Raw genomic sequence first — 51,908 nt, 5'->3', positions numbered from 1 at the left:
GCGACATTGACAATTCCATATATTAATGAAAAAGATGCACTCTTTATTACACCACTTGTCAGTCACAACGGTTATATGGGCGTTGATGATAATTTCATTGCCGTTATTCCTTCTGCAACCATACAGGGGGAAACACTGGCCAATCACATCATGAAAAAAAACACATCTGGCAAAATTGCTATAATTTACAATAATTCAAACTTCATATTTTCCCAATCGGTCTTTGAAGGTTCTATTAAACAATTTGACTTAAACCCTCAGTTCGAAACCGAGCTTTTTCCCTTGAATGAAAGCAGTGAAATACCAAGTATCATAGAAGATGTAAAAGTATTTGATCCCACTCAAGTAATTGTAATTACAAGTGTTTCAGATCTTATTCTCATTTCAAATCAAATTAAGAAAACCATGGGGAATATTGATATATTCTCATCAATGTGGGGAATGGCCCCTGAAGTTATTTCAGGTTATGGTAAAAGCATGTCAAATGTTTATGGGGTTTACGCAATCGATCCAAATGCCACATCCGAAAAGTTTTTAACCTTTAAAGAAGCCTATTTTAATCGTTATAAAGTTGAAGCAAATTTTGCTGCCATTTATACCTATGATGCCGTTTCCCTATTGACTAAGGCACTTAGTGAAACAAACTCTAGAGATCCAAAGGTAATAAAGGAATATATTCAATCTCACAAAAGTTACGAAGGCATCAATAGCAATTATGAAATCAACGATAAGGGTGATGCTATAAGAAAAATGTTTATTATTCATGCTGAAAATGGCGAAACTATAAATTAATCAAGGTGGTATTAATGCGTATAAAGTATTCACTAAAACAGTCCTTAATTGCATATTTTTTATTGATCGCAATTTTACCAATTATGATCACTAGTATTTTTTTGAACAATATCATTGTAGATTATATGATAAAAGACATTGAAGAGAGTAATAAAACACTCTCTAACTTTGTCATCAGTCAAACCCATACTTATTTTACAAAAGCATCTGATTTTTTATATTTAGTGGGCTATATGCTCAGTGAAGACGAAATCATTCATGACCACAATACCAACTTGTTATTGGAAGAGCTTTTGGCTAATCAAAATTATTTTGAAGCAATTGAAGTATTGGATGAAAATTATATTGTCACAGAAATAGCGCCCTATAACGAATCTTATATCGGAATAAGTTTTAAAGACCAGCCCTATCTAAATTCTAATATCAATGATGAGTTTGACAATTGGTCCTCAACGTTCAATTCTGTTTATACAAATAATTCTACAATCTCCTACATCATTAAGTTGAAAGATAACAGGTATCTGGTGGGCTATTTGAATCTCGCCAATATACGTGAAATTAATGACATCATTAATGATGACAGTATTAACATAAGCATTTTAGACGACAAAGGCATCTACATTGCCGACAACAATACCGGATTGGTATCTCAAAGAGCTTATAATCCAAAGTTTGATTTTTTCAAAAACAATTTGACCAAGGGCAACAAGTTTTTAGAAACGCCCTATCTAGAAGGTCGTGCTTATATTTCAATTGACGAAATTCCGGATACAAATTGGATCGTTCTAGCAATCCAAAGTGATGATGCAACAACAGCCGTTACACGAGATATTGGCTTTCTCTTTGTCCTCATCTTTATTGGCATTTTCATATTAGTTACTTTCTTAGCGGTTTTAAGTTCAAAACAAATTATCATGCCCGTTGTACAACTAAATGATAAGCTGTCCGAAATTATTGATGGTGATTATACCCAGCCTATCATATACAACGGTTACAAGGAACTTCAAAATTTGATATTAGAGTTTAACAAGATGATTGAAATATTAAAAAGCAGAGATCACAACATAAGACATCTTGCTTATTTCGACTCACTGACCAACTTGCCAAATCGTACTCAATTAAACCAACATTTAGAGCTTATTATCGCTAAAAAGGAGACACCCTTCTTTGGTTTAATCTATCTTGATATTGACAATTTCAAGAATATTAACGATACCCTTGGACATGCTTTTGGTGATCATCTTCTCATTCAACTTTCTCTTGAACTTCAAAAGCACATTTCACCTAATGACATGCTTTCAAGGTATGGTGGAGATGAATTTGTCATCTACTTAAAGAGAAATACTAGAGAACTCCTATGGCAAGATACAAAAGCCTTCTATGATGCAATCAAACGAACAATCACAATTGATAATTTAAATATCGACATCACCATGAGCGCCGGCTTTGCCATATATCCTGATCACGCTTCAAGCAGAGATGAACTCATTAAAGCCGTCGATATGGCCAACAACTATTCAAAGGATAACGGGAAAAATCAATTAACCCTTTTCAGCTATGAAATTCTGGATGTATTTACCAAACGCATCCGGCTTGAAAACGATTTAAAGGAAGCCCTCAAAAATGACGAATTTAGATTGTATTATCAACCTCAGTTCTTCTCTCATAACAACGCTTTACGAGGTGCAGAAGCTCTGATCAGATGGGCTCATCCAAGTGGTGAAATTATTCCACCTAACGTTTTCATTCCAATCGCTGAAGACCTAGGTATTATCCACGATATTGGAAAGTGGGTACTAAAAGAAGCCTGCTCACAGATGAAAGAATGGCATAATCTGTTCGAAAATAATTACATCATTGCCATCAACATCTCACCTGTTCAACTGCTCGCAGAAACTTTTGTCGAAGAAACCTTGTCTATCATTAAAGATTCAGGCATTGATATTGATAAAGTCGAACTCGAAATCACTGAGAATGTCTTAATACATTCGCTTGATAGAACCTTTAAAACAATCGACCAGCTCAGTCAGTTTGGCATTAAATTCAGTTTAGATGATTTTGGTATGGAATACTCCTCACTTAATTATCTCGGCACACTGGATATTAACGTGCTTAAGATCGACAAGGCCTTTGTTTCATCCATAAGAAAAGACCAGAGACGTACAAAAATATTAGATGCCATTATTAGACTTTCACACCAGCTTGGTCTAAAAATCATTGCTGAAGGTGTTGAAACACAGGAGCAGATTGATTATCTGGTATCTAAAAAATGTGATATATTACAAGGCTATTATTTCAGCAAGCCGGTTCCGAAAGCAGAATTTGAAAATTACTTTAAAAAAAGAGGTTAAATTGGGATTACCAATTTAACCTCTGTTCCTTTTTTGACCTCAGATTTTAGATCAAGACCTGATCGGTCTCCATAATACAATTTTAACCTTTGATGGACATTATCTATACCAACACCTCCAAGCTTGACTTTTCCCTTAGTGATACGGTCTGGATCAAAACCCACACCGTTATCCTTCACTAAAATAATCAGATTGTCACCCTCTAAATAAGTGCTTATTTGAATAAGTCCATCACTTTCTAGATTTCTAATGCCATGATAAATTGCATTTTCAACAATTGGTTGAATGATGATTTTGGGAACCTTGACATCTTCCAAACCACTCTTCTCTTCTATCTCATATTGCAGTTTATCACCATATCGCTGTTTTTGAATGAATAAATACTGTGCCACATGCTCAATTTCATCCTTAAGTGGAATCATATCTTCCCCTCGACTTAGTGATAGTCTAAAAAATTGAGCGAGGGCCTTGGTGATGGCTATCACCTTTTCACTGTCATTGAACTCTGCCATCCAAACAATTGAATCTAAAGTATTATAGAGAAAATGCGGGTTAATCTGGCTGTGCAAGGCATTGAGTTCATAGGTTCTTAAGAATTTTTCATTTTGTTTAATATCAATCATCAGCCGATCTATACGATCCGCCATTTGGTTAAAATGTCGCGTTAAGCTTTCGACCTCGTAGCAACCCGCTTTGTCAAGCGGTACCTTAATTAAACCGTTCTCTAAATCTGACATGGCATCCTCAAGGGCTTTAAAGGGTGCTGTAATTCGAATGGCAATAAGCCAACCGCTTCCAAGAGCAATTGCGATTAAAATAATGCCCGCTAGAACCACAGTCTCAAAAATTTGTCTTCTGACACTGGATAGACCATCAAGCATGGATGTGCCTACCAAAATCCAGTTAGTGCCCTTAATTGAATAGTGTTTGGTCAGGAGATTCATTTTTTGATCGTAGCCATCTGCCATATTATTTAGTGCGATGAGTTGATTTAACTTTGATTGGTCTGTAAAAAAGGATACATCAGGATGGTAGACAATTTGGTTTTCAGAATTGATTATAAATGCCCCACCCTCCATGAGGTCCTTCAAATAACTACCAATGACATCGTATTTAATGTCAATTAAAAGCACTCCCATGTTAAGACCCTTTTCATCAGTAATCTCTTGGCCAACAGATATTACCCATGTATTCTGATCCATGGAAAAAGCCTGCTGCCTTATGGATGTCAAAACGGGCATACCGTCGCTGTTAATAGCAGCAACATACCAGGGTTCAGACATCATGTCATCAGAGGTTGTCATATCAAGGGCTTTCTCATTGGAAATTATTTCACCTGTCTTACTCACTAGAACAATAGAAGTGAAGTATGGGTCTGTTTCCAAAATATCATCAATCATAGAAGTAATCTTATCTCTTGCAATTTGATCGCCACTTTGAAGATAAACTTTTGTATCTTCAGCTTTTGACATCACATCTGCGAGTGATTTCAATTTTTCAATATAGATCTCAATATACCTTCCACTTTGCACCACCGAATTAGCAGTAGTCTCAAGCGTTTCATCCAATATTATATTGGATAGGCTATAATAAAGGACCATGGCAAAGATAAGGATCAATGCAACACTGGTGGCTAAAAAATACCCGGCAATTTGAACTTTTAATGTCTTTAGAAAAGGAATTTTATTTTTCATGGGTCAAAATCCTTTGTTTATATTGTTTGGGGGATAGTCCGAATTTATTTTTAAAGCGAACACCAAAGTAATTTACATCATCTATACCGATGGCGTCCGCAATCTCATAATTTTTCATTTCAGTTGAAAGCAACAAGATCTTTGCGCGTTCTAACCTCATATTCATGACATAATCCTGAAAAGCAATGCCAAAGTTTGTTTTAAACACACCACTGAGATAGTTTGGATTAAGGCCTATATGGTCAGCAAGCTCTGTCAAAGAGAAAGAGGCCTCAAAGGCATGTTCAGAAAGATAGTCCAAAATGATTGCTTTATAGGTAGCCTCTCCATGATCCCCATCACTATTTGAACTTTCATTTAAGATCATGGTCACAGTCTCTTTAATCTCTCTTTGCTCTAAAATAAGTTGATAACCTCTAATCAACTTATTTAGGACATCTTGAACATCTTGTCTTGAAATCGGCTTTAAAATATAATCTTCAACACCTATTTTAAGCGCTGTTACAGCATAGTCAAAATAATCATAGCCTGTAATAATGGCAATTTTAGTATCTGGGGCAATTTGCTTTATTTTTTTTGCCACTTCTAAGCCATTAAATATGGGCATATTGATATCTAGCAACACAATTTCAGGGGTGTTTTCTTCAAATAATTCAATTGCTTGTTTACCATTTGATGCTTCATAGACCTCATCTATGCCAAGAGACTCGAAATCTATTAATTTTCGAATACCTTGACGAATTAGAGATTCATCGTCAGCAATTAAGAGTTTCACCATATTTCACCTCATAATGTTTCTATTAATATCAATATACCCTTAATCTTTTACTTTAACCTCTGCAGTTTTTAGACATTGAGGTTTAAGTTTTTAAGTTTTTAAACCACTCTTGCATTAAAATGTTGCTTTTAGAAATTATTCTTTCTAATTCATCTCGCTTGAGTCCATCATATTAAGATCTTTAACCGTAAATTTAAGGTAACCATAGCCCTGAGCATCCATCTGGTCATATGGGATAAACTTAATAGATGCACTGTTTATACAGAACCTCAAACCGCCTAAATCCTTTGGCCCATCATTGAAGACGTGACCTAGATGTGTATCCCCACTTCTACTTCTCACTTCTATCCTCAACATATTATAGCTGTAATCTTCTTTATAATTTACAACCTCTTCTGAAATTGGTTTCGAAAAACTCGGCCAACCACATCCAGATTCATACTTGTCTGTTGAAGAGAAAAGTGGTTCTCCAGTGACGACGTCCACATAGATCCCCGGTTCAAAAGTATCCCAATATTCATTAGAAAATGCATATTCAGTTTCATTTTCCTGAGTTACCTTGTATTGGATTTCAGTCAGTGTTTGTCTTAGTGTTTCATCATCTGGTTTAGGATATTTTTGGGCATCAATAAAGGGTTTATAGGCTAAATCCAAGTCAATGTGGCAATAACCATTTGGATTTTTCACAAGATAATCCTGATGGTAAGGCTCAGCCAAGTAATAATGCTTGAGTGGCTCAACTTCAACCACGATTTTTTTATCATATTTCTTTTGCTGTTCTGCCATAACCATTTGAATGACATCAAGATCTTTTTCATTCGTGTAATAAATGCCTGTTCTGTATTGAACACCCTTATCTAGGCCCTGCTGATTTAAACTGGTTGGATCAATTACTCTAAAATAGTAATTAAGAAGCGCTTTTAAATCTACATATTTAGGGTCGTAAAGCACATGAACTGTTTCAGCATGACCGGAATGATTATAAATCAAGTCTTCATACTTTGGATACTCTGTTAAACCATTTGCATAGCCTGATGTGACATCATAAACACCATATAGTCGACTCATATAGGCTTCTAGTCCCCAGAAACACCCACCTGCTAAATAAATTTCTTCGAGCTGATCCATGTGCCATTTTATATCTTCGTTTGGATCTATAAGCACACCTTTGTCTTCTTCATTAGCTTTAATTACGGTTTTTTCCACTGTATCAATGCTGAAATCACCTGTTACCGATTCGACATCAAGCGTCTCAGATACAGAGCCACAGCCCCCTAGCACAAAGATCATCATCAGTATCAATAATTTGAGTTTCATAACATACTCCTTTCATTCGATCTCATGAAATTATGGCCTTAAACTTGCTTATAAATTTAAGGCATAATGATTTTGATTATTATTAAAAAGTCCCCCTTTTTCTTAGTTTAATTTCCTTGTATTCTAGTTGTCTTTCTCACATTCTATTATTCTTTCTTGTATTCTATTTCTCTTTCTCGTATTCTATTTCTCTTTCTCGTATTTTATTTAATTTCAGATATCATTTGAAGAATTGTCTCTTTGTTCAAATGCCCTGGAATTGTTTTGACAACATTACCTTCAGTATCAATAAATACAGATGTAGGATATGCTCTTACACCATAAGCCATGGCGACATTCCCTTTCGGATCAAGTACTGTCTTCATATTTTTTAATTCTAGTCCTTGATACCAATTAACAAAATCTGTCTCATTTTGTTCACCATTGAAATCAGGTGATACAATCGTAATGATCTCAAAGTCATTCATCTCACCGGAAAATTGATCCATTTCATCAATTCCTGCGAGACAGATGGAACACCAAGAAGCCCAAAACTTAAGATAAACTTTCTTTCCTTTGAAATCCACTAAGGATACTGTATTGCCATCAACATCTTTTAATGTAAACATTTTTGGATCCATATTTTCTGCTGTCATCATCGTTTCTGAAGTCATTTCTTCTGTTTCAACCATACGATCTGTTTCTGTCATAGTTTCAGACTCTGCCATTTTAGCGGATTCATCCATTGTAGTTGATCCATCCATTGTAACGGATTCATCCATTGCGTCCGTCTCAGTCATAGCATCTGTTTCTGCCACCTTGTCCTCAAGCCCAGCTGGTTTCATTTCGTCATCTGTATCCATCGACTTGGTATTTGTTGAATAATATAAACCGAATCCTCCAGCAACTACAAGAATTATAAAACCTAAAATTAAGCCTCTTTTCATGTTTATGTTCATAATGCCACTCCTTTCATTTCAATAGAATCTTTATAAAAGCTTTTCAATAAAAACTGTAATTTGATTTAAATTCCGTGTCATGAGCAATAACCCCATCAAGACGATAAGTAGGCCACCAATGAATTTAATGGTTCCTAGATGCCCTTCAATCCATTCAAATTTTCCGAGTATATAGTTCGTAAAAATTGCAAATACCAAGAAGGGAATTGCCAAACCAAGGGTATATAGCAACATTAAAAATGCACCATAAAAGGCTTGTCCACCACCTGCAGATATGACGAGTACTGCACCTAACACCGGACCAACACATGGCGTCCATGCGAAGCTAAATGTAAGTCCTAGCAAATAGGCACTCAGATATATGTTTTCGGATTTCTTTTTGAATCGTATCGATTTATATTTTTCTAGAAACTGAATTCTAAATAAGCCCATTTGATGTAGACCAAGCAACACAACCAAGAATCCACTGACCTTATAAAAAATGCTTTGATTAAGGATGCTACCTAGTGCGCCTGCACCAAACCCTAAAAGTATAAAGGTCGTAGAGAGTCCGGCTACAAACAGCATCGTTTTTAAAATTGGTGCTAATGCGAGCTTTTTATTGAATATTGTAATGACCCTACCGCCCTTAACCTGATCTGTTAAAACACCGATATAGACCGGCAACAACGGAAAGGTACACGGTGCAAAGAACGATATAAAACCGGCAATAAAAACGGTACTCATATAAATTACCATAATGCCACCTCCCTATATTAATATTATAAAGGGAATGCAATTTTATTGATATCTATTATCATTTGCAAAAACCTTATTTTAATCAGAAGTCTACAGACTTTTTTTGTGAATAATCGACACAATAATTCAAAATAATTCAATTGATATTTACATAAATTTCCGTTATTATTTTATTAATTGTTTAATATTCAAGTTGTAAATATTAAAGGATTTGTCCTATAACCCATTTGCGTTCAAAACGCAGATTTATAAGAAACCAAAGGTGACATTATGAGCCGTATAAAAGCTGTTAGCATGTTGGTGTTAGCGAGTATTCTATGGAGTTTTGGCGGTGTCTTTATTAAACTGATTCCATGGTCGTCATTTGCAATTGCGGGCTACCGAAGCCTAATCTCTGGTACTGTGGTATTTATCTACCTAAAGGGTAGGGTTCGAAAACCTACCAAGCAAGTAATTCTGGGGATGTTAGCCTACGCTTCAATGTTAATTCTCTATGTAACTGCAACTAAAATAACAACTGCTGCGAATGCTATTTTACTCCAGTATACTGCACCGATTTGGCTAATTTTAATTAGTTTCTTCGTTATGAAAGCACCTATTCACAAAATTGATATTCTCTCTGTAATGACTGTATTTGCAGGGATTTCCATATTTTTTACCTCCAATATTGGCCTTGGCCAAATGGCTGGAAACTTTCTTGCCATTTTAAGCGGTATCAGTTTAGCGCTTGTTGTTCTTTGCTTGAAGCACTCTGATGCCAATGCTGAAATGCAGATAATATTCTGGGGTAATATATTAACCTTTTTTATATGTCTGCCGTTCTCAACTAATATAGATGTCTCAATTGAAGCCGTGGGTTCAATATTATTCTTAGGCGTCTTTCAACTTGGAATTTCCTATATTTTATATGCATCAGCTGTCAAATATGTATCCGCTGTTGATGCCGTTTTGATTCCTATCATAGAACCCCTATTTAATCCAATCTGGGTAATGATCTTTGCTTCTGAAGTCCCTTCAATACAAGCTGTAATAGGCGGTGTCATCGTCGTTATGTCCATCGCTAGTCGAAACATAATGTTAACCAGAGCACAAAAAAGAAAGCAGTTGACCATATGAGTCAACTGCTTATTTTTTTTCGACATATTCATTTTCATTTTAATTTTGAGCCTAAATATCGGCTTACGCTTTTGATCGAATTTTTCTTACATGATCTCTAAAACGTCTTCAAGTGGTCTTCTCTGTCTGCGTGGATAAAGTGCCTTCGATTCATCAAAATGCCCCAATCCGATTAACATTACAACGCTCTCACTTTCTTTAAGATTGAAGGCCTTCTTGATACCATCAAAATCAACACCACTCATAGGATGACTGTCTACACCAAGTTCTTTTGCTGCAAGCATGATCGACATTGCATACAAGCCAGCATTGCTTTCTGCAAACTTGATTTTTCTTTCTTCTGAGCTACCATATAAGAATCCAGCAGCATTAATTGCATTTTGTGTCTGTTCATCACCAGCAATGGTTTTAAGTTCTTCCCAAACTGAGTTCTCTGTAGAATAGCCTTCTCGGTCACCTACCACGATTAGTGTAATTGGCGCTTCTTTAATCTTTGGTTGCTTGTTTGCATTTTGGAATAAAACTTCCTTTTGCGCCTCCGAACTTACTGCAATTACACGCCATGGTTGTAGATTGAATGCAGATGGTGTAAACCCTGCAAGATCTATAATTTCCTTTAAAGTCTCTAATGAAACTTCTTTGTCTGGGTTAAAAAAATTCACTGATCTTCTTTCTGTAAAAACTTCTCTTAATAACATATTGTGCCTCCTTTAGACTTATGCTTATCCTATTTTTGCACTCAGAGTGATAAATTGAAATTATATTACTAATTAGTGATACTTGTTTAAAAAAAAGGAAATTGACTCCTAAAGAAGCCCGTTTACCTTTTTCAATAATTGATGAAGTTCATGCTTTTCATCATAGGTCACTAATTTAAAAAACTGATTTAACTCTTCCACATGAAGTTCAAAGACTTCTTTAATTAAGGCTTCACCTTTCTGAGTTAAGCAAATCGTAAATGCTCTGCGATCTTCAAGATTACACTGTTTTACTACGAGACCTTCCTTCTCAAGATTCTTTATGACTACTGTCATATTACCACTGGTAGAAAGCGTTTTCTCAATAATCTCACAAATCTTCATATTGCCTTTATGGTATAATGCCTCGAGTACGCCAAACTGCGCAACTGTCAGTCCATAGTCAGACAAAAACCGCTGAAGCTCTCTTCCCAACGAAAGTTGAGTTCTTGTGATTGCTATAACCAATTTTAAGTTAATTTCATTTTCATCACCGTAAGTGCTTATCTTCTTCATGCTTTTAATATATCACTAACTAGTGACAATGTCAACCCATTAATGACCTTTCTTTTTTTCTTTTTTCTTAAGTTGTTTTTTTTCGAATTTCATTTTTTCAAGTTGTTCTTTAAGTGCAGTATTTTTTGTTTTTCTAAGCTTTTTCATCGACTCTCGCTCAAGTCTGATGGCCTCTTGTGCCTTTGTTGAAAGACCTGATGCATTCAATTCTTTTGAAATTAAACGCTGTACCCTTTTAGGATTAATTCGCCTAGTAGTGCTTACTGAACGTCCATCAACATCATAGTATTGACTGAACTTAAGCTTATAATAACTTTTTTCTACAAATGCTAGAAGCGTCTCAACTTTTGGTTCCTCTCCAAAAATGACTTTACTAACACTCAACTCATTTTGGTTTTCTGACTCAAAAACACCAATCCAATATGGATTCTCAAAAAAAACGGTAAATCGATTCATATCTTCCTCCTGTTTTACGCATTTTTGAGAATGGACAACCCCAGGAGGGCAGGTTACTGACAGCTAGCTGCATCCGGACTACCAACCGGATTGTGTTTTTATCTCTGCATTTTCATATTATCTAATTCGATACACTTTGTAAAGTGGTGAATATCAATTGTGATGTTTCTTGATCATAATCAATTCTCACATCATTTGAATCCGTTATTTGACCAGAGAGCAACTTCCTTCCGATTTGAGTTTCAATAACCTTTTGAATATATCTCTTTAGTGGCCTTGCACCGAACTCAGGTACATATGCCTTTTCGATGATATAGTCTTTAGCCGCATCCGTTAAACTTAAATGAATTTGTCGTTCAATTAAAAGTGACTGTAGTGACTGGATCGTTAAATCTATAATCGCTCTGATTTGTGATTTTTCAAGTGGTGTAAACAGTACCACCTCATCCATACGGTTAATGAACTCAGGTTTAAAGTATTTAAAAAGCATTTGGTGGATTTCATTTCTTGTACTTTCATCGAGTCTTCCTTGCTGAATTCGCTCAAGTAGCAACTGACTTCCAATATTTGAGGTCATAATGATAATTGTATTTTTGAAGTTTACTGTCTTACCCTGGTTGTCTGTTAATCTACCTTCATCCAGTAATTGAAGTAATACGTTAAAAACATCTGGATGTGCCTTCTCTATCTCGTCAAACAATAACACTGCGTAGGGCTTTCTTCTAACGGCTTCAGTCAATTGTCCACCTTCATCATAGCCAACATAACCTGGAGGCGCACCAATAAGACGTGAAACCGCATGCTTTTCCATATACTCACTCATATCAATCCGAATGAGATTATGTTCATCATCAAATAAAGATTCAGCTAATGCTTTTGCAAGTTCTGTTTTACCAACACCTGTTGGTCCTAAAAAGACAAATGTACCAATCGGTTTTTCAGGATCCTTAAGCCCTGAACGTGCCCTAATGACAGCTTCGGATACTGAAGTTACGGCCTCATCTTGACCGATTACACGCTTATGAAGGTGTTCTTCAAGATTTAAAAGTTTATCTTTTTCCGTTTCATTTAGTTTACTCACAGGAATCCCAGTCCATTTGGAAATGATCTCAGCAATCTCTTGCTCAGTTACAGCTTCTTTTAACAGGGTCAAGGAATGAGACTTGGCGTTTATCTGAGCCTCTTCAAGCTGTTTTTCTAGAGTGGCAAGTTTACCATATTTGAGACTTGCTAGTTTCTCCAAGTCGTATGCCCTTTCAGCTTCTTCGATTTCTAGTCTGACCTTTTCTATCTGAGCCTTAATGTTTTTTTCATTTGATAGAATTTGTTTTTCGACTTCCCATTGTGCTTTCATATCCTGTGACTTCTCTTTAGATCTGGTAATTTCATCCTCTATTTGCTTTAATCTTTCCTTTGCCTGCTTGTCCGTCTCTTTGGACAATGCTTGTTTTTCAATTTCTAGCTGAAGTTGGCGGCGTAATATTTCATCTAAATCACTTGGCATGCTGTCTATTTCAGTGCGAATCATGGCAGCCGCTTCATCCATAAGGTCTATAGCCTTGTCTGGTAGATATCTCTCTGTGATATAACGCGCGGATAAAACCGCACACGCCACAAGTGCAGAATCAGTTATTCTAACCCCATGATGAATTTCAAAACGATCCTTCAAACCCCTTAATATAGAAATTGTATCTTCAACATTTGGTTGATCCACTAGAACAGTTTGAAAACGTCGCTCAAGTGCAGCATCCTTTTCAATGTATTTTCGATACTCATTCAAGGTCGTCGCACCAATACAATGCAGCTGTCCACGCGCTAGCATAGGTTTAAGAAGATTACCCGCATCCATTGCACCTTCTGTTTTTCCAGCACCCACAATGTTGTGAAGTTCATCGATAAACAAGATAATTTCGCCATCAGAATTTTCAACTTCACCCAGCACAGCTTTTAAACGCTCTTCAAACTCACCTCTGAATTTAGCCCCTGCGATTAGCGCGCCCATATCAAGTGCATAGACCTTCTTGTTTTTTAAGTTCTCTGGCACATCACCGCTTAGTATTCTCTGAGCTAAGCCCTCCACAATTGCAGTCTTACCAACACCTGGCTCACCAACTAAAACCGGATTATTTTTGGTTCTTCTAGACAGTATTCTGATGACCCTTCTGATTTCTGAATCACGTCCAATGACTGGATCAAGCTTACCTGTTTTAGCCAGTTCAATCAAATCCTGAGCATACTGATTAAGGGCATCATAAGTAGATTCAGGGTTATCGGTAGTCACTCGTTGATCATTTCTAATCGCCTTCATTGCATTTAAAAATTTCTCTTTATCTATATTGTATTTGCCAATCAACTTAGCTGAAAAAGTGCCTTTTTCATTTAAAAGTGCAAGATAGACATGTTCAACACTAATATAATCATCACCAAATCTTTGACTTTCTTCCTCAGCATAAATCAAGAGTTGATTTAAACGTCGTGTTCCCATAACTTGAACTTCATTCCCATAAACTGCTGGTAAGGATTCAAGATGTTTCTCTAATTCATTGAGATACGCCGTCACATCAATACCCATAACCTTAAGCATCTTACTGATTAAACTATTTTCTATTTTGAGGAGTCCATAGTGTAAATGCTCTCCATCAACCTTTGAATGATTGTATTTTATTGCCATTTTATGTGCCATTTCAATAGCTTCACTCGTTTTTTGTGTCATTTTCTCAAGATTCATTTTATGCACCTCCCATTTTATTAGCACTCTCTTCTGTCGAGTGCTAATTTAAGTATAAAATAAAATTTCCCCTTTTTCAATCCATGTAAATCGATTATATGTAAATTTTTTATGAAAAAAAGATGCTGTATTCTTCGTTTTATTCATACCAATAAACGAAATCACACAACATCTTTTTCTTTATTTGTTAGCTACATTTTCAGTTTTTAACCAGGCTTGATTTTCTTCCAGTTTCACAGAAAAAACCCTACCATAGTTCTCTTCATATTTTGATTGGTGGTATTTAAACAACATTTCTTTGTTAAACTTACCCACAATCTCTATTTTACCAGTTTCATGGCTCATGCAGAATTTAATTCTCTTACTATGTCCATGCATTAATTTTTTAGCATTTTCAACGATATCATATGCTTCGCTAAGAGGAACTTGAAATTGGTTCTTTACACCTTTTACTGGTCTACATTGGAAAATGTAGTAAGGTACAATCCCGTTTTTAACAAGTCCATTTATAAGAGTAGCAAGTGTCTCTGGCTTATCATTGACACCTTTTAAAAGAACTGTCTGATTGTTCACGATGATGTTGTGATCCAGCAGACTTTTGATAGATCGAATTGCTTCTTCAGTCAATTCGTTAGGATGATTAAACTGGGTAACTATATAAATACGTTTCTTTTTGGAATATTTATCTAGGAGTCCCAATAAATCTTGATCAGAATAGATACGTTCAGGAAAAACGACTGGCGTTCGTGTTCCAAATCGAATGAAATCGAGATGGTCAATTGTAACAAGCTCTTGTAAATAAGCTTCTATCATTTCATTTTCAAGTAGAAATGAATCACCACCGGTGATTAAAACGTTGTTAATCTCCTTATGGTCTCTAATATACGCAACTGCTTCCTTTATAAAACTAAGTGTTTCGCTTGTATTTGTTCCAACAAGTCTTTTTCTAAAACAGTGCCTGCAGTACATTGCGCATTTGTTTGTGGATAAAAGCAGTGCGGTTGTGCCATACTTATGTTGTAAACCTTGCATCTTCGTATTTTGTGATTCACCACTCGTATCAAAATCTCCATCCATATCAAACTCGCCGATAGATGGTATTGCCATTTTTCTTATAGGATCATTTGGATCCTCTGGATCAATTAGATTTAAATAATAAGTTGTTGACGATATCGGAAAATGCTTTGAAATTTTATCATAAGCCTTTTCCTCTTCTGGTGAAATCCGAATGAATGCTTTGAGTTTTTCAACATTATTGACGTTGTTCTTCAAAGAATCCTTCCAGGCCATTTTTACCCCCTTTAATTTAATTTCATGTGTTAAATAATAAGTTACACTTAACTCACTTTATAATTATACCATAAAAACTTATCAATAAAAAGGCAATGATTACCATATTGTAATACTCAAATTCTTTTTAAGACTCATTTCACCAGCTGAAGTGATATATGCAAATTAATTTGTTAATTTTTTGTCTTTATATTCATTTTTACAAGGCCCTTTTTATCTCATATTGTATTTCTATTTTGTAATATTTATTACAATCGCGTAACATGATAATGGTTTTTTTCATCCCAAGCAGCCTTTTAAAACCAGCGCCACACCTTTTGTTTCTATTTCGTAACTTTTAGCTTTGTTTACTACATTTTTATCTTAATTAAATTGGATTTATAAGATTGAACCCATTATTTGATTGTGATATTATTAACGCATAAAACGTATTATGCATTTTAACCTTGCTTCGGTGTATATATATACAAACATTATGCGTGATTTTTAACGATTTTGTCATTTAGGTGATTGTTTATTCCAATCATTTTATGAATCACTGGATTTACATCTGCTATAGTCCCCTATTAAACAGCCCAAAAATTAATAGTCCTAAACCTGTATTACCTATATTCCTTTAAAAACGCTAGATTATAGCAGATGTAAAGTTTCCAGATTTAAAGCAAGTTTATTCATTAATCTTATAAATTCATTAAAAAAGGAGTACCCTCATGGAAATTAAAGTATGTATCGGCAGCGCCTGTCACTTAAAAGGCTCATATGATGTTATTAAGAAATTTCAAGCTTATATCACGAAACATCAATTAGATGAAGCCATCATATTAAAATCTTCTTTTTGTCTCGGCAAATGTTCGGATGCCGTTTCAGTGCAAATCGACTCTAATGAAATTATTTCAATGACACCTGACGCTGTTGAAGGCTTTATGGATCATCTAAAGAAGAAGGTGATCTAATTGGACTTTATTAAGTTTGATCATGATCTTTGCGATGAGTGTTTTAAATGCCTTCGCGCATGCCCTACAAAGGCCATTGCCTTTACCAACAGAAGTAGACACATTATTGATCATCTTTGTATTAAATGTGGCTTATGTCAAATTCACTGTAGTCAAGGGGCCTTATCAATTCAACTGGATCTTGAGAAAGTTAAATTCGCAATTAAAGCTGAAAAACGAGTTCTTGTCTCACTTGCCCCTTCATTTGCAGGTGTATTCAATATGAAGGCACCTGAACAGATGGTAACAGCATTAAAAAAGCTAGGCTTTGAAGTTGTTGAAGAAACTGCAAGGGGGGCTGAAATCATATCACTTGAATATGAAAAAGCCATCGGCAATGGCAGTACAGATAACATCATTACAAGCTGTTGTCCTTCAAGCAACTACCTCATCGAACACTACTATGAAAATGCAACTAAAGCTGTGATTCCTGTAGTTTCACCCATGTCTGCTCATGGACTGGATATGAAAACACGTTACGGGACTGATCAAGTAACAGTATTTATTGGCCCTTGCTTGGCAAAAAAAGCAGAGGCCGTAGATCATCCAACAGCAATTGATGCTGTTATAACATTTAAAGAACTTGAGGGATGGCTGGCTGAAGAAGGCATTATTTTATCAGACCTTGAACCGACACCCTTTGATACACCTGTCAGCAAAAGGGGAAGAGCCTATCCGATGGGTGGGAGTTTATGGAAACGAGATTTAAAAACACGAATCAACCCAAACTACAAATACATTCACGTGGATGGCATTGAGGATTGCAAGCTCTTTTTAGATGCCGTTGAAAGTGGAGAAATCAAAGGCTACTGCGCTGAGCTAAACATATGCTCAGGCAGTTGTATAAACGGCCCAGACGTTCCTTCAGAAGCACCATCACTTTATAAAAGACTGAATCTATTAAGCGAGTACGTTGAAAAGACACCTTTCTTACCAACTGATAAGCCTTATGCAGATGATCGATTAACAAGCGAAGAACTTCACAAAGACTTTATACCTAAACTCGTCAACACCATTGCAGTCAACGATCATCAGATTTCAGAGATACTCGTTAAAATGGGGAAATATACTCTAAAAGATCAACTAAACTGTGGGGCCTGTGGTTATAGCTCATGCTACGAAAAGGCAGTTGCCATTACAAAGGGTTTTTCTGATATAGACATGTGCCTTGATACATTGCGTAAAAAAGCCGAGAGCCTTCAAGCAATCATTTTTGATAACAGCCCTAATGCCATTTGTATATTAGACGCTGAGAGGAGAATACAAGAAGTTAACCCTTCTTTTAACCAACTCTTCAATGCCACAAAAATTAAATTGACCTATTGGCCAATTGCGGCATTAATTGATGATACCATCTTTGAAGAAATTGCAGACTCCAATTGTCATCATATGAGCAAGAAAATATATTTGCCAACTGTAGACCGCACCTTTTACTCCAACGTTGTCAAAATTCAGAACGGCAAGATCTATGTTGGTATCTTCACAGACATTACTGAAGCTGAAAGCAATCGAGAAGAACTAGAAAAAGTAAAGGAAGAAACACTCATTACATGTCAAAAAGTCATTGAAAAGCAAATGAGAGTGGCTCAGGAAATTGCGAGCCTACTCGGAGAAACCACAGCTGAAACCAAGATTGGTTTAAATAAGCTCAAGAAATTAGTACTTACTGAAGGTGGTGAGTAAAATGTCATTGGATTATTATCTAGATGTCGCACATCATTCATTGAACAAGTTTGGCGAAGAGCTCTGTGGTGACAAGGTAGAAGTCATAAAAACGGACCAGAGAATGATTGTCGTATTGGCTGACGGACTCGGCAGTGGCGTTAAAGCCAATATACTTGCCACCTTGACCAGCAAAATCATGATTACAATGCTTGAACAAGGAGCTGATATAAAAGATACCATCGACACCATCACGCATACCCTTCCCGTCTGTACCGTTAGAAATATTGGCTACTCAACATTTACGATTCTTGAGATTGACAACGACCTAAATGCCAGAATCATCGAATTCGATAATCCACCTGTTTTTATATTGAGGAAACATAAAATTCTGCCTGTGAGCAAGACCAAAATGCGGTCGGCAGATAAGCAAGTATGGATTAGTGAAATCAAACTTGAAGTCGATGACGAAATAACCCTCTGTTCAGACGGTGTTATTCATGCTGGTGTTGGGAAGCTTTTAAATCACGGTTGGGAATGGGACCATGTTGCTGACTTCCTAGAAGTTCAAAAGACGCCTTCTGCAGAACAGTTGAATCGAAGGTTGATAGAGACCTGTAAGAAACTTTATGATGATCATCCTGGTGATGACACCACTGCTGTAACGGTTAAAGTAAGACACCCACAATGGTTGCAAGTTCTCACTGGCCCTCCTGAACTCAAGGCCAAGGATTCAGAAATTGTCTCTAATTTTATGGCACAGGTTGGGAAAAAAATCGTCTGTGGTGGTACTGCCGCAAACATTGTATCTCGGGAACTTGATCGAGAAATCATAACAGAAATTGAATACATCGACCCCCTCATTCCACCTACTGCTAAAATTAAAGGTATTGACCTGGTCACAGAAGGTGTATTGACTCTTAAAATGGTTCTGGGCAAACTCAAACAAATCAATCTCAATGCCGACGAGCCCATATTCAATAAAAAAGATGGCGTAAGCCGATTGTTAAAATTGTTGCTAGAGGATTCGACTCACATCCACTTTTGGGTTGGTCGGGCCATAAATCCAGCACATCAAAATCCTGATTTTCCAAAAGACCTGAGTATTAAAACAAGTATTATCAAGGAAATTGTAAATGAGCTATCCATAATGGGGAAATTGGTTACTTTAGACTTTACAGATTGATGACCAAATACCAAGAGAAAGAGAAATAAATAAGGGTGAACAAATGAGAAAATATGAAAACCAAGTTCAAAAAATTAAAAGCAATGTGCTTATAGAAGTTGCAAAACTTGCCTTTAAGGGCGAACTTGATGAAGGGATCGCTACAATCCCACTGAAAGTGAATCCTGGGCCGGAAGAACAATATCGTTGCTGTATCTTCCACGAGCGTGCCATTACAGGTGATCGCATCCAAATGGCCATCGGTGGTAATCCACACATACCAGGAATTGTAGAAGTTCTCGAATCAGCTTGCGACCAATGTCCTGTGAATCGCTATGTCGTCACAGAAACTTGTAGGGGTTGCATCGCCCATCGCTGTCTAAATACATGTCCTGTTGACGCTATTAAAATTCAAAACAACAAGGCTGTCATCGATTATGCAAAATGTATCGAATGTGGTAAATGTAAGGAAAGCTGCCCCTATAATGCCATTGCAGATGTGATGAGACCTTGTAGAAGAGACTGCCCTACTAACGCTATTAAAATTGATCATCGCAAAAAGGCTGTTATTGATTACGAGCTTTGCATAAACTGCGGTGCCTGTGTCTACCAGTGTCCTTTTGGTGCAATTCAAGATAAATCTGAAATAATACCTGTGATCAAAGAGATCAACTCAGGTAATAAGCACCTATACGCTATGGTTGCACCAGCATTTGCTACTCAATTTGACTTTGTGGATTTAGGAAAAGTTATCAGTGGCATTAAAATGTTGGGCTTTAGAGATGTTGTAGAGGTTGCACTTGGTGCCGATCTCGTCACCAAGCATGAAGCTGACGAACTCATAAAGATGAAATATCATGGCAAAGTACTCACGAGCTCGTGTTGTCCAAGCTTTGTTGATTTCATAGAAAAAAAGTTTCCAGAACTTACGACACACATTTCATCAACTGTTTCTCCAATGACTGCCACTGCCAGACTAATTAAGGCAATCGATCCAGAGGCTGTGGTCGTCTTCATAGGGCCTTGTATTTCCAAGAAAAAGGAAAAGCAAAAGACAAATGATACGGATTTTGTTTTGACATTTGAGGAGTTGGCAGCACTAATTGAAGCACAAAATATAGATTTGGAGTCTCTTGAAGAATTGCCACTAAATAACGCGTCTTACTATGGGCGTAAATTTGCTGCCAGCGGTGGCGTAACCCTATCCATTACCAACTACCTATCCGACCAAGGTGTCATGGATATTGTGCCTCTGACCTGCGACGGCATTGAAGCCTGTGATAAGGCCTTGAAGCTTTTAAAATTTAACAAACTAGAAGCTGATTTTATTGAAGGCATGGCTTGTAAGGGCGGGTGTATAAAAGGGCCAGTAACAATGCACCACGGTCCAAAGGATTTAAAGGCCCTTGATGCTTATTCTAAAAAAGCAATTGAAGATCGCACAAGTGATGCACTCAGAATTTTTGAAAACATCCACATCTCATTGGAATAAAAAGTACACACACTCAAACACACACACGCAGAAAAGCACCCATTAATGGGTGCTTTTCTGTATTTAAAAGGTTATATCAACCCTATCTTATTTGTTCATACTCAGTAAAACCTGTCCATACTCAGCATAATATGTTCATACTCAGCACAATCCGTTCATACTCAGCATAATCTGTCCTGGCTCAATTGTTTATCACACCTAAAGTTGTTTTTCTGACTTAAAAGAGTTGCAATAACCAATGCACAAATTGACTAAATGTGCCCGACTTTATCAAAGAACTCAAGGGAAAAAAAGCCAACAAAACAATCTCGAAAATATACAAACGACGCTCTTTTCTCGAATGATTAAAGCCGTAATATTGAAAGAGCATTTTCCTTAAATCATCAATTTTACTCTCTAAAATGACATAACGATCACTCAACTCAAAGTGTTCAATAATATACTCGTGCCACTCTTTTAGGGCTAACTTAGTAGAAGGCTTTTCAAAAAGACCGATGGATTGTGCCAATTTGTATTTAAAGGTTATAATCTCACCTAGAACTTTTTTAGTCCGTTTATCAACCTTCACATTGCCCCTACTCATCTGAATCAGCAATGGCTCAATTTGGTCCATGAGGGTATTTAATGCATTTTCAATATGCGCTAGACCAACTGACTTTGCAGTGTTCTCTGCAATCATCTCAACAAGCAACTTATGAGGCACTGTCTGCAAGGAATCATGTAGGGTCTCTCCAAACTCACCAATTGGAAGTTCGAAATGCTCATAGTATTTGGCAAAGCCGTTATAGTCAATGGGTTCAATCTGATCAATCAAAGATAGAAAATCACGCATCTCATCTTCATAGAAATTAATAAATGTAACAATACCAAACTGATATAATCTGACTTCATGTCCCTTGATAGGGCGCTTCAAAATGGATTCAACAAGGTGATTGTCTAGGACAATATAAGTACTCCATTTAAGATGTCTCGTGCGTTTAAAGTAAGCTGCAATCTTATCGAGATCAAAGGTTTCTCTAACTTTAAAGCTATAGAACCTGACAGTTTGCATAGACGCCTCCCCTACTTCATCAAATCAATAATCATTAAAACAACTTCTGCAACAATCAATAAGACGATAAGCCACTCAATAAAAGTCCCTCTCATCGAATGGGAAATTGTAGCGAATCCATCAATAATATTATTGAGAATATCCGTTTTCGTTTTCATAATCTCGTATCGATCTGATAACTCAAAGAATTCTGCCATTTGATCATATAAACCACTGTTTAAGTGGCTCTCCCAGGTTAAATCCGGTCTATCAAGTATCATGATGTAGGCTATGGTACTGTATTCATGTCTCAAAACCTGAGCAATTGTCTTGGCCAACTTTCGATCACTTAATCTAAAACGCCCTTTTTCAAGTCTTTCAACCATGCTTTCAATTCGATCTAGGATATTTTTCATGTTTTCTTCAACGCGTTCAAGTGCAACGGATTTTGCAATTACCGTTGCGACAATTTCCTGATAGGCATTTTCAAATCTCGCCACTACCAGTTCTTCGTCTGTAAAACTAAATGGTGTTTCTTCATCCAGTTCCTCATCTATTTTAAGTTCATACTCATCAAAATAACGTGTCCAATTCTTAAGATCAATCTCTTTTTCAAAGCCTTTTAAATACTGCAAGAGCCTATTGTCTTCATCTAATGTAAAATCAATTGTGACAAAGGTTCCAAATGAAAAGACAAATACTTTTTTGTCCTTCATGTTCAAACCGTTAAAAATCGCTTCAAGTATAATAGGCGTTAAAATCAAAGGTTCTTCCCACGTGTATTTCTTCGGAATACCACAATCTAGGGCAATTTTATTCAAATTTATCTCATTGGTGACAGAATACGCTTTGAATTTCATCTCACACCCTCACTTTCATCTATCATTATGATTTATTATAACATAAATTAATTTCTTTGTTTGATGAGTTCAATCATCTTAAGCATAACCGGAGTCATGTACTTATTTCGATGATGGGCAATACTAAAGGTTCTATTAAATTTAATCTGATCACTTTCAATGATTCGAACTGCCTTTGATTCAAGTTCTGATGTGATGAGTCGTCTTGAAATTGCCGCAAGGCCATGACCTTCAACTACTGACTTTTTAATGCTATCAAAGCCACTGCATTCCCATGTGATCTTGAGATTCAACCCCTTGTCCTTAAAAACCCTCTCTAGGAGTTCTCGCGTACCACTGCCTTGTTCCCTCACGATAAAATTGAACTTTTCAAGTTGGTCAAGTCCTAAGAGTTTGGCATCATAAAGTGGGTGAGTTTGTCCACAAATCAAGACCAGCTCATCTTCCATGACAGGTAGTGTGGCAATATGGGGATCGTTCATCTTCCCCTCAACCAAGGCCAAATCGATTTGATTATTTAGGATTAAGAGCTCCAGTTCAAATGTATTCTTGATATATATGCCTGTCTCAATATTTGGCATGAGGGCTTTAAATTGCGTCATTAAACTCGGCATGAGGGCTTCACCAACCGTCAAACTCGCCCCCATTTTCAAGGTACTTTTCTTGGACAAGGACAGGGTCATTTCATCATATAATTGCACAATATGCCTTGCATAATCTAAATAGTGCTTACCCGCATCTGTGATATAGAGTTTTTTTGAAAATCGCTCAAAGAGTTTAATTTCATAATTGTCTTCTATCTCTCGAATGGCTTGACTGACGGATGGTTGAGAAATATAAAGTCTCTTTGCCGCTTCAGTCATACTGCCAAGATCGGCTACAAGTATGAGAATTTTCATGTGCCTAAACGTCATTGTTCATACCTCATTTATATATATAAGTAATTGCCTATGGATATCATTATATTATAGTATTTTACATATGTAAATTTTTCTGTCAAAATAATGGTAGCAGGAGGTGATTCAATGTCATTTGACATTTCAAAACTTAAAAGCATCTTTCCCGGGCTCTTATTGACAATCGGTTTAGCATTAATTGCTTGGCCATTAGGAAAGGCTTTCCCATTAATCGGCGCACCGGTTTTTGCAATACTGATAGGAATGATGGTAAGGCCCTTTGCAATACCACATTTGACCATTTTAAAAGCAGGTATGACCTACAGTTCAAAGAAAATATTACAATACGCCATCATTCTGTTAGGCTTTCAAATGAACCTCTACAGTGTCCTCATAACAGGTAAGCAATCCCTTTCCATAATGATTTTTACACTATCAACGGCATTTATTGTCACCTACGTCATGGGAAAAATATTGAAGACCGATTATAACATGACCATATTGATCGGTGTAGGCACTTCAATATGTGGTGGCTCAGCCATTGCAGCTACTGCACCCATTTTAAAGGCAAATGATGAAGAAATTGCACATTCAATTTCAACCATTTTTTTATTCAATATCGTCGCAGTCTTTCTATTCCCAGCATTAGGTCAAATACTAGGCTTATCAGACTATGGGTTCGGCTTATTTGCAGGAACAGCCATAAACGACACCTCATCGGTAGTCGCAGCGTCTACTGCTTGGAGCACACTGAAGGGCAATAATACGGCATTGGCAACGGCAACCGTTGTCAAACTCACAAGGACTTTGATGATTATACCGATTTCCCTTGTCTTATCAATCCTTAATTCTCGAAAGAATTCAGTTGAGAAGATGAGCATTTCTAAGATATTTCCTTGGTTCATCATTGGTTTTTTAGTCACGACAATCATTAGCACGCTCTTCAACTTACCGCCCTCTTTGACCACTGCTTTGATAAGCCTTGGCAAATTCATGATCGTAGTTGCAATGTCTGCAATCGGCCTTAATACCGCACTTGTCAAACTATTGAAGAACGGCTTCAAGCCCATTTTACTAGGAGCAACCTGTTGGTTTGCAGTAACTGTCGTTTCACTTGTGGTACAAAAAATGATACAGCTATGGTAGATGCTGTATCTTTTTTTCCCAATCCAAACTTACGCCTACAATCTTCTTATTTAAAACGCATCTTAACAAGATGTACCATCAGATAAAGCTTATAAAATCCATTGAGGCTTTTTCCTAATAAATGTTTCCAAGCTTAGCATATGAAAAGTACTTTTGAACAATATATTGAATTTCCAACATCTTACCAATATCCGTTGGTGGTTCTTGGTATAAATATCTTGGAAAATATCGGCTGAGGTGGATCGGTACATCGCCTGCGACATCTCTCAGATTTTTGAAAAAGGCTTCAACCAGCGTCAGGTCTTCAAAGAGTCCTGGCACCAAGAGACAAGTGAGCTCAGTGTGAATTTTTTCCTGTGTAAGTAATTTGACTGTACTTAGAACTGGATCGAGTTCTCCACTGCATACAGCTCTATAAAGGCCCTTATCATAGGTCTTGACATCAATATTTGCGGCGTCTAAATACGGTATCAGCTTTTTTAAGGGTTTTGGATTAATGAAACCATTTGAAACCAATACATTAGCAATGCCTTTTTTCTTTGCCAAAATTGCGGTTTCAAGCATCATCTCATAGAAAACAGTGGGTTCATTATAAGTATAGGCAATGGCTTGAAGTGATAATCTTTCAGCTTCAGTTACGATATCTTCCGGCATAACAATTTGATAATTCGGTACATTCTGGGAAATATCAAAGTTCTGACAAAACTTACAAGACATATTACAGCCAAATGTGCCAAAAGACAAGATCTGACTACCAGGCCTCCAAAAATGGAGGGGCTTTTTTTCAACCGGATCAACAGCAAGGCCAGAAACCTTGCCATAGTTTAAGCTATAAAGCCTACCCTCAATATTCTTGCGAACATTACATCTTCCAGTCTCATTAGGTGCCACGATGCAATGATGCGGACAAAGTTCACATGAAACTTGGTTGGATTCCAATTTTTTATAAAAAAGAGCTTCTTTCATCTTTTCTCCTCTAAACCCTTGTTTTGTTGACGTGAGGTCTAACCTTAATCAAATGTTTTATTCATCTGTATAAATATACCCTAATTTATGAAGCTACTAACTTTTTACATACATTTATTCATACCGATCATTTAAGGTCAAAACCTTATTTTGCCGTATCTAACCGCTTTTCGAAAGCTGAAAATTCTTGCTCAAAAACAAATGATATACCGTAAAAAAACCTCATTTCATAAGAAAATGAGGTTTACATATGATTTAACACTATACATTAAGGCCTAAAATGCGTTTTCTAAGAAGTTATAAATTAATCTCAAACCATAGAATACGATGATTACACCACAAACGCGATTGATAATTAAGAGCACTTTATGGCTCATTTGATGTTTAAACGTTGCGATAATACTGGAAAGTCCCGTAAACCATGTCATAGATGCCAGACAGACACCCAATATGAAAAATACAGCAAACTGAGTCTCAAGTGATGCTCTGTATGCACCAAGCAACAAAGAGCCATCTATTAGAGCCTGTGGATTAAACCAGGTCACCAAGCATGCCGAAAGAATTACCTTATTCATTGACATATCAGTATTAGAACCCTCTTCAACTTTTACCTCGGCGTTAATCAGACCATGTCCGATTTTAACAACAGCTACCCCACCTACTAGATATACGATCATTTTAAGCAAAAAGAATTTTTCCAAAAGTGTCCCCACACCCCAGAAACAAGCAAGCGCCAAAGTGATGTCAAAAAATATGACGATAAAGGCCGTTAACAGAGCACGCCATCGATTGTCTTTGATCGCCGAATTTATAACAAATAAATTTTGAACGCCAATAGGTGCCACATAGGCAATCCCTAAGAGCAATCCATCAATAAAATACTTCATTTCAAATGTCCCCCTCATTAAAATGTCCTCTTATTCTAATAATACCTGAGAAAGTTTAAGGATGCATTAATCACTTATGAACGTACATAATAATTCAAAAAAATACTGGTTACAAGACAGGAATACGCCTTATCACCATGTGACAAAATCATTAAATCAAGGTATAATGTACTTAAATCAAAACACAAGGAGTGTCGGTAATGTATGAAGCACTGATGACGGAAGAAATGAAACCATGGCGAGACCTACTCTTAGTACATAAGTTTGCCGTGGACGAAATAAGGACAAAGCTCTCAATTCTAGATGAAGAGTTTAGAAATATTCACGATTACAACCCCATCGAGCATATACGGTACCGAGTAAAAAAACCAAACAGTATCACCGAAAAGCTTGAGCGTCTGGGCCTAGAGCCAACAGTTGAAAATGCTAAAAAAAACATTTTTGATATTGCTGGCATCAGAATTATTTGCACATTTACTGCGGACATCTATAATGTCGTCGATTTACTTTCAAAACAACATGATTTTAAGATCGTTGAAATAAAAGACTATATTCAAAATCCAAAGGCCAATGGTTACAAAAGTCTTCACCTTCACATTGAATATCCCGTTTTTCTAAGTAGTGGCATTGTCCCAACAAGAGTTGAAATTCAAATTAGAACCATCGCTATGGATTTTTGGGCCAGTATTGAACATAAAATCTATTATAAATATCGAGAAAAAGCGCCTAAAAGTATTCAAAAGCAATTAAAGGAATGTGCTGATCTCATATCAAATTTAGATGATCGAATGTACGACCTTAAGCAGTCCATCAACGATTTGGATTGATGACGATATTTAACTGATATCCTGAAACCCAACTGATATCAACACGATAAAACCACGTCCATTTTACTTGACGTGGTTTTTATATTGATCTAAATTAGACGCAAATTCTAATAATCACTCTACATTCGAGATTAATCTACAGCTGTTCAGATAAGCTTGTCAGCTCTTCTACCATGCCATAGATGCCTTCAACTGCACCTGAAAGTTCACTTAAAATTTGAGTGATTTCAGTAGAAATTTGATTTACCATATTAGCTTCATGATGTATGATTTCACTATCTGACTGAATGCCTTGGGTGATTTCAGTAATACCTGAAATAGAATCATAACTCCTCTTAGATAAATTACTAATCTCTTCTGCCACAACTGCGAAGCCTCTCCCTTGTTCACCTAAACGCGCAGATTCAATTGCTGCATTTATCCCTAGCATGTTGCTTTGTTTTGAAATATTATTGATTACTGTTGTAATTTTATTTATTTCTGTGATTTTTTGATTGAAAACCGATACGACATTTAAAAGTTGCTGTGCAAGCCCCGAAAATCGATCGGACTTAGAATGTATTTCGCGGGTAAAAGCATTGACCTCAGAAATGTTATCTGAAAGTTCCTTGGCCATAGACTTCAGCATTTCTTGTTTTTCAGTGCTTTCACCTAGAAATAGACTACCAATCACTTCATCCGTCTCAGTATCGATTACGGGGATTGCAACACCAATATAGGGAATACCAAACAGCGTTTCGTCAACGACAGCGTATTGCTTAGACCGCTTTTTCATTGCCAAATCCACTAGTGAGCCACTTTTTAATACTTGACCATCTGTTACATTGTGGTTGAGTTGCTTACCGGGCACATATTTTAGATATTGATTTCGATCTGTTACTGCAATTGCAATTTCTTTCAAGCTTAACTGACTTAAATAGGGTGCAGATGCTACCAGTTGTTCTAAAACTTGCGACATAATAACCTCTCAATTTATGAATTTATACTAATAAATACGCAAGTTCAATGCCAAATCCAAATCACCCTATATAGACTAAAACAAGCACTATTAAAGCCTTTTCAACACTTATTTAACGAAACATTAGCATAACAGTGTAAAGAATGTGATACATTCTCCGCTTTAAGAAAATGAATTTTTGCCCTATTGTCAAAAAAACTTTACACCTTTAAAGTCATTCTCCAAAAGCGTAAAGTTTTTTATACATTTATTAAAATTTAATTACCTTTTTATTCCAATATGCCCACCCAGTCTTAGGATTGCCTTTGACTTAATATTTTATATTGAGAATAGGTAAAAAATCCTAGGCCAATCCAAATCAAGACAAATGCCAATAACGATTCAAGGTCGAAGGCTTCTTTAAAAACGAATATACCCAATACAAGGCCTATCGTAGGTGCAATATATTGTAAAAACCCCACTACGCTTAAAGGCAAGCGCTTTGTGCCCTCTGCATATAAGAGCAAGGGTACTGCTGTAACAATGCCACTTAGTGCAATATAAAACCAATATACACTTGGGAGATTGCCAGAAATTCCGCCACCTGAACCTTCAATAAAAACCAAGTAGAAGCTCGAGGGAATCCCCACAATCAAAGTTTCAAATGCGAGCCCATTTAAGGAGTCCAAACTTGATTTTTTCTTTAAAAGCCCATAAATTGCGAATGAAAATGCCAAAACAAGGGCGATGATTGGCACCCTACCATACATCCAAGTTTTTGCGATAACCCCCACTGCAGCAAAGCTTATACCCACTTTCTGCAAACCTGTAAGTCTTTCCTTGAAGAAAAGGCCACCAAATAAGGTTAAAACCAAGGGATTAATATAGTAGCCCAAACTGGTCTCAATAACAAAGCCATTATTGACACCCCATATATAAACCAACCAGTTTATTGAAATGAAAAATGCTGGCCCCACTATTTTAAGCCAATTATCTCTTTTTTTTATTAAGTTTAAAAAAGCACCTGCCTGTTTTTTGTATATCAGAATTAAAACGACAAAAGCAAATGACCATACCACCCTTTGTACGAATATCTCATAAGGACTAATGACACTCATCCACTTCCAGTAAAGTGGTAGCAATCCCCATAAAGTAAAAGCAGCACCGCCCATAAGTAAACCTTCAGCGTAACGTTTTTGCTCCATAAAAACCTCTTTGATATTTATTTCGATACACTCATAATAACAAATCTATAATAAATATCAAGGAAAATTATGCCTCTTCTAATAGGCATGAAGCTCCTGGTATACTTCGCCACGAATCGGATTTTTCTTTTTTTCTAAAATACGCTTGAAATGGTAAACAAATACCATTACATTGGCTGCTAGTGATAAAAAGCTCACTAAAAACAAGGCTTTAGGATTGTGCGATGATTTTACGGCAAAGACTGATGTATCAACAAAACTTGGATAACTCATGACAAACATCATCCAAATACCCAAGGTTTGTGCTCTATGTTGAAGCCAAGCCCCTTTTCTTATGAAAAAAGCTGGAATTGTACATGATAACAAAAGCGCTGCACCTGCATAAAAGGCATGATCAGATACACAGTTATAGACATATGCAAAATTCCAAAGATCATAGGCTACAATCCAAAACCACATCATATCAGGCCAGATCATATCCTTTTTCTTATCCTTAGTAATATATATGCCCAGCCAGCCAGAAAGGGTAATAATGTTGAGAATGCCAGCCACACCATTCATAATATTCCAAGGACCACCCACCATTACAACACCATCAACTAAGCCATTTAGGTTGTAGCATTGGAAATCTCGAATAACCGCCTCTAGAATATTGAGCGAAAGAATTGCTACTGGAAAATATAAAACCCATTTTTTCTCGGATGCCCCCTTGATAAACCTAATAGCCATAAATCCTAAGCACCCCGCTAATGAGGAATAGACCTTTGCCCAATGGAACCAAGTTCCAACACTAGTCCCTGGTCCTGCTGTTTTTTGCCATACAGTAAATGTCAAAACCGTAGGAAGTACCAAGAACAAGCCTAATGAAATCCACTTATTAGACCTAGCGACTTCATTTAATAAAATTAGTGCAAATAAAACGACGAACCACATGACCAGTGATAAAAATGGAATTGATTCAAAGAAAAACATATTAACCTCCAATGAATATGTACTTTGTCTTACACATTCATTTTATCAAGTCAGTTCAAAAAGTAAATAAAAAAGTATACTAGCAGTATACTTTTGTAGATTTATTACAAATATTTTCTTTCGTGATCACGAACAATCGGATTCGCATTCTGATATGAGATACTCAATCGCATCTTCCACATAGGCACTGAGCGGTTTGGATGAAACCCCAGCAACCTTAATATTGCATCTGTGAATGGGGATGAGTATTTTATCTGCACTTGCCGAGGATATTGCCTCCGCCATTTTAGGCGTCAGTTCACCCAAAAGGGCATTGGCACTAATTATACCGATGGGGCCCATAATATAATCCATTTTTGATGCATTTACTAGGATTGAATTCTCACCGGTTGCGCCAAATTGTGCACCGGCTTTAATCATAAGGGATGTTGCAAGGGCATTTGTCCCAAAAGCATATATTTCAACCGATTCCGGTTTTATTTTTTCCATTAATTGCGACGACTTGATTGCTTCTACCAAAGCCTTTCCAATCCCGCCACCTTGCCCATCTATAACAGCGATTTTCATGTGTGACCTCCCATTTCTATTGCTACAAAATTTGTCCATTCGTTTGTTTATATTTTACTACAAATTGGACAACCTTGTAACCTTAATGGCAATTCTAAACCACAATTTTCTAATAGTTCTTGATTACTAAGTAGAACATGGGTTTCACCAATATGGATGATTTTACCGCCTTCCATGACCATCACACGCTTAGTCGCTTCGAAAATAAAATCTAAATCATGACTGGTAATCAAGATTGTTTGTGGCAACTGCTTGACTAACCTGATTAATCGCCTACGCGTTTTAGCATCCAAATTGGACGCAGGCTCATCCATTAGCAATATCTCTGGCTTCATGGACAAAACTGTGGCAATTGCGACTGCTCTCTTTTCACCACCTGATAGTTTAAAGGTAGAGTTGTCCTTCAAGTGGCTAATCCCTACTTCATCAAGAGCTTCATCCACACGTTTTTCAATTTCTTCATGGCTTAAGCCCTCATTAAAGGGACCAAAGGCAACATCCTCAAAGACAGTATTCATAAATAATTGATGGTCTGGATTTTGAAAGACCATACCAATTTGATTTAAGTGGGCTTTCATATTTTTTGTCGTTATGGGGATCTGATCGATAATTATTTCCCCCGATTGACATTGAAAGAGTCCCATTATGAGATTCAGAAGCGTTGACTTCCCAGCGCCATTTGCTCCAATTATACCTATATGTTCGCCACGGGATACTGCCATAGATAAATCTTTAATCGCATCATATCCATTGGGGTATTTGTATTTTAAATGATTGATTTTTATCATAAGTGCCCTCCAAGTGAGATCGTCAAAGCCTTTTGAACCCACTAACTTTTAAATGTATCACATTTTATTTTGACTTCACATCACCATATTTAATATACATAGTCTTATCTTAATCTAAAAAAAAGAAAATAGGATGTCCAACCCATCAGATATAACACATCCATTCTCGTTAGAACTTTATATTTCCTAATATAAAATTGACCCTTAAATCCCCTAGCCAACATGGCCCTATGAACATGCTCAGCCCTTTCAATCGTTCTCAATAAAAGATTGCCGGCAAAGCTTCCCCATTCTCTGATTTTGATACCCTGGTGGCGTTTCGACCTCAGTGAATAGGCTGTACTCATTCTGAAAATCTCTTCCAGAAGAATGCCGATATATCGATAGATCAGACTAAATGTCATTAAAAAGAAATCCGGTAAACGTAAGAGCTTTAATGAATAGGTAATCCCATTTATCCCACTTGTGCCAATTAACAAAATCATTGCCGAAATTGTTAATATACCTTTAAAGAGTAGACTTAAAAATGAAATCCAGCCCATAGACATACTCAAATTAAACACCATCAGCTTATTAGGGTCCAGCAAGGGATTAAAGATTCCCATGCCAATAATCAGAGGCAATATGATCTTTAATCTATCCCAAATGACCACAATTGGAATCTCTGAAAGTTCTTTGATTATAACTATATAGACCAGATATGGCATTAAGGCTAAAATGTCATAGGGCTTAAAAGAAATCACCACAGTGAGATAAATAACCGTTGTGACTAATTTTATGAGTGGATGGCATTTATGAATGATTGTTTCACCTTCTGATAAAATTTCCAGTTGTCTAAATTTTTCAATTGTAGCTTCAGCATTATTCATGGTATGCCTAACCCCTTTTCATCTTCGCCATGTATTTCTTGCTTGTTCGGATCAATAAGCCCATTATAACTGCCATCATAAAGGTAAAAACCACACCTATTAGCCCCGCCATCCCCGTTGAAGCATCTATTACATATTCACTTCCTGAAACATTAGGGACTTTGTAGTCCTCTAGAACGGCAGTTTTAGATTGTATATTATTTAAAATCGAATTTTCTACACTTGATCCTTCTTGGGAACTAATAAGCGTCTTTTCAAGTGCCCATTCCAAACCATCAGGGTGATTTGAAGCAAAAGTTGATAACATGCCACCCACCATTAATGCCACTATAAGGCCTGTAAAAATGACACGTCTAAACTTGGGCTTGTCATTCTCCACCGACGTGATTAGTTCTGGTCTTGCCTTCCATAAAAACACTAGGATTGAAGCTGTAATAAGGCCTTCCACGATTCCTATGGCAAGATGTATCGGCTGCATCAGCATTAAAAACTTAGACACTGACAAAGCCGTCTTTCCAGATAAGAAAGTTTCGAGCACGACACTAAAAGCACCAAACTGTAGTCCTACCACAGCAGCGATTAGACTCGCCCAAAACAATTTTTTTTCATTTGGTGCATTACCCACTATTCGCTTATAAATCCAAGGATAAGCTACATAGCAGGTATAAAACCCCAGATTAAATACATTACACCCATAGGCCAATAAGCCCCCATCACCAAACATCATGGCTTGAATGAGCAGAATTGCTGCCAATGTCAAAAATCCAAGCTCTGGACCAAGTAGAATCGCCAATAAAAGACCACCACCTAGATGCCCACTTGAGCCTGTCCCAGGGATTGTGAAATTTATCATTTGGGCTGAAAAAATAAAAGCACCCATTACCCCCATCAGGGGTATTTTGTAATCATTAGATTCGAGTTTTAAGTTCTTGATTGAGTAAGCTGAAACGCCCAGGGTCGTTAAAAGCATACCTCCGCCAACCACTGGCGATATCAGTGCATCTGCCATATGCATATATGTAGTCCCTCCACTATAAAAAAACCCACTTAGGGCGTATTTTGCCCTTCATGGGTTTATTGTAATCATTAATCATAAATCATAAATCAGAGTTCAAAGTTCAAAGTGAAACCTTCTTGGCTTCGTTACTATTTAAAAGGATAACAAAACCAGTCAATTTTGTCAAAGCGTATTTTTTTTGAATCGATAGCCTGCACCCCATAAAGTTTCAATGTATTGGGGGTCAGAAGGATTGATTTCGATTTTTTCTCGAATTTTACGAATGTGGACCGTTACTGTAGCCACATCACCCACACAATCCATGCCCCAAATCTTTTCAAACAAATAATCCTTGTTGAACACAATCTCAGGATTTGACGCTAAGAACAGTAATAGATCAAACTCTTTAGTGGTCATGGTGACTTCCTCATCCTTTAAAAAGACACGTCTTGTCTCGGGTTCAATGCGGAGTGTGTTATAATGAATTTCCTTTTGATGTGTCACATTATTGGATTTTAAGCGCTCATATCTCGATAAGTGCGATTTAATACGTGCAACCAACTCCTGAGGTGAAAAGGGCTTTGTTATATAGTCATCCGCACCAATGCCCAAGCCCCTAATTTTGTCTATTTCATCTTTTTTTGCAGAAACGATGATAATGGGAATATCCACCACTGGACGCAAGGCTTTGCAAATCTTATATCCATCGACTTCGGGAAGCATAATGTCCAGTATTATAAGATCGTATTGATTCTGAACCGCCTTTTTTAAGCCTTCACTCCCATTTGAAATGATATCAACGCCAAAACCGTTGATCTCCAAATAATCGCGTTCGAGTTCTGCAATATCAAGTTCATCTTCAATAATTAAAATTCGTTTCATATAGGACTCCTATCTATCTTTGGTATTGTTATAATCATTTCAGTCCATTTACCAAATTCACTTTTTGCCTCTACTCTGCCATTGTGCTTTTCAATAATTTTCTCAACGATGGATAAGCCGATACCACTGCCCCCATATCCAGAACTCCTAGAATCATCAATCCTATAAAATCGCTTAAAAATTGCTTTGATTTGATCTTCGGGTATACCTTTCCCATTGTCCTTAAGCGTGATAACAGCCTTATCTCCATCTTCAGATAAAGTAATATGAATTTGCTTATCTTCCTTGTCAAAATGGTGTATGCTATTTTGAATCAAATTAATCATGGCCCGTTTAAGGGTTTGACGATCCCCTTCGATCATATTCTGACCGCTTGTTAAATTATCATATTTTATTTCAATATTTTTTGAAGACAAGTCAAAATAAAAATCTTCATAGCAGTCTGTAAGAAATTCATCCAAGCTGAAGGTTTCAAAATTAAATGCCATTTGGTCCACATCAAGTTTGGACATCAAGAAGAGATCATTAATCAATGCATCCATATCAACAGAGTGTTTGTAGATCGTCTTAGCATATTTTTGAACCTTTTCTGGCGTATCTGCAACACCATCTATGATGCCCTCAACATAACCCTTAATTGAAGTAATTGGCGTTTTCAAATCATGTGTAATATTAGAGAGCAGTTCATTTCTATTTTCTTCATATTGATTTCGAATATCCGATGCTTCTTTGAGCTCATTTCTCATCTCTTCTATCGCATCAAAAACAGCCCCAATTTCATCACGTTTCGTATAGGTGATTTTAAAATCAAGATTTCCCTTCTTAATTTCATTTGCCGCCAATTTTACATCTTCAAGGGGCTTTAAAATTCGATTGATGAAAAACATGAAAATCACAATTAATACGAGCAAATAGCTGATGAAGGCAAATGTCGCAAATTGGTCCACTCTTCTAAAGGGAATAGGTACACCTTTGGGATCCCCCTTAGGATCAGGTCTCTTCTGTATCATGACCATGGACTTTCCCTCTATTTCAGTACTGAAGATATCCACCACTTCTTTCATAGCGGCTTCTTGCGCCATGTACTCAACATAAAAGGTCTTTCCATAAATAATGTGATCATCATAGATAATGGTCATCATGGTCTTATCTTCTAGAGATGAGTACAAGGTTAGAATATCAGAACTCACCAGTTTATCGGGGTCTTTTTCCACATAAAATCTGATGATTTTAGAGAACTCACCAGAAATAAAATCGTTGGAGTATTCTCTGTTTTCTATGAAATTTGAAGTCACATAATTGATATAGAGCCGAGAAGCTAGTGTGATTAAGATAATAAATATCACACTGGTCATCAAAAATGTCATCAAAGCCTTTTTTCGCAATGAATGCCCCTTAATTTTCATGATAAATCCTTTCATCCAACATTTTATTTACTCGTATCTTAATGCCTCTATCGGATCGAGCTTTGCCGCCTTACTTGCAGGATAGACACCAAATAATATACCAATAGTCGCTGAGAATAGGGTTGCAAGTAATACAGCATAAATATCCACAGACGCTTCAACCGACATGACATTTCCAGCAATTTTAGAAAATACAATCCCTAATATAGTCCCTATTATACCACCTAAGCCCGAAACAACAACAGACTCAATTAAAAATTGCATTAGGATATTATTGTATTTCGCACCTAGAGCTTTTCGGATTCCGATTTCTCTTGTACGTTCCGTTACAGAAACAAGCATGATATTCATAACACCTATGCCGCCAACTAAGAGTGAAATTGCTGCTATGGCAGTGATAAGAAGTGTTACAGAGCTCATTACAGATGAGATCATTTCAATCTGGGCCTCTAAACTAAACGTCGTATATTTACTCTCATCCGTATTTCCCTTCTTAGCACTGATGTATTTTACTGCTTTTTCACCAAACTCAGTTGAATTTACACCGCTATCGAGTGCAATCTTGACACTGTTAAAACTCATACCGACATTGTAGTTCTTTTGAAGGGTTGTATATGGCACATAGCCTTTTTGTGTACTATAGCCCATGTTAGAATCTTCTTTTTCATATACGCCAATTATTTTATAACTGTACTGGGAATTGAAAAATAATTGTTGCCCAAGAGCCAACTGGGAGGCGCCATATATCTCATCTGCAAGATCGTTGTCTATAATAATATTACTCTTCATTTGACTGATATCTTCTTCAGTGAATTCTCTACCATAAAGCATATTGAGTGATTCTAAGCTCGACAAATTATCCCCAGAAGATGTCAGTGCCAAACTTGTATCCTCAACATCCTCGAGTATTGTGGCACTTGTACTTATTTGAGGCACAATGCCCAAAATTTCATCTTTAAATTTGATCTTAAGGGCTTCTATATCAGAGAGATTTAATTTTTCGGATTCAGTCAAGCGAACACCCCTGCTCGGTTGTAGTGTAATGATGTTGGTTCCTAGATCATCCAATTGAGATTTGATTGAATTTTGTGATCCGTTTCCGATGGCGATAATGGTCACAACTGAAGAAATCCCAATAATCAAACCCAGCATGGTTAAGAAAGATCTGAACTTATTGCTCAAGATGGAGGCAATCGCAATTTTAAAAGACTCCATTAAATTCATACGGCAACCTCATTTCTAACAACCTTATAATCTTCAACAATTTTGCCGTCTCGAATGAGAATATTACGATCCGTTTGATCTGCAACCTCTTTTTCATGTGTGACAATAATAATCGTTTTTCCCTGCTTATGCAAGTCTCTGAATAAGGTCAATATTTCTTCAGTAGAATGAGAATCCAAGTTTCCAGTGGGTTCATCCGCTAAAATGACCGCAGGATTGGTCACAAGAGCCCTGGCAATCGCCACCCTTTGCTTCTGTCCACCAGAAAGCTCATTGGGTCTATGCGTCATCCGATCAGCCAAGCCAACTATTTTCAGCGCTTCTTCACTTCTTCTCTTTCTCTCGCCTGCTGGTATGTTGGCATAGATTAAAGGCAATTCCACATTTTGAAAGGCTGACATACGTGGAATCAAATTAAAGGATTGAAAGACAAATCCGATTTTTTTATTCCTAATCTCAGCCAAATCATTTGATTGATAAGTCTGGATTTCAATATTGTCTAGTTTATAATGTCCACTCGTCGCACGATCCAAGCATCCTATAATATTCATGAGGGTCGATTTCCCTGAACCAGAAGGTCCGGTAATTGCTAAATACTCATTTTCCTCAATAAGAAAATCAATCTCATCGACCGCTTTAACAGAAAGCTTATTTTGTCCATAGATTTTGCTCAGTGATTTCATTTCAATTATCGCCATTAAATCACCTCCCTAATTATTGTTTCTGACTCTATCACCTGGTCCTTCACCATCTGGGGGTGTTCCCATTGGAATGATACCTCTTGAGAATGTTTGTGAGTTCTCAACGGATGTCTCATATACGATAATATCACCAACCTGTAACGCATCAGAAATGACTTCCATATAAAGCTCATTGGTAATCCCTGTTTTAACCACAAGAGGCTCTATGACATCGCCGGTCTTTTTTAACACAATACTCTCACCATTGAAATTCTTAGACACGGCTTCAAAAGGCACTACCAGAGCGTTTTCTGATGAATTTGTTAAAATTTCAATGGTTACTGTGAAATTAGGCAGTAAGATATCTACATCATTACTTGTATCAATTTTAAGTTTTATCGGCAATGTAACATCACTACCTGTTGTTTCACCCAAATAACCAATTTCTGAAACCTCAGCAGTATATGTTTTTAACTTATTGGATAAGGTAGAAATTGTTGCAGGCATGCCAATTGCGAACTTCTGTAAGTCATATTCACTAATGCTCGCTTCAACATCCAAAAGTGACATATTGGTCACCTGACAAATTTCATCATTTTCTTTTAAAACATCTCCAGCAGACTTAAATAATGAAGTAACGACACCATCAAAAGGCGCTACAATTCTTGTCTCTTCTAAATCGTTTTTATAGTCTTGAAGTGACAATTCTAGTAGTTCAAGTTTCTTCTTTAAAAGAAGAATATTATTCTCAGCATAATAAGCATCAAGAGATTTTTGTGCTTCTGTAAGTCGATTTTTTGCATTTGCATAAGTTAATTCATATGCATCTAGCTCTGCTTTTGATAAAGCGCCTTGATTGTATAGCAAGTTGCCATGATCAAGTTCTTCTTTAGCATTGGCCAATGTCTGTTCAGCTTCCTTAAGTGTATTTTCCTTTGTAAGGCTGCCAACAATTGACTCGCTTTCAATACTACTTTTTATTACTGCAATATCATACTCAAGTGACCTTATATTGTATTCAATTGTCGTTGGGTCCAGTTCAAATAATAGATCGCCCGTTTTGACATTTTGCCCCAGTTCAACATTGACCTTTGAAATTCGTGAATCAAAAGGTGCAACCAAGATGTCATCCTCTTCAGGTGTGATGGTTCCTGTCGTTGTATAGGTTTCTCTTAAGGGCATTTCCAATATGGCAAATTCACTGGCTTCATTTATTTCGCTATCATCCGTTTTTAGACGCTCATTATTTTTAATTGTTATAAATGCCGTTATTACAATCACAATTGAAACCGCCACAACAATCCAAATACGCTTTTGTCTCATATGTCCTCCATGATTTTTATCCCTATTTTTTTATAGATTAACAATCAATTGTAAATCTGTGTTAAATTGATTCTTAAAATTTCCTAAAATCATACAGGTGAAAACAAGCCATATGTAAGGCCTAATTTCAAGGTTTGTTAAAAACAACATTTGAGCCACCTTCGATGTCTCAAACCAATTTTCGCTGACGCTGTTTGAGATTAAACATTTCTCATCACAGCTTTCGGCTCAAATTTTGTTGTATATAATAAAAAAGCACATCGTGCGATTAAATCACAAGATGTGCTTATATATTTATTAGATTATTAGACTCTACTGAAAAAGATTAACAAAGAAAGTGATAACGCCAGCGTTAACAAAATCTATGAATAGACTGCCTACTAAAGGTAAGATGAAAAACGCCTTGTAGCTAAAGCCATATTTCGACGAAACAACCTCCATGTTAGCAATTGCATTAGGTGTAGCACCCATACCAAAGCCACAATGTCCAGCCGCCATAACTGCTGCATCGTAGTTTCTACCCATGATGTTAAAGGTAATGAAATAAGCAAAGAATGCCATAAATACCATCTGTGCCACTAACATAACGACTAAAGGCAATGCTAGATCTGCTAACTGCCATAATTTTAAGCCCATCAAGGCCATTGATAAGAATAAAGATAGGGATACGTTTCCTATGATATCGATTTCAAATGTTTTTAATTCCATTTTACCTGACGCATCTACTATATTACGAATAATTGCAGCTGCAAACATTGCGCCAATATACGGCGGGAATGTCATACCTGTTTTTTCAAGTAACATAGACAAAATTGTACCAATTCCCATTGCAATCAAGATTGATGAAGCCCCTGATAAGAATGTTGCCGAAGTCACATCTGGTGTCTCAGAAATAGATACCTTTTTAGCATCGCTATGATCTGGATGTTCACGGTGAAGCTCATATCTGTTAATAAGGCTATTTGCAATTGGCCCACCAATTGTACTTCCAGCGATCAAACCAAATGTAGCTGAAGCCATAGCAACTGTAGTTGCACCAAATGCACCTAGCTCTTCAAACTTTGGTGCAAAAGAACCAGAGGTTCCATGACCACCAGTCATTGGTACAGATCCTGTAGAGAGTCCAATCAAAGGATTTAAGTTAAATAATTTTGCAAGGCTCACACCGATGATATCTTGGAAGATTACCAAAACTGCCGCTAGGATTAAAAAGAGAATAACATCTTTTCCACCTGATTTCAGCATTTTAAGTGATGCTGTAAAACCAACCGTTGTAAAAAAAGTAATCATAAAAAAACTTTGTAACGTCGTATCCATTTCGAACTCTAATATACCAGTCACCTTAAAGGTCAAAGTTAAAAGTGCAAAGACAATACCACCTATTACTGGTGAAGGAATACAATACTTCTCCAATACGTTGAATTTCTTTTTGAGTAATTGTCCTAAATATAAGACAACAACAGAGAGTGATGCCATTTGAATCATTGTTAATTTTACGATCATTTTCTTCCCCCATAAACTTATTTTGAACATTATTCGTTCTTAATACATTGTATGGGGGTGCTACAATTTGTAACAAGACGTTACAAAACAGGATGACAAATGTTTAATAATTGCAAGGAATTATTGAATTTTGTTCATAATTGCCAGAACGCCTTCAATAAATCTCTTGATGTTTACCTTGCCTTTAGGTCTATATTCGTCATCGACACGTCTAATTTCCATTTTAATTTGCTTTAAATCAAACAATAAACCTGCATATTCTTGAAACACGGGATGGTATGGGTCGTCATATCCAATCTCAACCAAATAGATAAATGCCTTGTTGATTACCCTTCTTATGCGTTGCTCTACCGTACGAGCATTTTGTCCATTAGAGATGTTTTCATAACTTTGTTGGAGCTGATAACTCCCTTCTACATTGGCGTTCTTCTGTTTCATTATGTCAAATAAAACCGCCTTCAAGTCTTCAATTCCGGATTCCGAAGATATACCTAACTCTACTAGAATTTGATTGAGTCTGTTGTGAACATCTATTTTAGGGTCTATCGACGGTGTTTTTGACAGGGGCATTAAAGCACCCTGGATAATTGCAACAGAATACTCCAGGTCAATAACTCTAGAAACCTCCCTTATAATGCTGATTACTTCGTTTGCATTAATCGGTTTAGAAATATAAAAAAGGGTCCCCTCCTTATAAGCATTGGAAATCATATGGGCATCCTCAACTTGTGAGATCATGATAAACTTTCCCTTGAACTGCTTAGCCTTAAGGGTTTGGATGATTTTAATGCCATCCTTAACAGGCAAGAGTAAGTCAATCAAAACAATATCCGGTCTGTAAAACAGGATTTCATCCACTGCGTGCTCACCACTGCTTAATGTCGCAGAGACCTTCCCAAGTGAATTTTCGTCAACAATCATTGAAAGCATTTTTACAATTGAAGGGTCGTCGTCTATAATCATAATCGTTTTCATTTTACGCTCTCCTCACAAGTTTATTTTTTGGTATTTTCATTGTAAATTGAGTTATAACATTGGGTTGAGATTTAAAATCGAGCTGTCCCGATAAACCTTCAAGTGTACTTTTTACATGTGACAACCCCATACCCGTAGAAGCCTTTCCTGTGGTTGCATCAAACTTAGTCGTAAAACCTGGATTAAATAGAAAGGGAATCAAATCAGGGTCAATGCCCACACCGTCATCCTCAACCTCAAAATAAACATAGTTCTCATCACTGTACTCAGATACTTTGATCTGGATAGGTTGACTTGCAGCTTCTATACTATTTATGATTAAGTTATTAATCATTGTAAAAAGTGCATAATAGTTTTTAAGATTGAAATCATCTTTTGGTTTCATCACAATATTGATGAGGTCCTCTTTTCCCAACTCATTTATCAATTTCTTTGTATTTGCATCAATAATGCTGAAAGCATCCTTCAACTTCATGGTATCTTCTTGTTCTACACCTTCAATAAAGGCCTTAAATCCAGCCATAACCCTTGAATAATCCTTCTTGATTTCATGGACACCTCTTGAAATTTCAAGCGCCATATCCGCATATTCCGGCATTTCAGAAATTGAATGGTAGAGGTTATAGCTACTACTCATAACAGCCTCTATATCCTTTTGTGATTTGTTTAAATAAAAGAGCTCTGTTTGAACATTTGAAACTAAAAAATTGAGTTGTGCATATCTTTTTTGATGCTCCAAATTTTTAATGTATAATTCATTGGACTTTATGACCAAATAAAGGCCATAAGCAATGACACATCTTATGATTCCCACCAAAACAATCAACTGTAGTAATTTATATGAAATCGTCCCTCTGATAACTGCCTCAGTCGTGTTTGCAAAAATATCTATTCCCGCCATCAAAAATAGGAATAATGTAATTTGAGATCTATTTTCATATGACTTTCTAAATGTGTGCAAGACACCAAACAATGTATAAAAAACGAGTGTTGGTAAATGTGTCATAAAGGCATCTGCAATACCTATATCCGCTACTAAGGCACTGGATATAATCCTGAACACAACAATAATGCTACCCGATACAATTGCCAATTTTGTAAAAGAAAAAGTGTCATAGAGCAATATTATCAAATTTAGAGCAATAATGCCTGCTGAAAACCTAAAGTCACTATCAAAGGGATAAAAATACATCTCACTTAGTAGTACCGTTATCATTATTGCCTTTAAAAAATTCAATCGATCTTCTTTCTTTAACTTCATCGAATCTCTCCTCACCTCTAAATAACATTCACTATTATAACCTTTAATTTAACATTTAACCACCTCAAATTATGATTAGTGGATATAAAAAACGCTTTGCCAATCTCTAGCAAAGCGTTTATGTGTTCCATTATTTATACACTTGTTTTATATAAGTTTCACTTTTTAGCTTCATTATTTAACATTCACTTTTTTCACTTCAACTTGGCTAACCTTCATACTCAAATTGAATTTCATTTTGATTTGCATCAACAAAGAAGGTTTCAAAACTGCCATTGAATCTATTCTGAATCAAATGCTCTAGTTCTCTTACTGTACTTTGTAGTTTTACTAAGTGGTCTCCTTTAAAACCAACCAGTTGAAAAAAAACATTTTTTGTCTCTAACGTCATCTTGCCAAGTTCACTCTGCCGCCACAGCCACTGTCTGGTTTGAATCTTGTTACCACTTGTGAATACCACTTCATTAGGTGGTACACGCTCAAATGCTTCCATTCCAAAGGGCAAAAAAGAATCGCCATCAACTGTTCTCCTCACCATTAAATCTGCATCTATATCAGCCAAGTCATGTCCACCTAGAGATACCACATGCTTTAAAGAAATTGCGTTGCAAAGGTCAACAAGTGCATTAATGCGAGGTAACTTATCGCCTTTGATAACCCGCTTACTCATGGCTTCAACTGAATTCATATATTTATTGGGATTAATCCCCACCTGAGTAAGGGCATCTCTATAAACCAAAAAATCTGGATGCGTTTTTATGGCATCAAGTGATACTCTTTCTCTTAGTTGACATTCAGATTGGTCTAAATCAAAATCATCTGACTTGGTGGTTGTAGTATTCTTTAAATTTTTCCCGATAACAATCGCAAAAATTATGTTTGGGTTTTTTTCAAATAGCCATGGATCAACTGTATACTTCATTTTCTGCCTCCTTAATATTAGAACCATCATAAACCTTACAGTAGGTGTAAAGTCAAGCCCTTTATGGTAAAATGGAATAAAAAGGAGGTGCCAATTGAAGCTTAAACTTTCCGTTAAAGATCTTTCTGAGATTGTTGGTGTATCTACTCGAAACATCCGCTACTATGATGAAATCGGTCTTTTTAAAGCTTCTGGTCAACATGATAACGGTTATCGATATTACACGATTGAGAAGATTGAAGAACTTAGATTAATTACTTATTTAAGACATCTTGGCATTTCTATCAATGAAATTAAGTTACATTTGGAAACCAGAAGTCTAGAGCACTATGTCAGCATCTTAGATCAACAACTCCAACAGACGCGCTTAAAAATTCAGCATTTGGAGTTTCTCGAAAAAAGGCTTGAAAAGCGAATGCAATCCCTATCCTACATTCACAGGATTGAAGACCTTGGACATATCAAAATTGAACATTTGCCAAGCCGCACCATATTGAGATTGGACGAAGCCATTAGCAGTCCTCTTGATTGGGAAATTGCCATGTTAAAATTTGAAAAGGCGGATGATATGCCACCTAGCCTCTTCATTGGAGACATTGGTTTTTTTGTTGACCTATTAAAAATAGATCAACGTCACCCAACACAATTTACAGGTCTCTATTTGGATGTTTCAGAAGCGCACGATGTCAACTCTTCCTTGATTGCCGAGCTTCCTGAAGGCCAGTGGCTTACCTTGTGTTTTAAGGGGGACCACTTTACAGCTCCTGAATACTACAAGCAAATCCTAAAATATGCAAATGCAAATCAATTAAAACTCGATACATTTGCACTTGAAAGAGTTCTAATTGATCATTTCATTTCAAGCGATCCAAACCTCTACATTACCGAAATTCAAATTCGCGTGCTCCCATAACTACTGTTTTTGAAAAATCATACGATTGTATTTGTGTTTGAATCCTAGCTTTTCATAGAGTCTTTTTGCACCCTTGTTGTCCAGATCCACATGAAGAGACAAGTTTTCTGAGGTTAAGTCCAGTGCTCTTTGGATGAGTTCAGTACCTACACCCCTGCCCTTACTGCCTTTTTGAGTTCCAATATAGGCCAAATGATATGTTGGAATAAAATCTTTAAAGCCTAAATTGACAACAATACAAATCCCCTCATATTCACCATTTCTGGAAGCAAGCAAAATAAAACCTCTATCCACAGCGTTTTGAATGGCATCTTCAGTTTCCAAGGTTGAATCAGAATATTGTGCCAGCCATTCTCTTGTATACTGCACTAGATTTTGTTTAGAAACATCCTCAAAATCATTAACATTTTCAATTTTGACATCACTACGACCTTCATCCAATATAATAATGTGTCTGCCCTTTTCTAATTGACCGGCTTTGGCCTGCTTATAAAATGCAGCAAAGGCATAGGCTTCGCTATTGGATACTTTTAAATGTTCTGCCTTTCTAAGAAGCTTGGCACTTTCAACAAGTTCACTCATTTCTATCGTCACTAGCTTACCATTGGTCTCCCAGACTGATTTTTTCAGATCCTGCAAAAGTTTTTCATCAACTGGGTCCCATTTTGAGAGTTCACTCGATTTTGCTTCTTCAAGCTCATAAGCTTCTCCAATTTTGGGTGTTCCACAAACAATGTTAGGCATTTGTGTCAATTTGCCATCAATCCAATGCTTTAAGAGTACACTGTAGATACTTGTAAAGGTGTATCCGTAATTTAACTGGGTATAAATTGCATCTAATTTATGATCCAATCGGGTTACAACCTCTTCAGTGATTTCTTCTAGTGCTGTCTTACTCAATTGTGTCTTCATACTGCCTTCAATGGCAAGATAATAATTTTTTTCAAGAGCAATTGCCTTTAAAACAGACATCTGTTGACTTCGTAATGTCTGTTTTTGGTTCAGTAGATATTCGCTCTTAAATCGCTTTGACTTCCATGCTTCATTTTTAAATTGTGGGATGAGGACCTCTATATCGTTAAGTTCTGCAAAATACTGAAGGGATTTGATATAGTTGACCGAACCATTGACCAAAACACATTCATACCCTCTAGCAATTGCATCTCTTATCATAATTTCACCCACTCGATCATATTTATGTCCAGTGGGATTAGCGCCTTCAAGTTTAATGTAAATCTCACCAATATCTAATAACTTTTCCAGTTGTCTCGCCCTTAGTAAAGGCGTTCTTCCGCTTTGTTTCATATAATTCCTCCTTTAAACAACATTTGAGCCATCTTCGATGTCTCAAACCAATTTACGCTGACGCTGTTTGAGGTTAAAGACGCCTCCTCACAGCTTTTGGCTCAAGTTTTGTTGTATATAATCATTTACCGCCAAAACCTTGTCTTGCCGTTACCGCTCTAATCTAACCGCTTTTCGCAAGTTGATCATTCTTGCTCAAAACTGGATGAGAACTAATGATATATAATATAAAAAGCACCCTAACTCCTCAATAGAGTTAGAGTGCCTAAGTTTCGCCGAATGACTCACTTTATACCATTTTCATAGTATAGCACATTTCCAATCGGACCTGTGCAGACCCCAGTTCTAATCCTGTTTTTCAAATAAGCTTTCAACTGTTTAGGATCGTTTATAACCATCTACCAAATTGACATACGATTACTTACATATCCATTTACTCACTTATTCTAATTCACATATACCTCTATTTTACCATTTATTTGGATATTGGTCAAATTACCCTTGACTATCCGCCTATTTATGATATGCTTATTTGGTTAAAAAATTAGAAAACGAGGTTGCCATGATCACTTTTGAATCACTTGGTCTAAGCCAAGATTGGACTCCAAAATTAAAAAAAATCGGTATTACCACACCGACACCCATTCAAAGTATCTCTATACCGGAGATATTAAAGCATTCCGATGTGATCGCTCAGGCACAAACAGGTTCAGGAAAAACCCTTGCATTTTTATTGCCAGTACTTCAAGGCATTAACACAGAGTTGTCTAATATTCAGGTTTTGGTACTTGTACCTACCAGAGAGCTTGCCATACAAATAACTGAGGTCACTAAAAAACTCACTGAAGATATGGAAATCAACATCCTATCTATCTACGGGGGGCAAGACCTTCAAACGCAATTAAAGAAATTAAACCACTCTATTCATATGATTATTGCAACACCAGGAAGGCTTATGGATCATTTGGATCGTGAAACGATTGACCTTTCAAAAGTCACTACTCTAATCTTAGACGAAGCCGATCAGATGCTTATGATGGGCTTTAGAAATGATATTGATAAAATTATTTATTTAGGAAAATTTACGGCTCAGATACTTTGTTTTTCAGCAACGATGGATTCTAAAGTTAAAAAATTGACTTATAGGTACATGAAGCAGCCTATTGTTCTAGATGCCCAATCCGAAAGCAAACCCTTAGATGTTATCGATCAACATGTGGTTATGGTTTCCGATCGCTGGAAAATGGAGGCACTCCTTAAAACTTTAGATGAGACAAATCCTTTTTTAGGCATCATATTCTGTAGAACAAAAGTACGTGCAGATAAGTTGGAAGCTGAAATGAAGAAGCTTAAATACACTTGCGAAAAGCTTCATAGTGATATCACACAAAACAAGAGACAGCGCATCATGAGACACTTCAAAGAAGCTAAATTTCAGTATCTCATTACAACAGATATCGCATCTCGTGGTATTGACGTTACAGGGATTACGCACATTTATAACTACGATATGCCTGAGAGCATTGAAATTTATGTTCATCGTGTTGGTAGAACGGGTAGAATGGGCGAAGACGGAAAGGCCATTACCTTCGTTACACCTAAAGATGAGCCTATGATTGCCGATATTGAGAAAATGTTAAATGTCACCATTTCAAAATCTACTCATGAGCATCAAAAATAATCCCCTATTAAATTCAATACTTTCAAATAATAAATCGCAAACTCAAAAATCAAGTCATATATGACTTGATTTTTTTATGTATAACCTTAATGGTGACCTTATATTATTGACAATAGCCCAACGACATATAAAAAAGCCCTATGCAAATGCATAGGGCTTTATGGTTTACTATCTTACGATAGCGATATTTTCAGCTTGAGGACCTTTAGGGCCTTGAGCAACTTCGAAAGTTACTGATTGACCTTCTTCTAAAGTTCTAAATCCATCAGAGTTGATTTGTGAGTAGTGTGCAAATACATCTCTACCATCTTCTCCTGTAATAAAACCAAAACCTTTATCTGAGTTAAACCATTTTACTGTACCGTTCATCATAACGTGTACCTCCTAATTTTTTTTTCCTTAAATCTTTGCAACAAATAACTTTAATTAGGATCATACTATACAATAAAATATCCTGTTAAATTCTTTACTACTAATTTAAGCAACAACTAAGGATATCACGTTTAGAACCTCCTGTCAAACTTATTTGCATTTTTTTTAAAATTATTGATGTATTTCCTACATTTTCTGATATAATAATTTGATATGTCAAAAAAAGTACCACCCCTAAGAGGTCTTAAAACGATCTGATTCATATAAGGAAAGAGGTCCACATTGTCATTTTACAAACTAGGCGTAAAAGGAGATATGGTATATGCCCTATCTACTCAAAATATAATAGAACCAACACCAATACAAGCCCTGAGTATTCCTTTGATTATAAAAGGACATGATCTCATTGCCGAAGCTCAAACAGGAACTGGAAAAACACTTGCTTTTTTAATTCCATTGTTTCAAATGATAGATTTGGAAAGCGATGCAATTCAATGTGTCATCATAGCACCTACAAGAGAACTTGCCATTCAAATTCGTTCTGTTGCTAAAGATTTATCTGAAATTATCCCAGTTCAATCATTGGCAGCCTATGGTGGTCAGGATGTTCTCGCCCAGCTCCATAAACTCCAAAATAGAATACATCTCGTAATTGGAACCCCTGGTCGGATATTGGATCATCTTAGACGCGGTAGTATTGAACTCTCAAACCTTAATACTATTGTTGTGGATGAAGCTGATCAATTGTTTCATATTGGTTTTAAAAAAGATATAGATGAAATTTTCACCTATTTGCCAACCACACATCAAACACTCTGCTTTTCTGCAACTATTGGTGACACTGTGGCACAATTTATAAAGGACTACCTCAGCAATCCTAAAACTGTAGTAGCGCCTAAGGCTAGGATTACCCTTGACCTTATTGAGCAATTTATTTTAGAAACTTCCGGCAGAAGGAAACTGGATGATTTTATTACGCTCTTAAAACAATCTTATCCCCAAAAGGCCATCATTTTCTGCAGAAGTCGCATGGGCACACAGTCTCTCTATGAAGCCCTTAAGGAAAAAAATTACAGTGTTGAAGCCCTTCATGGTGACTTGACTCAGGCCAAGAGAGAAAATGTTATGAACGCCTTTCGCAACGACGAAATTCAATATTTAGTCGCCACAGATGTTGCCGCACGTGGCCTTGATGTAGAGGGGGTCTCTCATGTTTTCAACTATAATTTACCTGATGATGCTGAAAACTATGTCCACCGCATTGGTAGAACTGGTAGAGCAGGTAACATGGGGGTAGCTTATACAATCTTGACAGAAAAAGATGCAAAGCGCATGGCAGCAATAGAAGCCTTTATTGAAATGGAAATCAAGCGATTTTCCTTTCAAAAAAATTAATGAGATCATCAAAGTTTGTTCTAAGTATGAAATGATGGGTATACTCTTATATAGGAAAAATATGTTTTTTAACTTGAAGGAGGTTCCTATGGATGTAAACTATAAAATTCAGTCTCATAAATCTTTTGAAGATACAATCGAAGATTTAAAAGATAGTCTGAAAGAACATGGATTTGGTGTGTTATGGGAATTTGATTTAAAAGGGAAACTGGTTGAAAAGGGGTTGGACTATGATCGAAAATACACAATTCTTGAGGTATGTAACCCCAAGCAGGCTTTGGAAGTTTTAAATATCAATCATGAAGCAGGTTTTTTCTTACCCTGTAAGATTATTGTGTATGAAAATCATGGCGACATTTACGTTGGTATGCCTAAACCAACCTTTCTTATAAATTTACTTGCCGATTCAAGTTTAGAGCAAGCTGCAAAAACTGTTGAAAGTAGCCTTAAGACGGCAATTTTAAAATCATGTGAAGTCTTCAACGACAAGGACTTATCCCATCAAAGTTCATAATGTTACTATGAAAGATCACCAAAATCAAATAAAGTGAAACATAAAAAAAAAAAGCGTCCCCTAAAGGACAATGTCATTAAGTTAAGAAATATGAAAGAGTTTTATGTTTAAGAAAACATAAGGCTCTTTTTTTCTGCAATAAATCTAATAAAAAGCTTGACAAAGTAGCTAAAAAATGTGGCGAAGCCTCTTAAAAAAACAGTACTTTTAGGAGGTTTTACCAATGAATAATTACCCAAGGTCAATCAAGTATAACTTAGACCAATCTATCCAAAAGCTTCTTTGGAATCGTGAGAAATTTGTAAATAATCCTCGTAAAGACTTCGTCAGAAACAGAAAACTGTCTTTAAAGACTGTTGTCGAATTGCTCATTACCATGGGAGCAGGCTCGCAAAACAAAGAGCTTCTTGAATTCTTTAAGTTTGATGCCTCTTTGCCAACAGCCTCAGCCTTCATACAACAGCGAAATAAGCTAAAGCCATCCGCTCTTCTTTTTATTCTTCAAGAGTTTAGCAAGTCATTTCAAAAAATAAAGAAATATAAAGGTTATCGACTTTTAGCAGTTGACGGCTCTAAAGTACCAATATTTCGCGATCCATCTGACAAGGATACTTTTGTTGTTCTTAACCAATATTCTGATGGTCTCAATTTTCTACATGTAAATGCACTTTATGATATCTGTAACAAGCTCTACCTTGATGCGACTATTCAAGCTTATAGGGAATTTAGTGAATTTCGTGGCCTTATCGAGATGATTAAGAGATCTCCATTGTCAGAAAAGGTCATACTTATTGCGGATCGAGGTTATGAAGCATACAACAATTTAGCCCATCTGCATGAGAAGGGCTGGAAGTATGTCATTAGAGTAAAAGCATGCGATATTGGAAAAGGAATCCTTTCAAAGGCAGAATTGCCCATCGGTCAAGAATTTGATGAAATAGTGTCCGTATTAATGACTAGAAGACAGACAAATGAGGTTAAATCAGCTCCAAAACTCTATCGATTTATAGCTCAACATTCAACTTTTGATTTTTTGCCGATTGGGAGTAAGGAAACCTACCAACTGACTTTTAGGGTAGTTTGTATAGAAATTGAGAAAGGAAAATTCCAATACTTAGTTACCAATCTAGGAGGGAATTTTTCGAAGCAAGACATTAAATATCTTTATCACAAACGTTGGGGGATTGAAATCTCATTTAGAGAATTAAAACACACTATTGGATTGATGCATTTTAATTCAAAAAAGGTGGCGCATATCAAACAAGAAATATTCGCAAAGATGATCTTGTATAACTTCTGTGAGATGATTACTCTTGACGTTGTCATCAAACAGGATTCCAACAGAAAATACAGTTACCAAGCTAATTTTACCGTTGCCATGACCATATGCATAAAATTTCTAAGATGTTTCAATGATAAGCATCCACCTGATGTAGAAGCACTTATTAGCAAATACATTTACCCAGTCAGAGAAGGTCGTAACTTCTTTAGAGACATAAAAGTAAAGCAATGCAGAGGCTTCCTATATAGAGTAGCTTAAATTAATTACTAAATCAATCTGGCAGAAGCAATTCTGTCTTTTTGTCATGTTTAAAATCAAAAATGCGCGCTAAAAGAAAGAAACTTACGACTTGTAATCGATAAGTTTCTTCACTGGTAGAGTATATTTTTCGCTTAATCTTCAATTAACTTAATGACATTGCCCTATATGGGTTCTTTTTTATTTTTATGCCTTTCAGCGATTGCAGTTGTTTCAAACTTAATATATAATCTATAATCAAATAATAAAAATGATTGGATATTCAACTAAAATCCCTAAAGAATAAGACTTGAGGTGTATTAT

At 36.5% G+C, this 51,908-nt stretch carries 47 protein-coding genes; 14 read left to right on the top strand and 33 right to left on the bottom strand.

Annotated elements, in window-relative coordinates; translation table 11 throughout:
• Together AC220I_RS03065 and AC220I_RS03060 are read left to right on the top strand one after the other, a co-directional pair.
• The coding region (locus tag AC220I_RS03065; RefSeq protein WP_486722345.1) for an ABC transporter substrate-binding protein at positions 1-792 on the top strand (792 nt) is incomplete at its 5' end.
• 14 nt (positions 793-806) lie between these two features.
• Positions 807-3,143 (top strand): bifunctional diguanylate cyclase/phosphodiesterase, encoded by a 2,337-nt coding sequence (locus tag AC220I_RS03060; RefSeq protein WP_486722344.1) that lies wholly within the window; start codon positions 807-809, stop codon positions 3,141-3,143.
• On the opposite strand, the gene AC220I_RS03055 is transcribed toward AC220I_RS03060, so the two are convergent.
• The 5 genes from AC220I_RS03055 to AC220I_RS03035 all read right to left on the bottom strand — a co-directional run bounded on the left by AC220I_RS03055 (position 3,140) and on the right by AC220I_RS03035 (position 8,608).
• The gene (locus AC220I_RS03055) at positions 3,140-4,837 is read right to left on the bottom strand and encodes a sensor histidine kinase (protein ID WP_486722343.1); all 1,698 of its coding nucleotides are present in this window, start codon (positions 4,835-4,837) and stop codon (positions 3,140-3,142) included. The two genes, AC220I_RS03060 and AC220I_RS03055, sit on opposite strands and share 4 nt — an antisense overlap.
• A complete protein-coding gene (locus AC220I_RS03050) occupies positions 4,827-5,615 on the bottom strand; it encodes a response regulator transcription factor (RefSeq protein ID WP_486722342.1) in 789 nt (262 codons plus the stop codon). Before AC220I_RS03050 ends, AC220I_RS03055 begins: the two co-directional genes overlap by 11 nt.
• Positions 5,616-5,759: 144 nt before the next feature.
• The gene (msrB, locus tag AC220I_RS03045; RefSeq protein ID WP_486722341.1) at positions 5,760-6,932 is read right to left on the bottom strand and encodes a peptide-methionine (R)-S-oxide reductase MsrB; all 1,173 of its coding nucleotides are present in this window, start codon (positions 6,930-6,932) and stop codon (positions 5,760-5,762) included.
• 203 nt (positions 6,933-7,135) lie between these two features.
• Complete coding sequence (locus AC220I_RS03040; protein WP_486722340.1) at positions 7,136-7,870, bottom strand: TlpA family protein disulfide reductase; 735 nt, start codon at positions 7,868-7,870, stop codon at positions 7,136-7,138.
• Positions 7,871-7,900: 30 nt separating this feature from the next.
• Entirely contained in the window at positions 7,901-8,608 is a 708-nt protein-coding gene (locus AC220I_RS03035) for a cytochrome c biogenesis CcdA family protein (RefSeq protein ID WP_486722339.1), read from the bottom strand.
• Between the two features lie 270 nt (positions 8,609-8,878).
• Between AC220I_RS03035 and AC220I_RS03030 the strand changes: the two genes are divergently transcribed.
• The gene (locus AC220I_RS03030; RefSeq protein ID WP_486722338.1) at positions 8,879-9,724 is read left to right on the top strand and encodes a DMT family transporter; all 846 of its coding nucleotides are present in this window, start codon (positions 8,879-8,881) and stop codon (positions 9,722-9,724) included.
• A gap of 86 nt (positions 9,725-9,810) precedes the next feature.
• Here the strand turns inward: AC220I_RS03030 and AC220I_RS03025 are convergent, their stop codons facing one another.
• The 5 genes from AC220I_RS03025 to AC220I_RS03005 all read right to left on the bottom strand — a co-directional run bounded on the left by AC220I_RS03025 (position 9,811) and on the right by AC220I_RS03005 (position 15,451).
• Positions 9,811-10,422 carry a nitroreductase family protein gene (locus AC220I_RS03025; RefSeq protein WP_486722337.1) on the bottom strand — a complete coding sequence of 204 codons (612 nt, stop codon included), beginning with the start codon at positions 10,420-10,422 and terminating at the stop codon, positions 9,811-9,813.
• 108 nt (positions 10,423-10,530) lie between these two features.
• Positions 10,531-10,977, bottom strand: a complete 447-nt coding sequence (locus AC220I_RS03020; RefSeq protein WP_486722336.1) for a MarR family winged helix-turn-helix transcriptional regulator — start codon at positions 10,975-10,977, stop codon at positions 10,531-10,533.
• A gap of 39 nt (positions 10,978-11,016) precedes the next feature.
• Positions 11,017-11,433, bottom strand: coding sequence for a YjdF family protein (locus AC220I_RS03015; protein ID WP_486722335.1), 417 nt, complete (start codon positions 11,431-11,433; stop codon positions 11,017-11,019).
• A gap of 121 nt (positions 11,434-11,554) precedes the next feature.
• On the bottom strand, positions 11,555-14,161 hold the full coding sequence (clpB, locus tag AC220I_RS03010) for an ATP-dependent chaperone ClpB (protein WP_486722334.1): 2,607 nt from the start codon (positions 14,159-14,161) through the stop codon (positions 11,555-11,557).
• A 180-nt stretch (positions 14,162-14,341) separates the two neighbouring features.
• Positions 14,342-15,451: a KamA family radical SAM protein gene (locus tag AC220I_RS03005; protein ID WP_486722333.1), complete on the bottom strand. Its 1,110-nt coding sequence runs from the start codon at positions 15,449-15,451 to the stop codon at positions 14,342-14,344.
• Between the two features lie 710 nt (positions 15,452-16,161).
• Here AC220I_RS03005 and AC220I_RS03000 point away from each other — a divergent pair.
• The 4 genes from AC220I_RS03000 to AC220I_RS02985 are packed head-to-tail and all read left to right on the top strand — an operon-like array spanning position 16,162 to position 20,762.
• Positions 16,162-16,404, top strand: a complete 243-nt coding sequence (locus AC220I_RS03000) for a (2Fe-2S) ferredoxin domain-containing protein (protein ID WP_486722332.1) — start codon at positions 16,162-16,164, stop codon at positions 16,402-16,404.
• On the top strand, positions 16,405-18,126 hold the full coding sequence (locus AC220I_RS02995; protein ID WP_486722331.1) for a [Fe-Fe] hydrogenase large subunit C-terminal domain-containing protein: 1,722 nt from the start codon (positions 16,405-16,407) through the stop codon (positions 18,124-18,126). It begins immediately after the preceding gene.
• A gap of 1 nt (position 18,127) precedes the next feature.
• On the top strand, positions 18,128-19,291 hold the full coding sequence (locus AC220I_RS02990) for a SpoIIE family protein phosphatase (RefSeq protein ID WP_486722330.1): 1,164 nt from the start codon (positions 18,128-18,130) through the stop codon (positions 19,289-19,291).
• A gap of 43 nt (positions 19,292-19,334) precedes the next feature.
• Positions 19,335-20,762: a 4Fe-4S dicluster domain-containing protein gene (locus tag AC220I_RS02985; RefSeq protein ID WP_486722329.1), complete on the top strand. Its 1,428-nt coding sequence runs from the start codon at positions 19,335-19,337 to the stop codon at positions 20,760-20,762.
• A gap of 217 nt (positions 20,763-20,979) precedes the next feature.
• Here the strand turns inward: AC220I_RS02985 and AC220I_RS02980 are convergent, their stop codons facing one another.
• Genes AC220I_RS02980 through AC220I_RS02970 form a run of 3 tightly spaced genes read right to left on the bottom strand, consistent with a single transcriptional unit; the run spans position 20,980 to position 23,566 of the window.
• Positions 20,980-21,813 (bottom strand): RMD1 family protein, encoded by an 834-nt coding sequence (locus AC220I_RS02980; RefSeq protein WP_486722328.1) that lies wholly within the window; start codon positions 21,811-21,813, stop codon positions 20,980-20,982.
• Positions 21,814-21,824: 11 nt separating this feature from the next.
• Positions 21,825-22,652, bottom strand: coding sequence for an RMD1 family protein (locus tag AC220I_RS02975; protein WP_486722327.1), 828 nt, complete (start codon positions 22,650-22,652; stop codon positions 21,825-21,827).
• 47 nt (positions 22,653-22,699) lie between these two features.
• Positions 22,700-23,566, bottom strand: coding sequence for a LysR family transcriptional regulator (locus AC220I_RS02970; RefSeq protein ID WP_486722326.1), 867 nt, complete (start codon positions 23,564-23,566; stop codon positions 22,700-22,702).
• Positions 23,567-23,677: 111 nt separating this feature from the next.
• Between AC220I_RS02970 and AC220I_RS02965 the strand changes: the two genes are divergently transcribed.
• On the top strand, positions 23,678-24,694 hold the full coding sequence (locus tag AC220I_RS02965; RefSeq protein ID WP_486722325.1) for a YeiH family protein: 1,017 nt from the start codon (positions 23,678-23,680) through the stop codon (positions 24,692-24,694).
• 114 nt (positions 24,695-24,808) lie between these two features.
• Here the strand turns inward: AC220I_RS02965 and amrS are convergent, their stop codons facing one another.
• The gene (amrS, locus tag AC220I_RS02960; protein ID WP_486722324.1) at positions 24,809-25,660 is read right to left on the bottom strand and encodes an AmmeMemoRadiSam system radical SAM enzyme; all 852 of its coding nucleotides are present in this window, start codon (positions 25,658-25,660) and stop codon (positions 24,809-24,811) included.
• 275 nt (positions 25,661-25,935) lie between these two features.
• The gene (locus AC220I_RS02955; RefSeq protein WP_486722323.1) at positions 25,936-26,547 is read right to left on the bottom strand and encodes a LysE/ArgO family amino acid transporter; all 612 of its coding nucleotides are present in this window, start codon (positions 26,545-26,547) and stop codon (positions 25,936-25,938) included.
• Between the two features lie 200 nt (positions 26,548-26,747).
• Between AC220I_RS02955 and AC220I_RS02950 the strand changes: the two genes are divergently transcribed.
• Positions 26,748-27,374, top strand: a complete 627-nt coding sequence (locus AC220I_RS02950; protein ID WP_486722322.1) for a GTP pyrophosphokinase — start codon at positions 26,748-26,750, stop codon at positions 27,372-27,374.
• Between the two features lie 136 nt (positions 27,375-27,510).
• On the opposite strand, the gene AC220I_RS02945 is transcribed toward AC220I_RS02950, so the two are convergent.
• The 16 genes from AC220I_RS02945 to AC220I_RS02870 all read right to left on the bottom strand — a co-directional run bounded on the left by AC220I_RS02945 (position 27,511) and on the right by AC220I_RS02870 (position 43,885).
• Complete coding sequence (locus AC220I_RS02945; protein ID WP_486722321.1) at positions 27,511-28,332, bottom strand: methyl-accepting chemotaxis protein; 822 nt, start codon at positions 28,330-28,332, stop codon at positions 27,511-27,513.
• 293 nt (positions 28,333-28,625) lie between these two features.
• Positions 28,626-29,516 (bottom strand): EamA family transporter RarD, encoded by an 891-nt coding sequence (rarD, locus tag AC220I_RS02940; RefSeq protein ID WP_486722320.1) that lies wholly within the window; start codon positions 29,514-29,516, stop codon positions 28,626-28,628.
• 78 nt (positions 29,517-29,594) lie between these two features.
• Complete coding sequence (locus AC220I_RS02935) at positions 29,595-30,488, bottom strand: DUF5692 family protein (RefSeq protein WP_486722319.1); 894 nt, start codon at positions 30,486-30,488, stop codon at positions 29,595-29,597.
• Positions 30,489-30,614: 126 nt separating this feature from the next.
• A complete protein-coding gene (locus tag AC220I_RS02930) occupies positions 30,615-31,055 on the bottom strand; it encodes a DUF3842 family protein (protein WP_486722318.1) in 441 nt (146 codons plus the stop codon).
• Between the two features lie 47 nt (positions 31,056-31,102).
• Positions 31,103-31,843, bottom strand: a complete 741-nt coding sequence (locus AC220I_RS02925; RefSeq protein WP_486722317.1) for an energy-coupling factor ABC transporter ATP-binding protein — start codon at positions 31,841-31,843, stop codon at positions 31,103-31,105.
• 104 nt (positions 31,844-31,947) lie between these two features.
• Positions 31,948-32,712 (bottom strand): cobalt ECF transporter T component CbiQ, encoded by a 765-nt coding sequence (cbiQ, locus tag AC220I_RS02920; RefSeq protein WP_486722316.1) that lies wholly within the window; start codon positions 32,710-32,712, stop codon positions 31,948-31,950.
• Positions 32,713-32,719: 7 nt separating this feature from the next.
• A complete protein-coding gene (locus tag AC220I_RS02915; protein ID WP_486722315.1) occupies positions 32,720-33,727 on the bottom strand; it encodes an energy-coupling factor ABC transporter permease in 1,008 nt (335 codons plus the stop codon).
• A 165-nt stretch (positions 33,728-33,892) separates the two neighbouring features.
• Positions 33,893-34,591 (bottom strand): response regulator transcription factor, encoded by a 699-nt coding sequence (locus AC220I_RS02910; RefSeq protein WP_486722314.1) that lies wholly within the window; start codon positions 34,589-34,591, stop codon positions 33,893-33,895.
• A complete protein-coding gene (locus AC220I_RS02905) occupies positions 34,588-36,012 on the bottom strand; it encodes a sensor histidine kinase (protein ID WP_486722313.1) in 1,425 nt (474 codons plus the stop codon). The genes AC220I_RS02910 and AC220I_RS02905 overlap by 4 nt, the downstream gene beginning before the upstream one ends.
• A gap of 12 nt (positions 36,013-36,024) precedes the next feature.
• Entirely contained in the window at positions 36,025-37,221 is a 1,197-nt protein-coding gene (locus AC220I_RS02900) for an ABC transporter permease (RefSeq protein ID WP_486722312.1), read from the bottom strand.
• On the bottom strand, positions 37,218-37,919 hold the full coding sequence (locus AC220I_RS02895; RefSeq protein ID WP_486722311.1) for an ABC transporter ATP-binding protein: 702 nt from the start codon (positions 37,917-37,919) through the stop codon (positions 37,218-37,220). The genes AC220I_RS02900 and AC220I_RS02895 overlap by 4 nt, the downstream gene beginning before the upstream one ends.
• Positions 37,920-37,931: 12 nt before the next feature.
• Positions 37,932-39,224, bottom strand: coding sequence for an efflux RND transporter periplasmic adaptor subunit (locus AC220I_RS02890; protein ID WP_486722310.1), 1,293 nt, complete (start codon positions 39,222-39,224; stop codon positions 37,932-37,934).
• A gap of 312 nt (positions 39,225-39,536) precedes the next feature.
• Entirely contained in the window at positions 39,537-40,727 is a 1,191-nt protein-coding gene (gene gltS, locus AC220I_RS02885) for a sodium/glutamate symporter (protein WP_486722309.1), read from the bottom strand.
• Between the two features lie 120 nt (positions 40,728-40,847).
• A complete protein-coding gene (locus AC220I_RS02880; protein ID WP_486722308.1) occupies positions 40,848-41,702 on the bottom strand; it encodes a DNA-binding domain-containing protein in 855 nt (284 codons plus the stop codon).
• A 1-nt stretch (position 41,703) separates the two neighbouring features.
• A complete protein-coding gene (locus AC220I_RS02875; RefSeq protein ID WP_486722307.1) occupies positions 41,704-42,963 on the bottom strand; it encodes an ATP-binding protein in 1,260 nt (419 codons plus the stop codon).
• 208 nt (positions 42,964-43,171) lie between these two features.
• Positions 43,172-43,885, bottom strand: a complete 714-nt coding sequence (locus tag AC220I_RS02870; RefSeq protein WP_486722306.1) for a B3/B4 domain-containing protein — start codon at positions 43,883-43,885, stop codon at positions 43,172-43,174.
• Between the two features lie 94 nt (positions 43,886-43,979).
• On the opposite strand from AC220I_RS02870, the gene AC220I_RS02865 reads away from it, so the two are divergent.
• On the top strand, positions 43,980-44,798 hold the full coding sequence (locus AC220I_RS02865; protein WP_486722305.1) for a MerR family transcriptional regulator: 819 nt from the start codon (positions 43,980-43,982) through the stop codon (positions 44,796-44,798).
• Here the strand turns inward: AC220I_RS02865 and AC220I_RS02860 are convergent, their stop codons facing one another.
• Entirely contained in the window at positions 44,799-46,103 is a 1,305-nt protein-coding gene (locus tag AC220I_RS02860) for a pyridoxal-phosphate dependent enzyme (protein ID WP_486722304.1), read from the bottom strand.
• Between the two features lie 565 nt (positions 46,104-46,668).
• Here AC220I_RS02860 and AC220I_RS02855 point away from each other — a divergent pair.
• Positions 46,669-47,784 (top strand): DEAD/DEAH box helicase, encoded by a 1,116-nt coding sequence (locus AC220I_RS02855; protein WP_486722347.1) that lies wholly within the window; start codon positions 46,669-46,671, stop codon positions 47,782-47,784.
• Positions 47,785-47,952: 168 nt separating this feature from the next.
• On the opposite strand, the gene AC220I_RS02850 is transcribed toward AC220I_RS02855, so the two are convergent.
• Positions 47,953-48,153 carry a cold-shock protein gene (locus tag AC220I_RS02850; RefSeq protein ID WP_486722346.1) on the bottom strand — a complete coding sequence of 67 codons (201 nt, stop codon included), beginning with the start codon at positions 48,151-48,153 and terminating at the stop codon, positions 47,953-47,955.
• Between the two features lie 285 nt (positions 48,154-48,438).
• On the opposite strand from AC220I_RS02850, the gene AC220I_RS02845 reads away from it, so the two are divergent.
• From AC220I_RS02845 to AC220I_RS02835, 3 genes are all read left to right on the top strand, one after another.
• Positions 48,439-49,551 carry a DEAD/DEAH box helicase gene (locus tag AC220I_RS02845; RefSeq protein ID WP_486722303.1) on the top strand — a complete coding sequence of 371 codons (1,113 nt, stop codon included), beginning with the start codon at positions 48,439-48,441 and terminating at the stop codon, positions 49,549-49,551.
• Between the two features lie 88 nt (positions 49,552-49,639).
• Entirely contained in the window at positions 49,640-50,065 is a 426-nt protein-coding gene (locus AC220I_RS02840; RefSeq protein ID WP_486722302.1) for a DUF302 domain-containing protein, read from the top strand.
• Between the two features lie 223 nt (positions 50,066-50,288).
• Positions 50,289-51,605: an IS4 family transposase gene (locus tag AC220I_RS02835; protein WP_486722301.1), complete on the top strand. Its 1,317-nt coding sequence runs from the start codon at positions 50,289-50,291 to the stop codon at positions 51,603-51,605.
• The last annotated feature ends 303 nt before the right edge of the window (positions 51,606-51,908 follow it).

The sequence above is a fragment of the Fusibacter sp. genome, assembly GCF_057447755.1.
This window is presented reverse-complemented; position numbering and strand designations above follow the sequence as displayed.

Excerpts from the sequence above, each read along its gene's own strand:
- AC220I_RS03060 (WP_486722344.1), top strand. The coding sequence starts at position 807 with ATGCGTATAAAGTATTCACTAAAACAGTCCTTAATTGCATATTTTTTA.
- AC220I_RS03055 (WP_486722343.1), bottom strand. The coding sequence starts at position 4,837 with ATGAAAAATAAAATTCCTTTTCTAAAGACATTAAAAGTTCAAATTGCC.
- AC220I_RS03050 (WP_486722342.1), bottom strand. The coding sequence starts at position 5,615 with ATGGTGAAACTCTTAATTGCTGACGATGAATCTCTAATTCGTCAAGGT.
- msrB (WP_486722341.1), bottom strand. The coding sequence starts at position 6,932 with ATGAAACTCAAATTATTGATACTGATGATGATCTTTGTGCTAGGGGGC.
- AC220I_RS03040 (WP_486722340.1), bottom strand. The coding sequence starts at position 7,870 with ATGAACATAAACATGAAAAGAGGCTTAATTTTAGGTTTTATAATTCTT.
- AC220I_RS03035 (WP_486722339.1), bottom strand. The coding sequence starts at position 8,608 with ATGGTAATTTATATGAGTACCGTTTTTATTGCCGGTTTTATATCGTTC.
- AC220I_RS03030 (WP_486722338.1), top strand. The coding sequence starts at position 8,879 with ATGAGCCGTATAAAAGCTGTTAGCATGTTGGTGTTAGCGAGTATTCTA.
- AC220I_RS03025 (WP_486722337.1), bottom strand. The coding sequence starts at position 10,422 with ATGTTATTAAGAGAAGTTTTTACAGAAAGAAGATCAGTGAATTTTTTT.
- AC220I_RS03020 (WP_486722336.1), bottom strand. The coding sequence starts at position 10,977 with ATGAAGAAGATAAGCACTTACGGTGATGAAAATGAAATTAACTTAAAA.
- AC220I_RS03015 (WP_486722335.1), bottom strand. The coding sequence starts at position 11,433 with ATGAATCGATTTACCGTTTTTTTTGAGAATCCATATTGGATTGGTGTT.
- clpB (WP_486722334.1), bottom strand. The coding sequence starts at position 14,161 with ATGAATCTTGAGAAAATGACACAAAAAACGAGTGAAGCTATTGAAATG.
- AC220I_RS03005 (WP_486722333.1), bottom strand. The coding sequence starts at position 15,451 with ATGGCCTGGAAGGATTCTTTGAAGAACAACGTCAATAATGTTGAAAAA.
- AC220I_RS03000 (WP_486722332.1), top strand. The coding sequence starts at position 16,162 with ATGGAAATTAAAGTATGTATCGGCAGCGCCTGTCACTTAAAAGGCTCA.
- AC220I_RS02990 (WP_486722330.1), top strand. The coding sequence starts at position 18,128 with ATGTCATTGGATTATTATCTAGATGTCGCACATCATTCATTGAACAAG.
- AC220I_RS02985 (WP_486722329.1), top strand. The coding sequence starts at position 19,335 with ATGAGAAAATATGAAAACCAAGTTCAAAAAATTAAAAGCAATGTGCTT.
- AC220I_RS02980 (WP_486722328.1), bottom strand. The coding sequence starts at position 21,813 with ATGCAAACTGTCAGGTTCTATAGCTTTAAAGTTAGAGAAACCTTTGAT.
- AC220I_RS02975 (WP_486722327.1), bottom strand. The coding sequence starts at position 22,652 with ATGAAATTCAAAGCGTATTCTGTCACCAATGAGATAAATTTGAATAAA.
- AC220I_RS02970 (WP_486722326.1), bottom strand. The coding sequence starts at position 23,566 with ATGACGTTTAGGCACATGAAAATTCTCATACTTGTAGCCGATCTTGGC.
- AC220I_RS02965 (WP_486722325.1), top strand. The coding sequence starts at position 23,678 with ATGTCATTTGACATTTCAAAACTTAAAAGCATCTTTCCCGGGCTCTTA.
- amrS (WP_486722324.1), bottom strand. The coding sequence starts at position 25,660 with ATGAAAGAAGCTCTTTTTTATAAAAAATTGGAATCCAACCAAGTTTCA.
- AC220I_RS02955 (WP_486722323.1), bottom strand. The coding sequence starts at position 26,547 with ATGAAGTATTTTATTGATGGATTGCTCTTAGGGATTGCCTATGTGGCA.
- AC220I_RS02950 (WP_486722322.1), top strand. The coding sequence starts at position 26,748 with ATGTATGAAGCACTGATGACGGAAGAAATGAAACCATGGCGAGACCTA.
- AC220I_RS02945 (WP_486722321.1), bottom strand. The coding sequence starts at position 28,332 with ATGTCGCAAGTTTTAGAACAACTGGTAGCATCTGCACCCTATTTAAGT.
- rarD (WP_486722320.1), bottom strand. The coding sequence starts at position 29,516 with ATGGAGCAAAAACGTTACGCTGAAGGTTTACTTATGGGCGGTGCTGCT.
- AC220I_RS02935 (WP_486722319.1), bottom strand. The coding sequence starts at position 30,488 with ATGTTTTTCTTTGAATCAATTCCATTTTTATCACTGGTCATGTGGTTC.
- AC220I_RS02930 (WP_486722318.1), bottom strand. The coding sequence starts at position 31,055 with ATGAAAATCGCTGTTATAGATGGGCAAGGTGGCGGGATTGGAAAGGCT.
- AC220I_RS02925 (WP_486722317.1), bottom strand. The coding sequence starts at position 31,843 with ATGATAAAAATCAATCATTTAAAATACAAATACCCCAATGGATATGAT.
- cbiQ (WP_486722316.1), bottom strand. The coding sequence starts at position 32,712 with ATGAATAATGCTGAAGCTACAATTGAAAAATTTAGACAACTGGAAATT.
- AC220I_RS02915 (WP_486722315.1), bottom strand. The coding sequence starts at position 33,727 with ATGCATATGGCAGATGCACTGATATCGCCAGTGGTTGGCGGAGGTATG.
- AC220I_RS02910 (WP_486722314.1), bottom strand. The coding sequence starts at position 34,591 with ATGAAACGAATTTTAATTATTGAAGATGAACTTGATATTGCAGAACTC.
- AC220I_RS02905 (WP_486722313.1), bottom strand. The coding sequence starts at position 36,012 with ATGAAAGGATTTATCATGAAAATTAAGGGGCATTCATTGCGAAAAAAG.
- AC220I_RS02900 (WP_486722312.1), bottom strand. The coding sequence starts at position 37,221 with ATGAATTTAATGGAGTCTTTTAAAATTGCGATTGCCTCCATCTTGAGC.
- AC220I_RS02895 (WP_486722311.1), bottom strand. The coding sequence starts at position 37,919 with ATGGCGATAATTGAAATGAAATCACTGAGCAAAATCTATGGACAAAAT.
- AC220I_RS02890 (WP_486722310.1), bottom strand. The coding sequence starts at position 39,224 with ATGAGACAAAAGCGTATTTGGATTGTTGTGGCGGTTTCAATTGTGATT.
- gltS (WP_486722309.1), bottom strand. The coding sequence starts at position 40,727 with ATGATCGTAAAATTAACAATGATTCAAATGGCATCACTCTCTGTTGTT.
- AC220I_RS02880 (WP_486722308.1), bottom strand. The coding sequence starts at position 41,702 with ATGAAAACGATTATGATTATAGACGACGACCCTTCAATTGTAAAAATG.
- AC220I_RS02875 (WP_486722307.1), bottom strand. The coding sequence starts at position 42,963 with ATGAAGTTAAAGAAAGAAGATCGATTGAATTTTTTAAAGGCAATAATG.
- AC220I_RS02870 (WP_486722306.1), bottom strand. The coding sequence starts at position 43,885 with ATGAAGTATACAGTTGATCCATGGCTATTTGAAAAAAACCCAAACATA.
- AC220I_RS02860 (WP_486722304.1), bottom strand. The coding sequence starts at position 46,103 with ATGAAACAAAGCGGAAGAACGCCTTTACTAAGGGCGAGACAACTGGAA.
- AC220I_RS02850 (WP_486722346.1), bottom strand. The coding sequence starts at position 48,153 with ATGAACGGTACAGTAAAATGGTTTAACTCAGATAAAGGTTTTGGTTTT.
- AC220I_RS02840 (WP_486722302.1), top strand. The coding sequence starts at position 49,640 with ATGGATGTAAACTATAAAATTCAGTCTCATAAATCTTTTGAAGATACA.
- AC220I_RS02835 (WP_486722301.1), top strand. The coding sequence starts at position 50,289 with ATGAATAATTACCCAAGGTCAATCAAGTATAACTTAGACCAATCTATC.